36 protein-coding genes (2 of these 36 cut by a window edge) are annotated in these 57,671 nt (G+C 49.8%); 20 read left to right on the top strand and 16 right to left on the bottom strand.

Annotated features, from left to right (window positions below; genetic code table 11):
* The 3 genes from CUS_RS07045 to CUS_RS07035 form a co-directional block, all read left to right on the top strand.
* Nucleotides 1-1,823, top strand: partial view of a zinc-ribbon domain-containing protein gene (locus tag CUS_RS07045; RefSeq protein ID WP_002848873.1) — the 3' portion only. 238 nt of this gene lie to the left of the window's left edge; the window shows 1,823 of its 2,061 coding nt (coding positions 239-2,061); its start codon lies beyond the left edge, outside the window; its stop codon occupies nt 1,821-1,823.
* A 276-nt stretch (nt 1,824-2,099) separates the two neighbouring features.
* Entirely contained in the window at nt 2,100-4,475 is a 2,376-nt protein-coding gene (locus tag CUS_RS07040; RefSeq protein WP_002848750.1) for a glycoside hydrolase family 127 protein, read from the top strand.
* 456 nt (nt 4,476-4,931) lie between these two features.
* Nucleotides 4,932-6,716 carry an Rqc2 family fibronectin-binding protein gene (locus CUS_RS07035; protein WP_002848722.1) on the top strand — a complete coding sequence of 595 codons (1,785 nt, stop codon included), beginning with the start codon at nt 4,932-4,934 and terminating at the stop codon, nt 6,714-6,716.
* 167 nt (nt 6,717-6,883) lie between these two features.
* Here CUS_RS07035 and CUS_RS07030 read toward each other — a convergent pair whose 3' ends face one another.
* From CUS_RS07030 to rpmB, 3 genes are all read right to left on the bottom strand, one after another.
* The gene (locus tag CUS_RS07030) at nt 6,884-7,723 is read right to left on the bottom strand and encodes a D-alanyl-D-alanine carboxypeptidase family protein (RefSeq protein WP_002848836.1); all 840 of its coding nucleotides are present in this window, start codon (nt 7,721-7,723) and stop codon (nt 6,884-6,886) included.
* Between the two features lie 235 nt (nt 7,724-7,958).
* Nucleotides 7,959-10,232 (bottom strand): LTA synthase family protein, encoded by a 2,274-nt coding sequence (locus CUS_RS07025; protein WP_002848808.1) that lies wholly within the window; start codon nt 10,230-10,232, stop codon nt 7,959-7,961.
* Between the two features lie 298 nt (nt 10,233-10,530).
* Nucleotides 10,531-10,716, bottom strand: a complete 186-nt coding sequence (gene rpmB, locus CUS_RS07020) for a 50S ribosomal protein L28 (protein WP_002848774.1) — start codon at nt 10,714-10,716, stop codon at nt 10,531-10,533.
* A gap of 316 nt (nt 10,717-11,032) precedes the next feature.
* Between rpmB and CUS_RS07015 the strand changes: the two genes are divergently transcribed.
* From CUS_RS07015 to CUS_RS06975, 9 genes are all read left to right on the top strand, one after another.
* On the top strand, nt 11,033-11,716 hold the full coding sequence (locus tag CUS_RS07015) for a site-2 protease family protein (protein WP_002848785.1): 684 nt from the start codon (nt 11,033-11,035) through the stop codon (nt 11,714-11,716).
* A complete protein-coding gene (locus tag CUS_RS19130) occupies nt 11,716-13,434 on the top strand; it encodes a segregation and condensation protein A (protein WP_002848825.1) in 1,719 nt (572 codons plus the stop codon). Before CUS_RS07015 ends, CUS_RS19130 begins: the two co-directional genes overlap by 1 nt.
* 11 nt (nt 13,435-13,445) lie before the next feature.
* Complete coding sequence (gene scpB / locus CUS_RS07005) at nt 13,446-14,018, top strand: SMC-Scp complex subunit ScpB (protein WP_002848787.1); 573 nt, start codon at nt 13,446-13,448, stop codon at nt 14,016-14,018.
* A 24-nt stretch (nt 14,019-14,042) separates the two neighbouring features.
* Nucleotides 14,043-14,987 carry a hypothetical protein gene (locus CUS_RS07000; protein WP_002848803.1) on the top strand — a complete coding sequence of 315 codons (945 nt, stop codon included), beginning with the start codon at nt 14,043-14,045 and terminating at the stop codon, nt 14,985-14,987.
* Nucleotides 14,988-15,113: 126 nt separating this feature from the next.
* Complete coding sequence (locus CUS_RS06995) at nt 15,114-15,533, top strand: GerW family sporulation protein (protein ID WP_002848796.1); 420 nt, start codon at nt 15,114-15,116, stop codon at nt 15,531-15,533.
* 474 nt (nt 15,534-16,007) lie between these two features.
* Nucleotides 16,008-17,087, top strand: a complete 1,080-nt coding sequence (locus CUS_RS06990; RefSeq protein WP_002848710.1) for a D-alanyl-D-alanine carboxypeptidase family protein — start codon at nt 16,008-16,010, stop codon at nt 17,085-17,087.
* Nucleotides 17,088-17,839: 752 nt separating this feature from the next.
* Nucleotides 17,840-18,574, top strand: a complete 735-nt coding sequence (locus CUS_RS06985; protein ID WP_002848746.1) for a pseudouridine synthase — start codon at nt 17,840-17,842, stop codon at nt 18,572-18,574.
* Nucleotides 18,575-18,588: 14 nt separating this feature from the next.
* Nucleotides 18,589-19,584: an SGNH/GDSL hydrolase family protein gene (locus tag CUS_RS06980; RefSeq protein ID WP_002848837.1), complete on the top strand. Its 996-nt coding sequence runs from the start codon at nt 18,589-18,591 to the stop codon at nt 19,582-19,584.
* Nucleotides 19,585-19,700: 116 nt separating this feature from the next.
* On the top strand, nt 19,701-20,420 hold the full coding sequence (locus CUS_RS06975; protein WP_002848756.1) for a hypothetical protein: 720 nt from the start codon (nt 19,701-19,703) through the stop codon (nt 20,418-20,420).
* On the opposite strand, the gene CUS_RS06970 is transcribed toward CUS_RS06975, so the two are convergent.
* From CUS_RS06970 to CUS_RS06940, 7 genes are all read right to left on the bottom strand, one after another.
* Nucleotides 20,397-20,918 carry a DNA-deoxyinosine glycosylase gene (locus CUS_RS06970; protein WP_002848846.1) on the bottom strand — a complete coding sequence of 174 codons (522 nt, stop codon included), beginning with the start codon at nt 20,916-20,918 and terminating at the stop codon, nt 20,397-20,399. The genes CUS_RS06975 and CUS_RS06970 overlap by 24 nt on opposite strands.
* Nucleotides 20,919-21,216: 298 nt before the next feature.
* Nucleotides 21,217-24,045, bottom strand: a complete 2,829-nt coding sequence (uvrA, locus tag CUS_RS06965; protein ID WP_002848707.1) for an excinuclease ABC subunit UvrA — start codon at nt 24,043-24,045, stop codon at nt 21,217-21,219.
* A 19-nt stretch (nt 24,046-24,064) separates the two neighbouring features.
* Nucleotides 24,065-25,963, bottom strand: a complete 1,899-nt coding sequence (locus tag CUS_RS06960; protein WP_002848726.1) for a hypothetical protein — start codon at nt 25,961-25,963, stop codon at nt 24,065-24,067.
* On the bottom strand, nt 25,963-27,933 hold the full coding sequence (gene uvrB, locus CUS_RS06955) for an excinuclease ABC subunit UvrB (RefSeq protein WP_002848882.1): 1,971 nt from the start codon (nt 27,931-27,933) through the stop codon (nt 25,963-25,965). The genes CUS_RS06960 and uvrB overlap by 1 nt, the downstream gene beginning before the upstream one ends.
* Nucleotides 27,934-28,769: 836 nt before the next feature.
* Complete coding sequence (gene rsmG, locus CUS_RS06950) at nt 28,770-29,471, bottom strand: 16S rRNA (guanine(527)-N(7))-methyltransferase RsmG (RefSeq protein WP_002848738.1); 702 nt, start codon at nt 29,469-29,471, stop codon at nt 28,770-28,772.
* A gap of 450 nt (nt 29,472-29,921) precedes the next feature.
* Entirely contained in the window at nt 29,922-30,305 is a 384-nt protein-coding gene (locus tag CUS_RS06945) for a DUF6465 family protein (RefSeq protein ID WP_002848874.1), read from the bottom strand.
* Between the two features lie 44 nt (nt 30,306-30,349).
* The gene (locus CUS_RS06940; RefSeq protein WP_002848823.1) at nt 30,350-30,628 is read right to left on the bottom strand and encodes an HU family DNA-binding protein; all 279 of its coding nucleotides are present in this window, start codon (nt 30,626-30,628) and stop codon (nt 30,350-30,352) included.
* Nucleotides 30,629-31,669: 1,041 nt separating this feature from the next.
* On the opposite strand from CUS_RS06940, the gene CUS_RS06935 reads away from it, so the two are divergent.
* The 6 genes from CUS_RS06935 (at nt 31,670) to CUS_RS06905 (ending at nt 40,110) form a co-directional block, all read left to right on the top strand.
* Entirely contained in the window at nt 31,670-32,899 is a 1,230-nt protein-coding gene (locus CUS_RS06935) for a hypothetical protein (protein WP_002848831.1), read from the top strand.
* A 276-nt stretch (nt 32,900-33,175) separates the two neighbouring features.
* Nucleotides 33,176-33,637 carry a helix-turn-helix transcriptional regulator gene (locus CUS_RS06930; protein WP_002848878.1) on the top strand — a complete coding sequence of 154 codons (462 nt, stop codon included), beginning with the start codon at nt 33,176-33,178 and terminating at the stop codon, nt 33,635-33,637.
* Nucleotides 33,637-33,921 carry a hypothetical protein gene (locus tag CUS_RS06925; protein ID WP_002848844.1) on the top strand — a complete coding sequence of 95 codons (285 nt, stop codon included), beginning with the start codon at nt 33,637-33,639 and terminating at the stop codon, nt 33,919-33,921. Before CUS_RS06930 ends, CUS_RS06925 begins: the two co-directional genes overlap by 1 nt.
* A gap of 409 nt (nt 33,922-34,330) precedes the next feature.
* Nucleotides 34,331-34,630 carry a hypothetical protein gene (locus CUS_RS06915; RefSeq protein ID WP_002848770.1) on the top strand — a complete coding sequence of 100 codons (300 nt, stop codon included), beginning with the start codon at nt 34,331-34,333 and terminating at the stop codon, nt 34,628-34,630.
* A 90-nt stretch (nt 34,631-34,720) separates the two neighbouring features.
* Nucleotides 34,721-35,032, top strand: a complete 312-nt coding sequence (locus tag CUS_RS06910; protein WP_002848735.1) for a hypothetical protein — start codon at nt 34,721-34,723, stop codon at nt 35,030-35,032.
* A gap of 89 nt (nt 35,033-35,121) precedes the next feature.
* On the top strand, nt 35,122-40,110 hold the full coding sequence (locus CUS_RS06905; RefSeq protein ID WP_002848760.1) for a hypothetical protein: 4,989 nt from the start codon (nt 35,122-35,124) through the stop codon (nt 40,108-40,110).
* 293 nt (nt 40,111-40,403) lie between these two features.
* On the opposite strand, the gene CUS_RS06900 is transcribed toward CUS_RS06905, so the two are convergent.
* Nucleotides 40,404-41,192: an HAD family hydrolase gene (locus CUS_RS06900; protein ID WP_002848754.1), complete on the bottom strand. Its 789-nt coding sequence runs from the start codon at nt 41,190-41,192 to the stop codon at nt 40,404-40,406.
* A gap of 371 nt (nt 41,193-41,563) precedes the next feature.
* On the opposite strand from CUS_RS06900, the gene rpe reads away from it, so the two are divergent.
* Nucleotides 41,564-42,214, top strand: a complete 651-nt coding sequence (rpe, locus tag CUS_RS06895; protein ID WP_037276824.1) for a ribulose-phosphate 3-epimerase — start codon at nt 41,564-41,566, stop codon at nt 42,212-42,214.
* Nucleotides 42,215-42,309: 95 nt separating this feature from the next.
* Here the strand turns inward: rpe and CUS_RS06890 are convergent, their stop codons facing one another.
* The 5 genes from CUS_RS06890 to CUS_RS06865 all read right to left on the bottom strand — a co-directional run bounded on the left by CUS_RS06890 (nt 42,310) and on the right by CUS_RS06865 (nt 55,822).
* Nucleotides 42,310-44,673: a glycogen/starch/alpha-glucan phosphorylase gene (locus tag CUS_RS06890; RefSeq protein WP_002848877.1), complete on the bottom strand. Its 2,364-nt coding sequence runs from the start codon at nt 44,671-44,673 to the stop codon at nt 42,310-42,312.
* 663 nt (nt 44,674-45,336) lie between these two features.
* Complete coding sequence (gene malQ / locus CUS_RS06880; RefSeq protein WP_002848728.1) at nt 45,337-46,824, bottom strand: 4-alpha-glucanotransferase; 1,488 nt, start codon at nt 46,822-46,824, stop codon at nt 45,337-45,339.
* Nucleotides 46,825-47,318: 494 nt separating this feature from the next.
* Nucleotides 47,319-49,661 carry an HD domain-containing phosphohydrolase gene (locus CUS_RS06875; RefSeq protein WP_002848880.1) on the bottom strand — a complete coding sequence of 781 codons (2,343 nt, stop codon included), beginning with the start codon at nt 49,659-49,661 and terminating at the stop codon, nt 47,319-47,321.
* A 19-nt stretch (nt 49,662-49,680) separates the two neighbouring features.
* Nucleotides 49,681-53,670 (bottom strand): two-component regulator propeller domain-containing protein, encoded by a 3,990-nt coding sequence (locus tag CUS_RS06870; protein ID WP_002848821.1) that lies wholly within the window; start codon nt 53,668-53,670, stop codon nt 49,681-49,683.
* Between the two features lies 1 nt (nt 53,671).
* Nucleotides 53,672-55,822: an HD-GYP domain-containing protein gene (locus CUS_RS06865; protein ID WP_002848876.1), complete on the bottom strand. Its 2,151-nt coding sequence runs from the start codon at nt 55,820-55,822 to the stop codon at nt 53,672-53,674.
* A gap of 937 nt (nt 55,823-56,759) precedes the next feature.
* On the opposite strand from CUS_RS06865, the gene CUS_RS06855 reads away from it, so the two are divergent.
* Nucleotides 56,760-57,671, top strand: the 5' portion of a protein-coding gene (locus CUS_RS06855; RefSeq protein WP_080559529.1) for an SGNH/GDSL hydrolase family protein. Its footprint extends 282 nt past the window's final position; only the first 912 of its 1,194 coding nucleotides appear in the window; the start codon lies at nt 56,760-56,762; the stop codon falls past the right edge of the window.

Below are 57,671 nucleotides of genomic sequence, written 5' to 3'. Positions count from 1 at the left end.
TCAAGAAAAATCCCAAGATGGCGCTGATACCGCTGGCAGCACTTGTGGCGATAATCGTTGCTATAATCATTATAGTAAATGTCACCAAGTACCAGAAGGTAGATGCTAAGGAACTGTTCGAGTTCAAGTTCGAGGGTCTGAACAGCTACGGTACTGTTACAGGCGACCTGAACGCTTATTCTAACGACGTTTATAAGGAGAGCGACAAAGCGCTTGCAATTAAGAGCAATCTTAAGGGTTCGAGCAAAGAGATGAAAGAACTGCTTGACGACCTGGACGTTACTGATGAAAAGGAAGTTTCACCTTTCCTGTCAGTTGACCCCAAAGTGCTCGAAAAGACATGGACAAAAGCTAAGGACACCAGCGATATCATCTCGATGAGAAAGGCTCTGCTGAAGACCAACCCTAATGATAAGTACCTTATCAAGGCTAAGTTCGACAAGGACAAGAACCTCAAAAACGGCGACAAGGTAAAGGTAACCATCGAATATGATGAAGATTACCTCAAAGATAACAAGATCAAGCTGACCAACACCGAGTTCACACTGGAAGTCAAGAACCTTGAAGAGGGCATCGACTTTGATCCGTTCGATGAGAAGTACTTCACTGTCGAATTCAGCGGTCTTGACGGCGAGGGCAGTGTGTCGATAGACAGCACAGCTGATACCCCCGATGATCTCTACTACAACTACGACTACACCTCAAGTCTTTCAAACGGCGACAAGATCACCGTTACCTGTGAGATATATGACCTTAAGCCCGCAGGCGATGCTTTCTATTTTGAGAGCGATGGCAAGTGCTATGTCATCAAGAGCAAGGATGTCCTGAAAAAGGATATCGAAGTTACAGGTCTTACCGAACTGAAAGAGATCGATGTATTCGAGAACATCAAATTCGTATATGACAGGGGTACTCCTTTCCTTAAGGTAAAGGATATCGACAACGACAACATGGATAAGCTGGTCGTTGACAATGTAAACTTCTATCTGGAAAACAACGACAGCCTTAAGGCGGGCGACAAGTTCAAAGTCAAGGCTTACAGCTACAGCCTTAAGTCTGAGGGCTACAAGATCAAGGGCGAGATGGACGAAGACGGCTACGTTGTAAAGGAATTCACCGTTGAGGACACCATGCCCGCATACGTAACTGCCGACACCGCAAAGGCAGCTTACGAGAGCGCTGACTTAAAGGATCTCATCAGCGATGAAGAAACCGAGATCAAGACAAGACTTCAGGGCAACAGCGCAAGCTGGCTGAGCTACGCTACCAACGTAAACTACAAGGGCAAGGTAGAAAAGGTAGACAGCATGGTGCTGAAGGATGTTTATGTCGCATTCACTTCCAAGAACAACTACAACAACGTGAGCGACTACGTTAACAGAGTTTACGGTCTGTACGAGATAAAGGTAAAGACCGATGACGAAGAGGAAAGCACAGGCTCACTGTTCGCAGTTATCTACCTCGAAAACGTGCTGACTGCTGACGGCAAGTTCTACCAGAGCAGCAGCTGGGACGATGTAAGGTACGCTCTCTACGGCACTATGAACGACTTCAACAAGGAAGTTGTAGGCAAGGAAGGCTACACCGTTACCAAGAGCGGCAGCTCAGGTTCATCAGCTCCCGAAGAGCCTAAGCCTGAGGAAACCACTACCACGACTACCACCGCTAAGGAAGAAGAGTCTAAGGCTGAGGAATCCACCACTACCGCTAAGGAAGAGGACAAGAAGGACGAAGAGAAGAAGGACGAGGACTCTAAGGAGGAAACTACCACCGCCGCTAAGGAGGAGGAAAAGCCTGCTGAGGAGACCGAGAAGGCTTCTTAAACCTGATATCACTATCCCCCCGATATTTCGGGGGGATTTTTTTGTAAGTTGTATTGTGCAAATTGTCCGCACAGGGGTGAAAATACTTGTAAGAATAGTACGTACAATTTTGACGATGCCCCCTTGCAATCGGGGCGTGAGTGTGGTATACTAAACGCTGTAGCAGGACATCGTGCGATAAACAGACAGCAATGATATGTTCCGATACTGACAGTTATACGCGGCGCACCTGCTTTCATAAGACAAAATATTTACAATAACGGAGCTGATATAACGATGGTACACACTAAGATACGACCGCTTCCGATGGGACAGGTGACAGTGACAGATGAATACTGCGCCAACGCTTTCAACAAGGAGATAGCCTATCTGCTGAGTTTTGACACTGACAGACTGCTGGCAGGCTTCCGTGAAACTGCGGGGCTTGATATGCGCGGCGCGGTGCGATATTCAGGCTGGGAGGACGACCTCATCGGCGGGCATTGTGTGGGTCACTACATGACGGCTGTTGCGCAGGCTTACGCTTCACTGCAAGAGGGCGACTCCCGCAGAGATGCGCTGTACAAGCTGGCTGTCACCACGACAGACGGTCTTAAAGAATGTCAGCAAGCACTGGGAACAGGGTTCATATTCGGCGCAAAGATAATAGACAAAAACAACGTTGAAGCGCAGTTCGACAATGTGGAAAAGAACCTTTCCAACATAATGACGCAGGCGTGGGTGCCTTATTACACGCTCCACAAGATACTGGCGGGCGCGATAGACATCTATAGGCTGACAGGCTATGAGAATGCGAAAACAGTTGCTTCACGCTTGGGCGACTGGGTGTACCGCAGGGTCAGCAGATGGTCGGAAGAAACACAGCGCACTGTTCTGGGCATAGAATACGGCGGCATGAACGACTGCCTGTATGAACTCTATGCCGTGACAGGCAAGGAAGAACACGCGATAGCGGCGCACTGTTTCGATGAAGTACCGCTCTTCGAGAATGTATATGCAGGCACCGAGAATGCCCTCAACAACAAGCACGCCAACACCACCATACCGAAGTTTCTCGGTGCGCTGAAACGCTATGCGATACTTGACGGCAGAACGGTGAACGGTGAAACTGTCGATGCGGGTAGGTATCTGGGATATGCAGAACGCTTCTGGGATATGGTGGTGCAAAAGCACAGCTACATAACAGGCGGCAACAGCGAGTGGGAACATTTCGGCTGTGACTATGTGCTCGATGCCGAGCGCACAAACGCCAACTGCGAAACATGCAACACCTACAACATGTTGAAACTCTCCCGCCTGCTGTTTGAGATAACAGGTGAAAAGAAGTACGCCGACTATTACGAGAACACTTTCATAAACGCCATACTTTCCTCACAGAACCCCGAAACGGGCATGAGTACCTATTTCCAGCCGATGGCTTCGGGCTATTTCAAGGTGTACAGCACCCCTTACACAAAGTTCTGGTGCTGTACAGGTTCGGGCATGGAGAATTTCACAAAGCTGGGCGACAGCATATATTTCACTGAGGGAAATGCGCTTATCGTCAACCAGTATATAAGTTCATCGGCAGAATGGTCGGAAAAGGGCGTGAAAGTCGAGCAAATGACCGATATACCGAACAGCGACACTGCAAAGTTCATGATACACGGCAAGGGCGGCATATCGCTGAAATTAAGACTCCCCGACTGGCTGGCAGGCGATGCCGTTATAACCGTTGACGGCAAGGCATACGATGCAGATATAAACGGCGGCTATGCAGAAGTAAGCGGCATCGCTGACGGCTCGGTGGTGGAGATAAAACTCCCGATGGAGGTAAGGGCGCACAGCCTGCCCGACAATAAGAACACCTACGGTTTCAGATACGGTCCCATCGTGCTGAGTGCAAGGCTGGGCACCGCCGAGATGACCGACACTATGACAGGCATAGAAGTCACGATACCGCAGTACAGCAGGATAGAAACTACCTACGTGCCGAGCGGCAGTGAGAAGATACATATTGCAGACGGCACTGTCAGCGAATTTATAGAGAACATCACCGAGAACCTTGTGCGCGTCGGAAACAGGCTGGAATTCGCCTTAAAGCACACAGATGCCGAACTGACTTTCCTCCCCCACTACTCACAGTACAAACAGCGCTACGGTATCTACTGGCAGTTTTTGGAGAAAGGTGCTCAACAGGACGCGGACGGCAGTCAGCCCAAAGACCTGCTGGACACCGTTCAGACGGGTTACGGGCAGTATGAGAACGATGAACTGCATCAGATGGCAGAATACGGAAACGGCTCAACAGGCGTGACAGACAGCGGCACTTCGCGCTGTGCCAACGCGGGCGGCAGTTTCTCTTACAGGATGCTGGTGGACGACAGCGCCGAAACTTCCCTGCTGGCGGCTTTTGCGAAATCTGACAGCGGCAGGGGCATCGTCATAAAGGCGGGCGGCTGTGAGATATACAGCAAGGTGCTTGACTATGACGGCGATGACGAAGAATATCAGGTCGAGATACCGATACCTGCCGATATAGTGAACAGGTATGCCGAAAATGTCAGCGCCAACGGCATCAGCGGCAAGGCGCTCACATTTGAATTCAGCGGCATAGAGGGCGGCGCATCGGCAAGGCTGTGTACTTTCCTGTACACTGTGCGCAAGGGCTGAAAACGTGCATGAACACGATATACGAGAGCGGGAGTTTTTCCCGCTCTTTTTGCTGTGATATAAATTATATCGTGGTTATCCCGCTGACACACCAAAATAAACGATGTTATATCTGGAATTGAATACAGTTGGCGGTTATCTTTCCCCCGCCTGCGGCGGGGGAAAGATAACATCAACTCAGTTTTTCCTCATTGATAAAGGTATTTTGCAGTGATGTGCTAAAGGGATAGTCATAAATATCCCAATTTGGTTTTGTATCATCAGCAATACACATCAAAATTGGGAGTCATAAATTATATTGCTGATGGTGCGAAATGGCTGTGACCGCGTTTCTATCCACTCCTTCTGTGCGGACAGGGACACATGAACGTGCTGTGCCTTCACCCAACACATTTTGCTTTACTTTTTGGGAAAGTCGTGGTATAATAAAGTTATCTTTTTTAAGCAGGTGATGATATGGCGCTGGACGGCGTATTTTTAAGCGAGATAAGAAAAGAACTGCTCCCACTGATAGGCGGGCGCGTTGACAAGATACATCAGCCATCTAAAGGCGAACTGCTGATAGCGGTGCGCACTTTTGACGGCATAAAGAAACTTCTGATAAACACGGTTGCGGGCACTGCAAGACTGCACCTCACAACGGCGGAGATAGAAAATCCGAAACAGCCGCCGATGTTCTGCATGCTTATGCGCAAGCATCTGTCATCGGCAAAGCTGGTGGATATTCGTCAGCCCGCATTTGAGCGTGTTATCATGCTGGATTTCGATGCTTCAAACGAGTTGGGCGACATAGTGCGGCTGACCGTCACGGTGGAACTTATGGGCAGGCGTGCCAACCTTATGCTGACCGATGCAGACGGAAAGATAATCGACAGCATCAAGCGCATATCGTCTGAAACTTCCGAAACGCCTGTACTGCCCGGTGTGAAATACACTCTGCCCGAAAGTGATGACAGACTTTCACTGACCGAGTGCGGGCGTGAAGAATTTGAGGAGAAACTCTCAGAATTCCCGAAACTGGAACTGTCAAAGGGCATAATGAAGACCTTGCAGGGCATTTCCCCTGTATTTGCGCGGGAATGCGCGTTCTTTGTGTCGCATTCCGCTGAGGTCATCGTGGGCGATATGACTGACGACCACCGCGACAGGCTGTGGTTTTTCATCAAGAAGATACGCGCACAGTTTGACAGCGGCGAGAACAGATACACGGTACTCAAGACCACAGGCGGCGAACTGAAAGATTTCTGCTTCTGCAACATAGACCAGTACGGCGGGCTGATGGTGACAAAGCATTTTGACAGCCCATCGCAGTTACTCGATTTCTTCTATGCCGAACGCGATACGCTTTCACGCACCAAACAGAAAGCGCAGGACCTTTTCAGGCTTCTCGCGAACACCATCGACCGCACCGAATCGAGGGTGAAAAATCAACAGCTTGAACTGAAAGACTGTGCAAAGCGCGAACAGCTGAAACAGTACGGCGACCTTATCACAGCAAATCTCTACGCGCTGGAAAAGGGCATGACCGAAGCTAAGCTCATAAACTTCTACGATGAAGCACAGAACGAAGTCACTGTCAAGCTGGACAAGCGGCTGACACCTGTGCAGAACGCGCAGAAGTATTTCAAGGAATACCGCAAGCTGGACACCGCCGAGAAAGTTCTGAAAGAACTTATAGCAAAAGGTGAGGAAGAAGCGAAGTACCTCGACACGGTGCTTGATGCCCTCACACGCGCCCGCACTGAGGGTGATATCGCGGCGCTCAGGCAAGAACTGACCGAACAGGGCTACATCAGCCGAAGCAGGCAGAAAGGCAAGCCGCCGAAGGCTCTGCCGCCGATGAAGTTCACATCAAGTGACGGCTACGAGATAAGGGTAGGCAGGAACAATGCGCAGAACGACCGTCTGACCTGCAAGGAGTCGAAAAAGACCGATGTATGGCTGCACGCTAAGGAGATAACAGGCTGTCATGTGGTGATAAGCTGTCCTGACAGGGGCGAAGCGGCAAAGTTCACCCCCGATGAACTCCCGCCCGACCGCACCATCGAAGAAGCGGCGGTCATAGCGGCGTACTACTCAAAGGCAAAGACATCTTCCCGCGCCGATGTTGACTACACTTTCATCAAATTCGTGAAGAAGCCTGCGGGTTCAAAACCCGGCATGGTGATATTCACCCACAACTACACCATAACCGTAAAGCCCGATGAAGAACTGGTCATGTCGTTAATTCATAATTCATGATTATGGCTATCCCGCCTGCGGCAGGAAAAGAAAACCTCTCAATAAATGTTTCTTGTTATAAGAGAATAACCATATTCATGATCATTGACAGACATCACAGCTTTGTCTACAGATAAAAAATGCGTCCGCTAAATATCACGGACGCATTTTTGTTTTATTTGGCGGCTTCAATAGTGGTAGTAGGAATCGATGCCGAGATATTCTTCCAGACAAAGACCGCTGTCTGTTATCTTACGTGCAAGGTCTTTCCCCACATACCTGACATGCCAGGGTTCATAAATGAAGCCCGTGATGTTCTCCTTGCCCTGCGGATAGCGGATAATAAAGCCGTATTCCGCGCAGTGCGCGGCGATCCATGCAGCTTCTCTTGTGCCGTAGAAAGAGCGGCTGGCATTATTGAGATCCATCGCAAGACCTGTCTGGTGTTCGGAATGACCGGGTCTTGCGGAATAGGTATCAGCTTCAGTCTTGCCGTCGCGGGCTACGTAGTTATTATAGAGGTAGTACTGATCCCAGTAGCTTCTGAATCCCGAACATATCCACAGCGAGATACCGTCCTGCCAAGCCCCCGCCTGCATCTTATAAAAGGCGTTCAGCGTTTCATCGGTAAGACCGCTGCCGTAATTTTCGGGCAGAGAATATGTCTTATTGGCGATAAGTATGCCGTTGACGTATGTAACACCGTTTTTAACTTCGATAGTGGGACCCTGCGGTTCGGGTTCGGGCTCAACATACGATGACTTTCCGTCAAGCGGCTGTATGCCCTTGACATGTGCGGCAAGTGTGACCACATCGGTGATATTTACCTTGCTATCGCCATTCACATCGGCATTTGTGAGGGCATCGCCGCTCAGCGAGCGCACGCCTTTCACATGTGCCGCAGTTACAACGACATCGGAGATATTGATGGAATTATCTGCATTTACATCACCGATATCAGCAAATGCGGTGAGCGTCGCGGCAGATGCGGCGGCAGCAGCGGCAGTCAGCAGTGCTGTCAGTTTCATTTTGTATTCCTCCTTTTTAAGGTTTCTTATAAATCGATTATAGCATATCATGCGGGTGATGTCAATGCGCTGTCGCGCTAACTTTTCGCGGGCAATTCGTCGCCCGCACACAAAAAGAGCGTGAACGGAAGTCGTCCACGCTCATAGCTTTGTGTTCTCTCTCGGCTTTGTTGGGCGGCAAAATTTCCGCTAAAACATCACTCACTCGTTCATGCCAATAATAATGGATCATACATCATGCAACTATCTGCGTTCTTCTCCTGCCCGGCATCGGCGGCATGAAAAGTTCTGCCTTGCTGTCAGCATCGCGCTGTGCATCTACACTGTTTTCAAAGCCCTGTTCGGTCTTATTTATCATATCGTAGAAAATTATCGCGTTGGATATGTCGATTATCTCATCGGCATATCCCGCATAAGACTGTATATAGTCATCATCTACAATGCCGTCATTCACCCGCGCTTCACAGCTGTTCGCACAGTATATCTCATCTTCATCAAACTTGAACAGCCCGTGTGTATTTTCATTGAAGATGGGGTTCGGCGTATCTTTATAGACCTGATTGCATGAAACGGATATCATTACGTTCTTATAGTCGGTCAGGTCGAAATAAGTACCTTTCTGACAGTCGTAGTAAACGGTATCGGTGATGAAGTTGCCGTTTGGGAAGATAACCGCATTCTCGGCATCTTCGGTAAAGGAGAAGATATCGTGACCCAGCGCATACTTGTTTTCAAAGCCCAGCATGTTGCCCAGTGTCGGCTGAACATCGTACATGCCCATCACCTGAGTGATCTCCTTAGGTTCGTACTCGCCGCCCTTAGACCAGATTATGAAAGGTGTCTTGCGGTTTATGTTATAGTAGAAGTCGTCAACGGGGATATAACCCGCATCTTCCTCAGTCAGCACCGTATCAGTGAAGGGGTCGTAGTTGAGGTATCTCTCGTACTCGGCGGGCTTTATCTTTGCATCGTGGTCACCGTAAAGCACGAACACGGTGTTATCCAGCAGACCCTCGCTGTCAAGGTCGGTGAGGAACTGACCCAGCGCTTCATCGGCATAGTGTACCGATTTGAAGTAACTGCCCAGCTTTGTCCCCTGTAAGAAAGGCGCGGACACATCTTCATACAGACCCGTATCGCTGTTGAAACGCTTGTAGCGGAACGTTACATCAAGGTCGCTGACACGCTCGATATCGGTGAAAGGCGTGTGGTTGGTCAGCATCAGGAAAGCGCCGTACCAGTTTTTGTTTTCCTCGTTTATCGCTTTGACTTTCGGCACAGCCTGTCTGAAAAAGCTCTTATCCGAAAGACCCAGACCGATAGTTTCATCAATGATGAAATCTTCGGAATAGTTGTAGAATTTATCATAGCCCAGCGAACTGTGCAGATTCAGCCTGTTCCAGTAAGAGCCGTTGTTGCCGTGCATGCTGTAGATGTAATAGCCCTTCTCTTTCAGCATCTTCTGGATGGTGGTGTAGTCCCTGTCCCAGTAGTTTATGGCGACTGTGCCGCTTGATGCGGGCATCAGCGAGGTGGCAAAAGTGAACTCCGAGTCAGAACTTGTGCCGACACTCTCCTGCGCGTAGAAATTCGAGAAATACAGACCCTCTCTTGCCAGCTTGTTGAGGTTCGGTGTCAGTTCTTCGCCGTTTATGTAGGTGTCCATGCAGAACTGCTGCATGCTCTCGCAGTGTATGACGATGACATTCTTGCCCTCGAAGATGCCTGTGTAATCATTCTTCTTCTCAGGTGCGACCTCTTCGGTCAGCTCGTCTTTTTCGTCATAGAACTCGGTGAAAGCCTCTTTCTTCTCTTCATAGCCGAACATCATGTTTATCTTTGAATAGGCGCTTGATATCGCATCAGATGTCTGATAAGTATACATGCCGAAAGTGCCCAGCACATACTCTCTGTTCCATTGCTTGCGCAGTCTTGAATAATCTGTACCCGACAGCGTTGCCGCGAAGATGCCCAGCAGCACCAGTCCGCAGGCGGCAGTAAACCCGAAATTTCGGCTGCGCTTCTGTTTTTGCTTATTCTGGTTCTCGTAGGTGCGGGTCTTCTTTTTGCAGAAGTGATAGGTGACAGCCAGCGCAGGTATGCTCCACAAAAACAGGAGGTCTTTAGGCTCCATGATATTCTTGATGACAGCATCCATAACGCCGGGCAGCTGTGAACCTGTCGAAAGCAGTGAGAAAGACAGGAACGACTTATAGTTTGAATAATAGATAGAATTGCCTGCAACCAGAATAGTATTTATGACATTAACAGTCATAAGATAGCGGAAACGCCCTTTGAGCGTTTTAAAACAGAAAGCAAAAGCCGCCATCAGCAGAGTGGCAGCGATATCAGCCATAAGGGGTTTTACCTGATTATAGGCGAACTTGACAGTAAAGACTCTGAGCAGGAACCCGTTTATCACAGATATCCCGACAAAAGCGAGTATCATTGGGTTTTCGCTGTAGAACTTTTTGAGTTTACTGCCGATCTTCTTAAAAAATTTGAGCATTCTGATCTCCTCGATTTATGTTATACTATATATATGTTTCAGATGGTGCAATATACATTGTAAGCCAATTTGTGATAGTTGTCAAGAATTAGCGTATACTTTCAGTGAAATGCACAATATCAGTATATCTGTTATAATAATAACATTGTAGCACATTTTGCAGGAAAGTCAACGGCTTCAGGGAATGTTTCAGTTTTTTATCACAGGAAAATTAAGAAAAAAGTATTCTTTCATCTCGGCAAGACAAAAATAAAGCACCCACGATGACCGTGAGTGCCTTTAGGTTCTGTGAAATTGCTTATGCGCGCTCAACCTTACCCGAACGCAGGCATCTGGAGCAAACATATACGTGTGTAGGAGAACCGTTAACCATAGCCTTTACCCTCTTTACATTGGGCTTCCAGCTTCTGTTTGTTCTTCTGTGGGAGTGAGATACCTTGATACCGAAAGTAACACCCTTTCCGCAAACCTCGCATTTTGCCATATCGGTGCGCACCTCCTTTACGTGAAAATTTAAGCTGACCGATCTAAGCCGACAGCTTAAATCCAATCACATGATACTAGAGTATTATAACATATCTCTCACAAAAATGCAAGCCCTTTTCACAAAAAATTTAAAAAAACGCATATTCTATCAAAAATGACCAAAAGCTACCGTTTGCACTTGAAATATTCTTGCAGATGTAGTATAATATTAAGTGTATGTACGCAGATGACACAGCCCGATGCGGCGTGTTATAATAAACTGCATAAAAATTGTCAATACTGATAATGACCTGCTCACGAAATGAGGAAAGATAATGGATATCGAAACTTTACTGACATTCGGCTCACGACTGATAATACTGTTCATGTGCATACCTGTGCATGAGTTCGCCCACGCATGGGCTGCTACCAAACTGGGCGATGATACCCCGCGCTATCAGAACAGGCTCACACTCAACCCGCTGGCACACCTCGACCCCGTCGGTTCACTGGGCATCTTTCTGTGCGGCTTCGGCTGGGGCAAGCCCGTTCAGGTAGACCCGCGGCGCTTTGACCGCAAGCATACTATGCGCGGCGGCATGGCGCTGACTGCGGCGGCAGGTCCGATATCTAACCTGATAATGGCGCTGATAGCTACGATCGTTCACAAATTCCTGTCGGGCGCTGCACTGTCCTCGATGAATGAAGCTATCGGCTGGCTTTTGCTGATATGCCACGCATTCATAACCATAAACATCGGTCTGGCAGTGTTCAACCTGATACCTGTTGGTCCGCTGGACGGTCAGAAGATACTTTCGTACTTCCTGCCCGAACGCATAAATGCCAAGATAGACCAATACCAGATGCCGCTGACGATAGTCTTACTGACACTGCTGACTTTCAGCGACCTGCTGGACGGTCCTGTGGGCTGGATGGAGGGCGGCATTTTCTGGCTGATGCAGAAGCTGACTTTCTGGGCAGACCCGATAGTTAACAGCATATTCAAGGTAAGTCTGTAATGTCAGCCGCACTTTTCAAGCTGGATATGTTCGAGGGTCCGCTGGACCTTCTGCTTCACCTGATAACCAAGCACAAGCTGAATATCTATGATATCGAGATAGCAGTTCTGCTTGAACAATATCTGGAATATATGGACGGTCTTGAAGAAGAAGATTACGAGGACGCCGCAGATTTCCTCGAAATGGCGGCAAGGCTGATCTACATAAAGACCGCTTCTCTTCTGCCCCGCGACAATGAGGGCGAAGAACTGAAAAAGGAATTGCAGGGCAGTCTGATAGAATATTCGCTATGCAAAATGGCGGCGGCACAGCTTAGTGAACTTTATGCGGGCGGCGAGATATTCGTGCGCCAGCCGATGAAACTGCCTGTAAACAAGACTTTTACAGGCACGATGGACAAGCAGAAACTCTGTGACGCTTATCTGGGCATGAGTGCCAAAGCACGAAAAGCCAAGCCGCTGAGGGCTGAGATGTTCAGCCCGATAGTTTCACACAGGATAGTTTCGGTAACTTCCAAAATAATCCATGTACTGAAAATGCTGATAACACAGGGCGAATGCTTCCTGACCAGCATGTATGAAGGCTGTGCCGACAAAAGTGAGCGTGTGGCGGTCTTTCTGGCGGTGCTGGAACTTACCAAATCGGGGCGCATATTCTTAAATGACGACAACACGCGGGTATATATGAATTCTGCGGCGAAAAAGCGGAAGATAGTTTCGCACTTTGACGAGGCAGAACTTGAAGCCGAAGAAGCCGCACGCGCGGCAAATTACGCTCTGGAAGAGGTCGCTGTGAAGTCGGGCGGAGAGGGCGAAAAAAGTGCTCTCACGGCAGAAGAAAAGCCCTCACAGGCTGAGGGAGAGGACTCCCCCGCCGATGGGGAAATTGCCCGTGAGAACGGCGTATTTTCGGCACATGTGTACCCTCAGGCTATGATACCGTACCATCAGCCGACAACAGAGCGGACGGTCTACAAAAGCGAAACAAGACAGCGCGGGACGCTTCCTGTGCTGAGGATAGAATTGTCGCCAACCTTGCAAAAGGTGGTAGACGAGGGGCGGCAGGATATGCCCGAAGAGATGCGGGCAGAGATGGCGGCTGAAAAGCCCGAAATTTCAGCGTTTTGCGGCGTGAATGTCAGTCTTGTGAAGCCTGTTGATGCTGACGAGGGCGCGGCTGTTGCGGGCGATGTTCCCGAAAAGAGTGCGGGCGCTGATTTGGCTGAAAAGCCCGAGATTTCGGAGTTTGGCGGCGTGACTGTCAGTCTTGTGAAGCCTGTTGATGCTGACGAGGGCGCGGCTGTTGCGGGCGATGTTCCCGAAAAGAGCGCGGGCGCTGATTTGGCTGAAAAGCCCGAATTTTCGGAGTTTGGCGGTGTGAATGTCAGTCTTGTGAAGCCTGTTGATGCTGACAAGGGCGCGGCTGTTGCGGGCGATGTTCCCGAAAAGAGTGAGGGCGCTGATTTGGCTGAAAAGCCTGAAATTTCGGAGTTTGGCGGCGTGAATGTCAGCCTTGTGAAGCCTGTTGATGCTGGCGAGGGCGCGGCTGTTGCTATGACGGCTGAGGGTACTGCTGAGAGCGAAGAAGTCAACGGCATGGACGAAACGGCTGTTATCAGCAGTGATGTCACACCGTACCCAATAAGAGAAAACTTTTTTGCAATACGCTATTACTGGGGTGCAAAGAACTGGTCGGCTTACAGGGCGCGGCTCGGATAAGGATAAGATAAATGGAAATAAACGAACTTGCAAATACATTGGAAGCTGTGCTGTTCGCCTGCGGAGAGTCGGTGGAAACAAAGCGTCTGTGTCAGGCGCTGGACACCGATATCACATCGCTTCACGATGCGGCGGCACTGCTCGATGAAAAATATGAAAACAGCGGCATTGAACTTCTGCGGCTGGACAGCGCCTATCAGCTGGCGACAAAGCGGGCTTATGCGCCGCAGATCAAAGCGGTGCTGGAGATAAAGCGCAGTTCGGCACTGTCGCCTGCGGCACTGGAAGCGCTGACGGTCGTGGCTTACAATCAGCCTGTTACAAAGGCTTTTGTCGAAAGCGTGCGCGGCGTGGATTCGTCAGGCGTGGTCAACTCGCTGGTGGAGAAAGGTCTGCTGTGCGAAGCGGGCAGACTGGAACTTCCCGGAAGACCGATAGCTTATGTGACTACCGACAATTTTTTGCGAGCTTTCGGGCTTTCAAGCATAAAAGAACTGCCTCCGCTCCCCGAACAGAGCGGGCAGGTCACTATTGACGAGATAATAGAAGCGGCTGAGGAAAACGCCGCTGACGATGGGGAATAAACCTGAAAAAACTGTAAACAGGCGGTGATAACAACGATAGTTCTGAAAATTCTGCTGATAATAATACTGGTCATTGTTATACTGCTGCATTTTTCGGTGACGGTATTCGTGCGGGGCGGCACAGGGGGAAATTTTGAGATAAAACTCAGATATCTCGGCATTACGCTGTACCCGCGTCCCAAAAAGAAAAAGAAGAAGAAAAAGAAAAAACGCAGGAAGAAGAAAAAGGCTGTGAAGCCGAAGCAGGAAATTTCCGAAACTAACACTGAGGAAATGACCGAAACTGTTGCAGAAGTCGCGGAAGAAAAGCCCGATGAAACGGCAGATACACAGTCGGCGGCGGAAGAGATACACAGTGCGACGGTAGAAGAGGTCTTCGGGGAGGAAACTTCTTCCATAGAGGACGAAAAGCCCGAAGATAAGCCTGCGGGCAAAAAGGGCAGGAAATCCCGCAAAAAGAAAGAAAAGAAGAAAAAAGAGAAAAAGCCCCGCGAGAAAAAAGAAAAGCCCGAAAAGGGCGAAAGCAAGCTGGATGGGCTGAAACGCAAGTGGGAATTCATCAAACCTTATATCCCGCCTGCGTGGAAATACTCGAAGAAACTGCTGAAAGCGGTGCGCATTGAAGATGTTAAGATAAACATCGACACGGGCAAGGAAGATGCGGCGGAGAGCGCACAGTTCTACGGAAAATTGCAGGCGGCGCTGTTCTCGGTGCTGAATTTCCTTGCGATGATATTCACGCTGAGGGTGAAAGAAGCGAACATCAACTGTCACTTTAACGTGAAGCGTCTGGACGCTGAGGGTGAAGCGGTGGTCAAAGTAAGACCTAGCACGATGATAGCGATAGCATTCTGTCTGCTGTTCTGCTGTGCGAAGATATTCATACCCTACAAATTCAGGCAATGGCGCGAAAAAAGGCGTAAAAAGAAGTCTGCCGAAAAGATACAGAACGCAACGGTTGAAAACTAAATCCCAATTTGGTTGTGTATTGTTCCCCCGCCGAAGGCGGGGGAACAATACGAAAGAACAGCCATTTTGTATCATCAGCAATACACATCAAAATTGGGGAAAAACTAAACAGAAAGGTTGTTAAATATGAACGAAAGCACTAAGATAGAAGCACTGGTAAACACAGCCATGAACAAAGTCAAAGAACTGGCGGACGGCGAAGCTATAGTCGGCAAGCCGATAGTTACAGGGGACGGCACAACGATAATCCCTGTATCTAAAGTCAGTGTAGGCTTTGCATCGGGCGGTTCAGACCTGCCTACCAAAAGCACGAAAGACACTTTTGGCGGCGGTTCGGGCGGCGGAGTCACCATAACACCTGTGGCATTCATTGCCATTTATAAAGGCGAAGTGAAGCTGTTACAGATAACTGCAAATTCGCCGTCGGGCAATGCTATCGTCGATATGGTGCCCACTGTACTTGATAAGATAACCTCATTCATTGACGGCAAGAAGGGCAATAAAGCAAGCGAAGAGACCGACGATTACGCAGAGTTTGATAATTAAGCGATAATGACCGCAAACAATAAAATCAAAACAAAATGAAAGCCCAAAAGTCGGATAAACACATCGATCTTCCGACCCAAAAAGCGGGCAATTTGCCATTGATCGGAGTGGCGCACAAGATCCCAACAAACGCAGTTCTTTCGGGAGCGTGACGAAATGTCCGCGTTAATTAGCGCGACAGCTTTGCCGTCGTTAAACAGCGCCGGCGTTTTCGGAGGACGGTCATGCCGACACTGTCGCATGACGCGCTAAATTGATAGAATGTCAATATTTCAAGGCACAAGACCCGGCGGGCGGGCAAGCAGTCCCTACAAGAGAACAGCCAGCCCGCAAATGTGGTGCGCAAAGCAAATAAGATGCACACAAAACACGTCAGCATGTGGCGGCACGCAATTTTCCCGAAAATTTCCACAAATAACAGCGCAGATGCGGGCAATACTATTCCCGAAAAGAAAATTTTTTGGGAGTGGTAAAATGCGGCTCGATAAAATAAAACTCTGTGCAGGCGCGGCAGTGCTGGCGCTGATGCTGATATTTTCCATAAGCAGGATAAATGTCAGCGCGGAAGAATTGCCCGATGTTTCGGCAAAAGCGGCTATAGTCTACAACGGTGCGACAGATGAAGTACTGTTTGAAAAAAACGCCGATGAACAGCTTCCGATGGCTAGTACCACTAAAATCATGTCGGCGCTGATAGTACTTGAACAAAATGACCTCGATGAGCGGTTCATCGTTGACAGTCAGGCGATAATGACTGAGGGCAGTTCGATGGGACTTCAAAAAGGCGATGAGGTTTCGCTGAGAGATCTCGCCTGCGGAATGCTCCTGCCCAGCGGCAACGATGCGGCAAACGCGGCGGCTGTCAGGGTGGCGGGCAGTGTAGATGCTTTTGTGGAACTTATGAACCGCAGAGCCGCTGAAATGGGGCTGTTCGACACACATTTTGTCACACCGTCAGGTCTTGATGACTACACCGATGACCACTATTCCACCGCGCGGGATATGGCAAAACTCGCCGCAGAAGCTATGAAAGATCAGAATTTTCGTGACATTTGCAGTCTGCAAAAAGCTAAGGTGTTTTTCGGTGACCCGCCTTATGACAGGTGGCTGATAAACTCCAACAAACTGCTGAAAATAAGCGGCATAACGGGCATAAAAACGGGCTTCACCGACAAGGCGCGGAGATGTCTGGTATCATCGTGCATGCGCGAAGGCTGTGAACTCATCTGCGTGACCCTCAACGACCCCGACGACTGGCGCGACCACATGGCGCTGTTCGATCACTGTTTCGGCAAGGTGGAACAAATGCGCATAAGACCCCGAAACAGCGCAGTGAAGATCCCTGTTGCAGACGGCAGTGAGATAGTCTGCGAGATCCCCGACATGGTGATGACAATGATGCCCGAAACCGCACAAAAGGTCGAAAGCAGGCTGTTTCTGCCACATTTCATTTACCGTCCCATAAAAAAGGACGAAAAGCTGGGCGAGGTCGTCTATTATCTCGGCGGGCGCATTATCGCTCGGCGGGGCTTTTGGGCAATTCATAATTCATAATTCATAATTATTGGCATGGGCGAAAGTTATGCGCGTTAACGTTGTAGGGCGGGGGCTTGCTCCCGCCGCCGGTACACACAAAGCTGTGCAGATACAAGCACAATTTCCCGAAAGAGTGTAGGGGATATCCCCCATTAAGAATAACATGGGGCATTTTCCCCCAAAAAAACCAAAACAAAATAATGCGGGCGAACAAAGCCAGAATGCCTGCCAAAGAGCGACCCGCGCCGCATTATCGCGAGAGTGAGCAAAATGACCCGTAGGGGCATTTTGGGAACGAAGCGATAACCCTCTCGGCGCGGCGGAGCGCGGGGGTATGGGGGCGAGTCAGCCCCCATTTAAGAAAATCATGTGGCAGATCACACAAAAATAAACCAAAACAAAATAATGCGGGCGAACAAAGCCAGAATACCTGCCAAAGAGCGACCCGCGCCGCGTTATCGCGAGAGGTGAACAACGCCGACACAGTCGCGTGTGAACGAAGCGATAACCCTCTCGGCGCGGCGGAGCGTGGGAGCATGGGGGCGAGTCAGCCCCCATTTAAGAAAATCATGTGGCAAATCCCACAATAATAAACCAAAACAAAATAATGCGGGCGAAACAAAGCTGAATGCCTGCCAAAGAGCGCGCCGCGCAGGCGTATGAACGATTGAAGCGACCCGTAGGGGAGCGAAATGAGTGAATAGCCTGCGTTGGCAGGCGGCGCGCGTGGGGGTATGGGGGCTTCGCCCCCATTTAAGATAGGAGTAATCATGGAGAAGATAAGAATTCAGAAGATAATAGCGGAAAGCGGGTTCTGCTCGCGCAGAAAGGCTGAGGAGTTCATCGCGGCAGGTAAGGTCACGGTGAACGGAAGAAAGGTCACACTGGGTGACAAGGCTCTTCCCGGAAAAGACCTTATCGTGGTCGATGGCATCAAAATCGACCAACCGAAAAAGAGGAATTTGTATTACATAATGCTTCACAAGCCGAGAGGCTATGTGACCACGATGAACGATGAACTTAACAGAAAATGCGTCACCGACCTGCTGGACGGTGTGCCCGAAAGAGTCTACCCTGTGGGCAGACTGGACAAGGATTCGGAGGGTCTGCTGCTGCTGACCAACGACGGCGGTTTCGCAAACGACATAATGCACCCGTCAAGGCATGTGGCTAAGACCTACAGAGTCACGGTAAGACCCGATATAAATGATGAACAGCTGGTCAAGCTGGCATCTGGCGTTGAGATAGACGGTCGTATGACTGCGGAATGTTCGGTTGTGGTGCTGGATAAACAGCCTAACCGCGTGGTACTGCAAATGACTATCCACGAGGGCAGGAACAGACAGATAAGAAAGATGTGCGAAGCTGTAGGGCTGGAAGTCGCAAGGCTGAAGAGAACTGCGGTGGGTCCCCTCAGGCTGGGCATGCTGAAAGCGGGCGAATGGCGCGAACTCAAACCCGATGAACTGAGAGCGATAAGAACGGCGATAACAAAAGGCAAATAACGGAGGTACTGCATATGTTCAAGCGGCTGACTGCGGTGATGGCGGTATGTGCTGTCACGCTGAGTATGACAGGTTGTTCATTGAAAAAGCGTGATAAGATAGAAGAGATGAAAAAAGTTCCTGTACCGCCCAAAATGGTATTTCTGGGCGATTCGATAGCGGCAGGCTACGGTCTTGAGGGCTATGACAAGGAAGACCTGTATAAGTGTCAGTCTTATCCCGTGATGCTGGGCAGCGAATACACTGAACTGCTTAAGGACGAATGCGGTCACACGATGATAAATGATGCGGTATCGGGCGACACATCGCAAGACCTGCTTGACCTGCTTGACGGCGGCGTGCTGGACGAAGACCTGAAAAACAGCGATGCGGTGGTCGTATCCATCGGTGGAAATGACATACTGCACATAATTTTCGGTGCGGCTGAAAAACTCGGCTGGGACCCCGAAAAGGGTGATTTTGACTTCGGCAGAATAGACCTTAAAGAGGCGTTCGATTCGCTTACTTCTATGTCAGACCAGATAGATGAAGCGCTGGAGGGCTACAAAACAAATCTTGCGGAGATAGCCCAAAAGATACACGAAAAGACAGACGGCGAGATATACATACAGACACTTTACAATCCTGTGGAATATTTCAAGGACTGGGATATGCTGGTAGACTATGCCGACGGCAAGATAGACACTTTCAACGAGATAGTCAAAAACGGTGCCGATGCTGACGGCGTTCATCACTACACAGTGATAGATGTCGGAAATCAGTTTGAGGGGCGCAATTCTCAGCTGACAAACATGTCAGATTACGACATACACCCGAATGCTGACGGTCACAAGGTCATAGCCGAAACTGTAGACAAGGAACTGCGCAAGGGCGAATACTTCTACATTGCTACAGTCGAGGGCGAGGCGCATTACACTGATGATGCGATACGTTTGTTTATTACAATAGGTATTGCGGCGGTATTGTTGACAGTCGGCGCGGTGACAGTGGCAGTCAAGCGCAAAAAATGATGCGGTATCATCGGCTGATATCGCTTATCGCGAACAAATAGAAATGCGTGGTCGGGGGCGAACCGTCCGCGCATTTATTTTGGTTTTGGGTATCTCCCAAAAAAAGAGGTGACAGAATGGACAGCGTGAGATTTGACGAAGCACTGAAAAAAATGACCGCAGAACGCCCCCGTCAGGGCATCGGCACACTGGGCGAAAAGATCGTACATGCTGTGCTGAAAGAATACTACGGCGGCGGTGACGAAAGCAAAGAGATAAAAGTCGGCGGGTTCGTTGCCGATTGTGTATGTGAAGCCGGTGTGGTCGAGATACAGACAAGACAGCTTTACCGCCTTGACCGCAAACTCGCCGCGCTGCTGCCCGTCTGTCGGGTGACGGTGGTGTTCCCTGTTGAAAAGGAAAAAACTATCATCACTGTCGATGAAGAAAGCGGCGAACTTATCTCCCGCAGACGTTCACCCAAACATGTTACCGTTTACCACGCCATCGCCCAGCTTTACGGCATCAGACAGCACCTCGCTGACGATAACCTTACCGTAAGACTGCCTGTGCTTTCGGTGGAAGAGTTCCGCAGTGCAACGAAAAAAAGAGGGCGCACTGCCAAACTCGACCGTGTGCCCACTGCTATGTCAGACGAGATAGTACTCACCCGCCCCGAAGATTATGCCGCACTTCTGCCCGCTTCACTGCCCGATAGATTCACCTCAGCAGAACTTGCAAAACTCTGCCATATCGACCGCGACAGCGCAAGGCAGGTCATCGGCGTGCTGAAACAGCTTCAACTTGTCAGCGAAAGCGGCAGGCGCGGGCGTTCAAAGCTGTTCTCGCCCGTCTGAAAGCGCCCCGACCATAAGCCGCCCCCACTCGGCGGTCAGTCGTTCAAGTCCCCATGCGGCATTCGCAGGGCTGGTCGATGGCAGTGCCGTTATGGGAAGACCCGTCTTTTCAGCCTGATATTTCCCGTACAGCCGCGCCGCTGTACCGCCGTTGGCAAAGACCGCTATATTCGGGCAGACCGCTGTTATCACCGAAAGTTCGGCAGGTATCACGTTCTTTATGCTGGCATCGCTCGAACCGATTATGTCACACTCAGCGATAACGTCCCAGACAGCTATGCCCGCCCCCAGCAGGAATTTCCGCTTTTCTTCGGTGCTTTCGGGCTTCGGCTGACCTGTCAGCGCCGCCAGCACCGCCCAGAACCTGTTGCGCGGGTGTCCGTAGTAAAAGCCCGCTTCCCGCGACTTTACCGATGGCAGACTGCCCAGTATCAGCACCCTGCTGTGCTTATCGAAAACAGGCTCAAACCCGTGTACGATGTGTGTGTACTCACCCATTTCATCACCCCGATATATTATACCGCTATCCGCGCAGTTTTGCAAGAGGCGCGTCGAAAAAGCGTGGGCGAATTTTTTTCGTCCACGCTTTTTTAGCTAAAAACTCAAAGCCGTAATGCCTGTCAATAATTATGAATATGACTATCCCTTTAGCACACCAACTAAAAATGCGGTAAACAAAAGGATAATTGATCGCAGTATATCTTTCCCCCGCCTGCGGCGGGGGAAAGATATACGCCAAGAACCTTAAGTTCTGTATAGCAGCTGTTTTTGTGGTGTGTCAGCGGGATAACCACAATTATGAATTATGAATTAACTTAGCCAGATATTGCCCTGTGTAGCTTTCCTTGCATGCCGCTACATCTTCGGGGGTGCCTGTGCAGACTATCGTGCCGCCCTTGTCGCCGCCTTCGGGTCCCAAGTCGATGATGTGGTCGGCTGTCTTTATCACATCGAGGTTGTGTTCGATGACAAGTACCGTGTTGCCCGCATCTGCCAGCCTTTGCAGAACTTCTATCAGCTTGTGGACATCTGCCGTGTGCAGACCTGTGGTCGGCTCGTCAAGTATATAGATGGTCTTGCCTGTGGCGCGTTTTGAAAGTTCGGTCGCCAGCTTGACGCGCTGTGCCTCACCGCCCGAAAGGGTCGTGGCAGGCTGACCTATCTTCACATAGCCAAGACCTACCTCGTAGAGAGTCTGTAACTTGCGCTGTATCTTCGGCATGTTCTCAAAGAACTTCACGCCCTCTTCTACAGTCATCTCCAGCACATCGTAGATGCTCTTGCCCTTGTACTTGACTTCCAGCGTTTCGCGGTTGTAGCGCTTGCCGCCGCAGACCTCGCAGGGTACGTAAACATCTGGCAGGAAGTGCATCTCTATCTTGATGATGCCGTCGCCCTCGCAGGCTTCACATCTGCCGCCCTTGACATTGAACGAAAATCTTCCCGCGCCATAGCCTTTCATCTTTGCGTCCTGTGTCTGTGCGAAAAGTTCGCGTATATCCGAGAACACCCCTGTGTAGGTGGCGGGGTTTGAGCGCGGCGTTCTGCCGATGGGCGACTGGTCGATATTGATGACCTTGTCGAGATAGCTTACACCCTCCATCTTCGTGAAAGCGCCCGCCCTGACTTTTGCGCGGTTCAGCTTGCCCGCAAGGTGCTTGTAGATGACTTCGTTCACCAGCGATGACTTGCCGCTTCCCGAAACGCCTGTCACACAGGTGAAAGTCCCCAGCGGTATTTTCACGGTCACATCTTTCAGGTTGTTCTGTGATGCGCCCTTTACTGTCAGGAATTTTCCGTTTCCCTTGCGCCGCTCTGTGGGTACGGGTATCTTGCGCTTGCCGCTGAGATACTGCCCTGTTATCGAACGTTCGCACGCCTTTATATCCTCCACTGTGCCTGCCGCCACGACTTCACCGCCGTGTATGCCCGCACCTGGTCCTATATCCACCAGATAATCCGCCGCATACATGGTATCTTCGTCATGCTCTACCACTATCAGCGTATTGCCTAAATCGCGCAGGCGGCGCAGAGTGGCTATCAGCTTTTCGTTGTCGCGCTGGTGCAGACCGATGGACGGCTCGTCCAGAATATACAGCACGCCCACCAGCGATGAACCTATCTGTGTCGCAAGGCGTATGCGCTGGCTCTCGCCGCCCGAAAGCGTGCCTGCCGAACGTGAAAGCGTCAGGTATTCAAGTCCCACGCTGGCAAGGAAGCCCAGCCTGTCCTTTATCTCCTTGATTATGCGCTCACCTATCAGCCTGTCACGCTGAGAAAGTTCCAGCCCGTCGAAAAATTCCAGTGCGCTGACAACGCTCTTGTCGCAGAGTTCGGCTATATTCAGCCCGCCCACCGTCACACTGAGGCTCTCGGCTTTAAGTCTTCTGCCCTTGCAGGCGGGGCAGGCTTCCTCAGCCATATAGCCCTCTATCTCGTTCTTCGTCCAGTCGCTTGAAGTTTCCTTGTAGCGCCTTTCGAGGTTATTTATGACACCCTCGAAAGCAGTTTCGTACTCCGCCTGATAGAACTTGCTGTCGCGCTTGAGGTGCAGTTTCTCTTCGCCCGTACCGTATAGGAAATAATCAAGCTGTTCCTTAGTCAGCCGGCTGACAGGCTTATCCAGCGGCACACCGTACTGCTCGGATATGGCGTTGAAATACATCATCGCCACCGAACCGTTCTCAGCCGTCCAGCCGCTTGCCTTTATCGCGCCCTCAGCTATGGAAAGTTCTTTGTTCGGCACTACGAGGTCGGGGTCTATCCTGCGGAAAACGCCCAGACCCGTACATTTCTCACACGCACCGTAGGGGTTGTTGAATGAGAACATGCGCGGTGCAAGTTCACCGATGGAAACGCCGTGTTCGGGGCAGGCGTAGTTTTGCGAGAAACTCATTTCCTCCCCGCCGATGATATCAGCCGTCACCAGTCCGCCTGTCAGTGAAGCGCATGTTTCGATGCTGTCAGTCAGCCTTGACTTTACGCCGGGTTTTATGGCTATCCTGTCCACCACTATCTCGATGGTGTGCTTTTTGTTCTTTTCAAGTTCGATGTTCTCCGAAAGGTCGTAGTTTATCCCATCGACCCTCACCCTTGCAAAGCCCGACTTTCTCGCCTGCTCGAACTCCTTGACATGAGTGCCCTTGCGCCCGCGTATTATGGGGGCTAACAGCTGTAGTTTCGTGCCCTCTTCCAGCGCCATCAGCTGATCGACTATCTGATCGACCGTCTGCTGTTTTATCTCGCGGCCGCATACAGGGCAGTGGGGCACGCCTATCCTCGCATAAAGCAGTCGCAGATAGTCGTATACCTCAGTGACAGTTCCCACTGTCGAGCGGGGGTTCTTAGATGTGGTCTTCTGGTCGATGGAGATGGCTGGCGACAGCCCCTCGATGCTGTCCACATCGGGCTTGTCCATCTGCCCCAGAAACATTCTCGCGTAAGATGACAGTGACTCAACATACCGCCGCTGACCGTCAGCATAAATAGTATCGAACGCCAGCGAACTTTTGCCCGACCCCGAAAGCCCCGTCATCACCACCAGCTTGTCACGCGGTATGGTCAGGTCGATGTTTTTAAGGTTATGCTCTTTCGCACCTTTTATGATTATTTCGTTTATTGGCATATATCGTCCTCTTTTCGTACTATCTTTCAAGTTCTATAACAAGATAATCTCCACCCTGTATATTGTTTATCCCCACTGCTTTGTATCCCTTTACGCCGTCTATCTCTTTTATGATATCGTTTATAATGAGCTGTTCACCAAGATTGGCTGATACGCCTGCCTGCAAAGCCAATAACTGTTCTTCAAGTTCATCGTGGACTTTACTTTCGAAATACACTTCTCTCAGTTTTTTTTCGTCGCCTGTGTCATCAAAATTTCCTACAGGCGCAATGATGTAATCAACATTTTCTGCATTTATAGCATCTATATCCTCGTTCGCCCTGATAGATGTGGTCATAAAAAACTTATTGCAGTCCCTCAGGTATGCGGTATAGCATGTGTTGAGCCATGCGCAGGTCAAATTATCCGTATCAGTGTTTTTATACTTTCCGTATGCTATCACCAGCACATTTTTGTCTTTTGTGAGCATATGCAGATCTGCCGTCCTGTCAATCGGGCTTCGGAACAGGAAAACATTATCCACAGTGACATTCCTGTACACAGCAACGCCCAGCGCAAGCACCAGCGCTATTGCGATGTTAGCGCGTTTGACCTTAGGTATTACAGACAGAACTCTGTAAACTATGCAGATGGCTGCAAGACAGCAAAGAGGCATCAACATGAAAACATACCTTGCTGAATAATTACCCATTTTTATCGGATCAGCGATATATGCAAGGAAAATATCCATCATCACAACACTGATTATGATAAAAAGCGGTACATAGCATGCTCTGCCCAGCCATTTAACGAATTTTTTCAGGCTTTGCAGAACATTCTTCACAAACTTCCTGAACCACTCCTCTTTCCTGAAAAGGAAACACAGTGGCAGAAGAAGTATCATCAGTGCCACAAGTCCTCCCAGTATTATGTCATCGGTAGAGGACTGGTATACAGAAACATGCCATCCCATAGATTTTTCCAATGTGTGGTTGAGGAACTTGCGAAATCTCAGCCAATAGAGTTTTGTCTTGAACTCTTCCGTCTGGCGTGCTGATACAGACTGTGCTATCACATATGGGTAAAAAGCTATTGATAACCCAAGACTGAGCGCTGTAAATCCTCCATAAATAATCATTGCCTTGATCTGTTTACGGCACAGCAGATAGATGCACATACATGCAGTGAACACGCCGCAAAAAGCCGCTACTGTATAGTTTGTAAAAAACAGTAAAAATGCTGACACAGCAAGGGGGGGCAGGTCTTTTTTCAGCTGTACACTGCCTGTCTTCTGATAATTTTTGAACAGCCTTGTGTTGAAGTAAACATATGACACAGTCAACATGGTTATGAAACAGTACTGTCGCAGGAATATTATTGTCATAAGCGAACCGATGCTTGCGCCATAAAATGCACAGGGCACAAGAGCCGCAAATTCGCTGCCAAACAGAAGTTTCCCCGTTTTGAACAGGAATATCTGTATGAGTATCATGGATATCACATTGATAAAGTATATCTGATAGTATGAAAAAGTATCGGGGAAAAACGAGCAGAATGTATGCACAACAAAATAGAACAAAGGCGGGTGGTGGTCAAGTGACTGGTTATGGTAGACAGAACCATAAGCAAAGCGCTCACCTTTCTGAACAGTCACATAATTTTTGAGTTGTTCACCATCTACCCATTCTCGGAAATTATCAATGTTTTCAACAAGTGTCTTCACATCATTTTCAAGCGGGATACCGTCATTTAGATGAAAAAAAGGCTTATAATAGCTGTTTGAAAGCCCATAACTCCACACTTCATCAGAATGCGTGCCCTGTTTTTTATACTCAAAGACATACGTGGAGAATACAAGCTGAACAATTATTGTCAGCGCCAGCAGTACATATGCGGCAATGCTTCGTTTTTTCTCCTGTTGTTTCATTTCATCACTCATTACTTCTTTTCCCCTTTCAACTCAGCTATCTTATCCCTGAGGAATGCCGCGTGCTCGAATTCTAAGAGTTTTGCGGCTTCTTTCATTTCTTTGGTCAGCTTTTCTATAAGTCGCTGCTGTTCTGCCTTTGACAGCTTTGTTGCCTGTCTTGCCGAATACTCGGCTTCTTCCTTTGTGGATATCTCAATGACATCACGTATATCCTTGACGATAGTTTTGGGTGTTATACCGTGTTCTTCGTTGTACTGCATCTGTATCGCGCGGCGGCGTTCTGTTTCGCGTATGGCGTTCTCCATCGAGCGTGTGACGCTGTCGGCATACATTATAACAGTGCCCTCAGCGTTTCGGGCGGCTCTGCCTATTGTTTGTATCAGCGCGCTCTCAGAACGCAGGAAACCCTCTTTGTCGGCATCAAGTATGGCTACCAGCGATACTTCGGGCAGGTCAAGACCTTCTCTCAGCAGGTTTATGCCCACAAGCACATCGAACTCACCCAGCCGCAGGTCACGGATTATCTCCATGCGCTCGATGCTGTCTATGTCGTGGTGCATGTACCTTACCTTGACATCAAAGCCTTTGAGATAAGCGGTCAGGTCCTCAGCCATTTTCTTTGTGAGGGTGGTCACCAGCACGCGCTGGTTTTTCTCGACACGCTGATTTATCTCGCTGAGAAGGTCCTCTATCTGCCCGTCGGAGGGTCTTACCGATATCAGCGGGTCAAGCAGACCTGTGGGTCTTATGACCTGTTCGACTATCTGTGCGCTTTTCTCCTTTTCGATGGGTCCCGGTGTAGCAGAAACGAAGATCGCCTGATTTATGTGGCTGTAAAATTCATCAAACTGAAGAGGTCTGTTATCCAGTGCGGAGGGCAGACGGAAGCCATAGTTGACCAGTGTTTCCTTACGCGCCCTGTCGCCCGCGTACATGCCCCTTACCTGCGGCAGAGAAACGTGTGACTCGTCCACCATCAGCAGAAAATCATCGGGCATAAAGTCCAGCAGAGTGAACGGCACAGCGCCCTTAGGTCTGCGGGCAAGCACGCGGGAATAGTTCTCGATGCCGCTGCAAAAGCCTATCTCTTCCAGCATTTCCATATCATAGTTGGTGCGCTGTTGTATGCGCTGGGCTTCTATCAGCATGCCCTTGTCCTCGAAGTACTTCACCCTTTCGGCAAGTTCTTCCTTTATCTCTCCGATGGCATCAAGCATCTTTTCGCGCCCGACTATATAGTGCGACGCAGGGAAAACTGCGGCGTGGGTCAGTTCACTCAGCCTTTCGCCAGTCAGCACATTGACTTCTGTTATGCGGTCTATCTCGTCACCGAAGAACTCTACCCTAAGCGCCGTATCTGTGGAATTTGCGGGGAATATCTCAACGATATCGCCCCTCACGCGGAACTTGTTTCTGACGAAATTTATATCGTTGCGCTCATACTGTATGCCCACCAGCTGAGCTATCAGTTCATCGCGGGATTTTTCAGCCCCCTTGCGAATGCTGACCACCATGCTTTTATACTCAGACGGGTCGCCCAGCGAATATATGCAGGAAACGCTGGCAACGATGATGACATCGCGCCTTTCGGTTATGGCTGAGGTGGCAGAGTGGCGCAGTTTATCTATCTCGTCATTTATTGAACTGTCCTTTTCGATATAGACATCAGTGCTGGGCACGTATGCTTCGGGCTGGTAGTAGTCATAGTAGCTGACGAAGTATTCCACCGCATTATTCGGGAAGAACTCCTTGAATTCGGAGCAAAGCTGTGCCGCCAGTATCTTGTTGTGAGCCAGCACCAGCGTGGGACGGTTAAGGCGTTCAATGACATTCGCCATAGTGAAAGTCTTGCCCGAACCTGTTACGCCCATGAGGGTCTGTTCGCGCATACCGCTTTGTATGCCTTTTACCAGCGCATCGACAGCCTGAGGCTGATCCCCCGACAGCTTATAATCAGAAACCAGCTGAAAATGATCCATTCCGCGACCTCCTTATCTGACAATAAGACGGCAAAGCAGGCGTTTCCTGCCATGCTGTCAAGACATTCCTGTATCTATCCGCAAAATATACTTATTGACATTTGTAACATGCAAAAATTGACATCTGTGGTTTCAATCGAACAACTGTTTACCATTATACTACTAACAATTTTTAATGTCAAGAGTTTCTGTAAAACTTTGACTTTGCGGCTTTGTCTGTACAAACACCTGTACTTTTACAACGTCCTGCACAGCTGACATGCTGCCGCGAGAAAATGAACCATGCTTGTGCAGGGCGGGGGCGTATGCGACTGTGTCGGCATGACTCCCGCACTGTTACACCGCCGAATTGTTGTGGCATTGCCGCGAGGTTTCGCCGTTTTATCGAGGGTGAGCGATGCCCGACTGCCGACACAGGTTCGCGGTTCTATCGCTTGTGAGCGATGGTCGAACGGCGGGGGCAAGCCACCCGCCCTGCAACTTTTGAATTGCGTTTCACGCGGGCAATTCGCCGCCCGCACACAGAAAGAGCGTGAACGGTAGTTTCGTTCACGCTCGATCATTTGAGAATTGCCCGCTTTTGGGTTTTGACCTCTTACCGTCTTTTGCTTTGTTCGCCCAAATAGATAGCACGTATCGTTGCTTTGCCTTTCCCCGATTGAGGGCTCTGCCCTCAAACTCCCGCAAGCCCTCTGGCGGCGGGCTTGACCGACCGCTCTGACTCGCACACAGCTTTGTGTTCTCTCTCGGCTTTGTATGCGGCTTGATTTGCTGTTTCTTCCGCTAAAACGGCATTCCTGCGTTCGTGCCAATAATTATGAATTAAGAATTATGAATTATAAAAGCGGTTTTTTCTTCATCTGACCAGCATTTCTGGGGAATTTCTCAGGCGTGGCTGTCAGCTTGCGTATCAGTATCAAAGTCCTGCCGTCACCGCTCGGTAATGTATATTCAATGACTTTCTCGGTCTTGCCGCCCAGCAGTTTTATGGCAGGCTTTGCGATATCCAGTTCTTCCGCGCCGCTGCTGCCTTTAAGTGCCGCAAAAAGTCCCCCGACTTTTACAAAAGGCAGACAGTATTCGCAAAGGTCGCGCAGATTTGCCACCGCGCGCGCAGTCGCTATATCGAACTGTTCGCGGTAGTCAGGCTTTTTGCCGAATTCCTCAGCGCGTCCGTGTACGCATTTCGCATCAAGCGACAGCGCATCTGAAATACCCTGCAAAAAATTCACCCGCTTGTTAAGACTGTCAAGCAGTGTCAGACTAATGTCATCTCTGAAAACTTTCAGCGGACATGACGGGAAACCCGCCCCTGTGCCTACATCTATCAGGCTCGCCCCCTGCGGAAGTTCAAACAGCGTAAAGGGATATATGCTGTCAAAAAAATGTTTCTCGGCTATGCCCTCAGGGTCGGTAATAGCAGTCAGGTTGACATGCTCGTTGCGCTCACAGAGCATCTCGGCATATTTATCGAGCCGCCCTGTCTGTTCAGCGGTAAGGGCGATACCGTTCTCATCAAAAATCTTAAAATCTATCATGCTAAAAAATGTACCCGCTCGCGGGGAACTTCTCCTTAAATAAACCATCGGGGAAGTATCCGCCCAAAAGCAGAACTCCGCCCCATACCATTAATTACGAATTATAGATCAAATGCGCATGTGCAGCTTTGCCGGACGGCAATGTTCCCGCCCAAAATCAAAACTTTGCCCCATGCCAATAATTATGAGATCCCGATCTCGTTGTGTATCAACGATTATGCAAAATGGGTGTTATCGTATTTCTTTCCCCGCCTTAGGCATGGAAAGAAACACACAACCAAATTGGGATATTATAGATCAAATGCGCATGTGCAGTTTTGTAAAACGGCAATGTTCCCGCCCAAAACCAAAACTTTGCCCCATGCCAATAATTATGAATTATGAATTATAAATTATGAATTATAAAGACCGCCCCGCGCTTATAAACGGAAGCGGTCTTTAGTTTGCAAATTAAAGGTCGATCTTCTGATCGCCGTCGCCCTTGTCGTTGACGGTGTAGTAAGCTACGCCCTCTTCAGGCTTGATATACAGCTTAACAGACTTAGGTGCCCTGTGACCCTTAGCCTTGTAGTCTTCCTTAGCAGCCTCTACCAGAGCGGCAACATCTATCTGCTTGTCAGCAAACTCAAGATAGATGACATCCTTCTCGGCAGCCTTTTCAACTACAGCTTTGGTCTTGGCAGCAGCTTTAGCAGCGGTCTTCTTTGCAGCAGTCTTGGTCTTAGCAGCAGCTTCCTTTACCTCAGCTGCAACCTCCTTAACATCAGCAGCTACATCAGCAGCCTTCTTCTCTACTGCTGCTTTCTTCTCAGCAGCTTTCTTTGTGTTAGCCATTTCCATGCTCTCCTTTTCCTATTAAATTTGCGAATATCTGCTGTTTACTTCTTGTCAACAGCGTCCTTAAGAGCCTTAGCAGCCTTGAAAGCAGGTACCTTTTTAGCAGGTACATCTATCGGCTCTTTAGTTGCGGGATTGATGGACTTCTTGGCAGCGCGATCTCTTACCTCAAAGGTGCCGAAACCGGGTATAGCGACTTTGTCGCCCTTCTCCAGAGCCTCAGTGATAGTGCTTATAACAGCATCGAGAGCTGCTTCAGCGTTCTTCTTGGTGCTGCCGTTCTTTTCAGCGATAGCAGCCAGCAGTTCAGCCTTCTTCATGTTAACTACCTCCATATAATGTATCGTTGTCAGCCGTACCCCTTTGGTACGGTAAGCAGACTTTATCAGGTGTGTCCCGAAGCGGTCTTGATTTATGTTGATATTATACCCCATTAACAGCCCTTTGTCAATCAGAACATGCCTATTTTAGGGCGTTTAACGCAATCTTTGTAGCCTTGACTAAATTTGCGAGCATTCTTTCAAGTATATTTTGTGTTTATTCACACAATGTTTAATAAGTTTCTGTAACGCCCTATTTTGGGGATAATCTGCGTTTACCAAAGCTGACTTGTAAAAAGCAGTAAGCAGATATACGGCTGTTAAATATGACCGACATTTTAAGGCATTATCTGTAAAATGATGTCGGATATAAGTGATATATGTCAGAAATGTAACGGACTTCGGAAGATCTTCCGCCGTAAAGCCCCCCGCAGACCGCTCTGTCATTTTCCGTTTTCTGCACAGCAGTCAGCCGTACCCTATAGCAATCTGCCTTAAAATTCAGACAAAATCCAGTCACAAAACCCATAAATCCCAGCTTTTGTGAATTTAAAAAGTTGGATCGCTATAAGCAAAAGCAGACATTCCGCACGATGTAAAAGCCGGAATCTTTTTGAACTAAATGGGTCAAATTTCATAAAAACTATTGATTTTATTTCAATAATGTGTTATAATAGCTACAAATGTAAGAGCGGAACTTTTTGGAATTCACAATTCATAATTGTTGACATGTGCGAAAGTTCTGCATTTATGCGAAAGAATGCGTTTCGGAGCGTAGGGCGGGGGCTTGCTCCCGCCGAATGACCGAATGCGGCGTTTAAGATGGGGCAATTCCTCGCCTACCGAGATGTTCGGCACACGCGGGGCATTCAAAAAACAACCCAAAACCAAACAACGCGGGCAAAACAAAGCCCTGATACCTGCCAAATAGCCTGCGTTGGCAGGCGGCGCACAACATCAGCAAAGCTGATGTTTGGGGTATGTGGGTAACGTTGACTGCGTCGAACGTGGTCAGCCCCCATTTAAGATAGGAGTAAAAAAATGGCTACATCTACACAGCTTGTATGCCCGAATTGCGCGGGTACTTTGCAGTTTGACCCAACTATCGGGAAAATGAAATGTATATTCTGCGATTCGGTGTTTTCACAGGAAGAGGCTGAGCAGTTCTTCGCTCAGCAGAATGAAGAGGAAGAAATAAAGGAGTCTGGCGCTGACTGGGGCGAGGACGCTGACGGTATGCGTGCTTACAGCTGTTCCACCTGCGGGGCAGAGATATTGTGCGATCAGAATACCGCCGCCACAAGATGCCCCTACTGCGACAATACTACTGTCATCGAAGCACAGCTTTCGGGTGCGATAAAGCCCGATGTTGTGATCCCGTTCGCGTTCACTAAGGAACAGGCGATGGAAAAGTACAAGGGCTATTACGAGAAGAGAAAGCTGATACCTAAAGATTTCCTCAGCGGAAGCAGAGTTGAGGAGATACAGGGCGTTTATGTACCTTTCTGGCTGTATGACGGTTCGGTGAGCATCGATGCCGAGTTTGAGGCGGCTGATATTACCGATAACGGCACTGAGATAACAAGGAAGATATACAAGGCTGATCGGCGCGGAAATATCGCTTTCGAGAATGTACCTGCCGATGCTTCAAAGAGAATGCCCGATGATATAATGGATTCGGTAGAGCCTTTTGACTTCGGTCAGCTGAAACCGTTCTCGATGACCTACATGCCGGGTTTTCTGGCTGAGAGGTTCGATGTTGAGGGCGATGACGATCTTGAAAGAGCCGAAAAGCGCGTCACCAACACAGCAAAGCAAAAGACCAGAGCGACCGTCAGACACGATGAAGTCACCGAAACGCGGGGCGATTACAAGGTCAACTACACTAAAAAGAAGTATGCGCTTTTACCCATATGGTATCTGACGACTTCTTGGAACGGCAAACAGTGGAATTTCGCGATGAACGGTCAGACAGGCAATTTCACGGGCGACCTGCCTGTTGACGGCACAAAGCTGGGCATTATGACAGGCGGTTCAGCGCTGGCGGCAGCAGTCCTGCTGTATCTGATAACAAAGAGCATACCGTTTATTCTGGGTGCCGCACTGGTGGTGGGTCTGATAGTTTTCCTTGTTGCAAAGGGAAGCATGAAGCCTGTACACAAGGCGACACAGGCTAATGAGTACATGGCGAAAAAAGTCAGCCTTGTTTACTCGACCGATGATTATGTGCGAACTGAGCGCAAGAAAAAAGAACAGCGGCAACAGTCATAGAATAAGTGATCCCCTGCCTTGCGGCGGGGGATCTTTTGCGTTGTTTTTTCCGTTACACACCCTATAACGGCAGTCTGATACTCCGTGCGGGTGTTTTTTTGTGTCCGAAAGTGAAAAAATGATGAAACTTTTACACAGCTATTGACATTTTCACGCAAAAGGTGTAAAATTACACCAAAGAAGAAAGAGTACACTTTTGGAGAAGAATGCACCCTTTTCGTGCCGCTAAGGGTATCGGGACGGGCGCATGGGATAACTTAAATTGTGAGGGATAAAATGAAGCGCGATGAATTCATAGCCATGGTGAGCAGGAGCGTCAAGCTGGTGCGGGCTGAGTACGGTCTTAATCAGGACAAGATGGCGCACTGTCTGGGCATATCGAAGAAAACACTGGTGGAGATAGAGAAGGAGCGCACGCTCATCGGCTGGACGGGCGCGGCGGCGCTGGCGGTGATATTTTCTGACAGCACCGTTTTGCAGAATTCTTTCGGCGGCGAGATGAGCGACCTTGTAAAGGCGCTGGCTTTCGATGAGACCAGCATCAACTTTCGTCAGACTCACGGCGGGAAAGTATGGTGGCGGCAGATAGAATCCACCGAATTATGGAAGATACAGCAGAACTATATCTCACAGCACTACCGTCTGCTGACTGCGGGCGACCGCTGTGTGTATTCATCATTCAGCCTTGAAAAGGTGAGAAAAGCGGCGGCGGAATATTCGGCGCTGATACAGAACTGATGGTGCGCAATGCCGCGATAAGGCTTGTGTCAAACACGGTGATGTTTTACATCACGCTGTACCTGTTCACGAAAACCATCAGCAAGGCAGAAAGCGGCGGCATACCGTTTTTTAGGTCGGGGGCTGACTATGTCTTAACAGCGGCGATATTGCCTGCGGCGTTCATTTTTGCCTGCCGCGCCTTATCAAAAAAACTGCCTGTACACAATAAATATGCAGATGCGGCGCTATGGGCGGAAGTTTTCATATTACTGCCGCTGATAACGTATCTGCTGACCGTATAACATGGAGATGATACGATGAAATGGGCTTTGACAGGCAAAACATCACAGCATTTCTTTCGGCTGATATATGGCTGATGTTTAAAGGCGCATCTAAAGGCGCAGCTGAGTTTTTTATAGTAAAAGACATAAAAAATTTCACATAGACTGCTCGCAGATACTGCGATAATGGTATCTGTGAGCGGGATATGTATGAAATTTTATGTCGTTTACTATATATCGCCAGCCGTAGAAGATACTATAGTTTTCGTACTGTTACAGCTGGCTGTTATAGCTGTTTATTTTATCAGACCGCTGACAGTGAAAAAGTTCAGGGCGGTCTACCGGGGCGTTTCGGAATTTTTTGTTCTGACAACATTTTTATTCCGGGGCATTATAATTGTTGGTCCTATATGGACATGGAGATGATAGAATGAAGAATTTATCAGCGTTTTTTACCACAGCCTTACGAATACTCTACACGCTGATGGTGGCGATGGCGGCGGTGTTCGCTGAATACTCCCTTATCAAGGGACTGCGAAATGACATCATATTCGTTTTCGGGTCGAAAGTACTGCAAGTTGCGGCTTGCGTGCTGATAGTTCCCATATACCTGCTGGCGTGCTATGCTTTGGCGAAAAAATACCCGATAAAAAGCACTCCGCTGAATATACTGTGCTGGGTGTTCGCGCTGGTGATAGCACCGCTGTTTGTGCTTTTCAAACTAATCTAGCGGGCAAAACCCACAAAACCGCGACAAAATATTTGTGTAGGATAACACCGCAAAACTCTGCGGCGGCAAACGTATATAAAAGGAGATGCCATGAAAGCACAGAAACTCACGGCGGCGGCAAATATCGCGGCGTATGCGCTGATATTTCTGTCGGGCTGGCTGATAGTAATATTATTTGACCTGACGGGTGCTGACTGCGAGTTTTGGAATATGACAGCACACCTCGCATTTGCGGCAGTCGGTGCCGCACATATCATCATAAGCATGGCATGCGCCGCTGTTTTCTTTGGTAAAGACAGGGCAAAGCGGCGCGGTCTGTTCGCTTTTGATGTGATAATGACGCTGTTCCCATACGCATATCTCGCCGCAGTGAATTTTTACCCTGCTGTTGATTTTTTGTGAACAGTATGTTATAATAACGATATATCCAAAAGGTAAGACAACATACCACAGAAAAAATCCCCCACGCGGGTCACTATAAGGAGATAATCATGTTTAGTTTGCTGGTAGTACTATGGTGCTTGTCGCCTATATTTCTTCTGCCGATATCAATATCGCGAAGCAGAGAACTGAAAAAAACAAAACACTTTATCAGACGGCTTTTATATGATAACCGCATAAGCAGTCACGAAATGGCGACCTTAGATGCAGACCCAAGACGCAGAATGCCGCCGCAGAACGGTGTGTATCCTGCGGCAGGCGTTCCTCAAAGACAGGGCGGCATGCCGCCTGTACCTCCGCAGGGTGTACCACCTTACGGCAACATGCCCAACGTCAACATGCCTTACGGCAGTATGCCGAGCGGTCAGCGTACTGCGGCTAACACGCCTTATCAGCCTGTGCAGACGGTCGTCAAGACAGAAACAAGACCTGCGGCAGAAATTCACAAGCAGTTTGCTGAGAACGAAGCTGTCAATAATTTGAATAAGCTCCTCAGCGAAGAGGCGAAGACCGTTCAGCAGAGCGCTGAGGCTGTCAGCAAGGCAGAAGAGAAGCCTGCTGTCATAGAGAAAACACCTCAGCACCATCACGACGGCGTTGACCTTATCAAGCGTGATGATGCAAAAGCAGAGCAGACTGCTGAAAAAGCCGAAAAACCTGCTGAAATATCTGAAACCAACAACTTAGAAAATACTCAGCCCGAAAAGGGACAGAGCGTTCAGCCGAGCGGCAGAACCGTTCAGCCGTATGGCACACCCGCACAGCCTGCAAGACCTGCGGCGGCGCAGACAATGCAGAGCTATAAAAACAGACCTCTGCCAAGCTGGGCACAGCAGAAGCCCGAAAAGATACGCCAGCCGCGCCCCAAGCGTCAGTACAGTTCGGCGGCGATATTCACGGGTATAGGCATAACCTTTATCGTACTGGCGGGCATGATATTCTCAACAGCGTTCTGGGTATCCATGAGCGACTGGGCGAGAGTCGGCGTGCTGGGCGCACAGGCGGCACTGTTCTTCGGCATTTACGCCGTTGCAGACAAGAAACTCAACATACACGGCACTTCTGCCGCGATGTACATACTCGGCTCGGTCTACACGACCATAACCTACATAACCACAGGCTACTTCGGCTTGTTCGGTGCATGGTTCGGCATCGAGGGCAGGGGGCAGATGCTTTTCTTAGCGCTGGGCGCACTGCTTGTGGCATTCTTCTCGGCGCGGGCCATGAAGATATTCAAGAAACCTTTCTGCGAATATGCGGCAGTCTTCTCGATGGCGATATCGGGTACTTTCCTGCTGGGACAGATAGCCAACTATTTCCAGCGCAACTACGCCGCCTTCGCACTGCTGATAACTGCGGCAGGCACAGCTTTCACAGCAGTATACCTTTGGAAGAGATCAAGGGGCTATGAACCCACAAAGGTCATCTACTGCCTGCACATACTTATAAGAGCGGCTTACCTTGTCATGGCGGCACCGATGCTCCTGATGGATATGAGCGAAGGCGCAGGCTACGGCTGGACGGCATTCGGCTGGGGCATCTGCATCATACTCATGGGCGAATGCCTGTGGCACGCGATACGCCTTAAGAGTGAGAAATGGCTGATGGCACACACAGCATTCATTCTCGCAGGCACTTTCAGCCTTTACCTGAACATCACCGACTACAGTGTGTTCGCGCTCATCGCGGCTATATTCGCGATGGTCGGCGGCTGGGTATATGTATGGCTCGAAAAGACCGACAGGATAACATTCAATGCCGAACGCACCTACTATATAATAAGGATACTTTTCGCGGCGGCGGCATTGTTCTCGCTGTTCACGTTTGAATACTCTGCTGTTCAGTATATCACCGCAGGTCTTATCATCACAGACTTTGCGGTACTGGCGGCTGTACGCCGCAAACAGCACGTTCTTATACCTAACTGGGCGGCTGTTACAGCACTTATGTTCAACTTCCTCTACCTTGCAAAAGATAACGAAGCATTTAATAAGGCAGGTATCGGCTTTGCGGAAACGACCCTGATAATACTTGTTTTCGGCATAGTCGGCACAGCATTTTGCAGGATACTCGACAAGCTGAAAAAGTCCCGTGTCGATACAGGACTTACCATCATACTGATGCGTATAATAATGGGTCTGCCCGCATTGGTGACTCTGTTAAACCAAGAAAATTGGGACGCTTTACACTGGACGATAATGGGTCTTATGCTGGCAGAACTGACCGCATATGTCATCATCAGGCGTTCGGCTGAAACTGTCGTACCCCAGTACATTTTACTTGCATGGAGCGTATACAGGCTCATGCCGTACAGACTGTACGGTGCTGAACGCTTCCAGTGGTTCAGCCTCACTATCTGGGGAATATGCGCAGTTGGTACTGCGGCATACCTGATACTCAGAAAGTATGGGAAGAACCTCTTCAAGGCAGGCAATATAATAGCTATACTGCGTACATGCACAGCAGTTATCTGCATGTATCAGCTGATGACACAATGGCTGGAATGGATATGGGCAGACTGGCTCATGGCAGGCGGTATAACTGCCGAACTGCTGATACTCGCGATATATATGCGCAGTGAGAAACTGCTGTTCGCACATGCTCTGTTCCTGAATGCCATACTCTTTGAGTGCGCGTTCATTATCGATGATATCGGCACTTTCGCGTTCTGGGTGACTGCACTGCTGGCGGCATTCACTATGCTCTACACTGCCATCGGCAAAAAGAACAAACTGCGCTTCGAGGCTTCACATGTCATCGCATTCATGCGGGTGATATACGGCATGGCGGCTATTGCTGTGGTACTGGCAGACTTTATCAGATGGAACTACGACTGCTTCGGCATTTGTGCAGTATTCGCGCTGGAGATGCTCTATATCGGCATAGTGAAGAAGAGCGAGAAGATACTCTTTGCCCATGCGCTGGCACTGACACTGATGCTGTCAAAGCTGGGCGAATACACAAGAAGTTACGAATACTTCGCGCTGATGCTCTGCGGCGTGGCGGCAGTGGGCACACTTGCTTACTACCTGCTGTACAGGGCTGACAGGCTGTCATTCAAGACCCCGAAACTGCTTAAGGCAGTACGTACAGTATATGCTGTGCTGAGCATGTTGGTATTTGCGGCATACGTACTGAACTTCAATTGGATAGCGCTGACCATAGCTTGTCTGCTGTGCATCGAGGGTCTTTTCTACGGCATAGCACTGAAAAACGAGCGCATAACGGGACTGCACGCTCTGTTCCTGACATGCGCGCTCTGGCAGGCAACACTTCCGCTTGACAATATCAATTATTTCGCACTTATCTGCTGTGGTATTGCGGCTGTGGGAACATTCGTATACTATCATCTCCGCAGGACCGACAAACTGCTCTTCAAGGCAGACTATGTGCTGGCAGGTGTAAGGTCGTTCTACGGCATCATCTGCATCGTGTCAGTGCTTGACGAGCTGAACCGCCTCACATGGATACAGGCTGTCATCGCGGCGGTCATCACCATAGAACTGACCTACTACGGCATCCGCACCAAAAACAGGCACATGCTGCGCGGTCAGGGCTTCGCGCTGATGGCAACATTCCTGATAGTTACCGAACTGCTGGACAATAATATAAAACTGCCTCCGCATTCGTCAACGTTCATCTTAGCTATGTTCACTGCGGCAGGACTGGTGCTTTACCGCATGTTCAAGCCGCTGTACACAAAGACCTCCGACCTGCTGTTCATGGCGGTGCTGTGTCTGAACGGTTTCTCACTGATGCAGGATGCGGCGCTCCCCTACGGCGTTATAACGATGCTTATGGTGGCAGTGTTCGTTACAGTCGATGCCTTTGACGATGAACACTTCCTCAGAAAGCCCATGCGTATAATTCTGCCTCTGCCTGAGATAGTAACAGCTTCACTGCTGGCTGACTACCTCGACTGGCAATACAAGATGCACTGTCTGCCAATGGCTATGGCGGTATGCGCAGGCGTTCTCTGCGCGGCGGCGTACATACTCAGCTTTGGCAGGCGCGAGGACAAGAAGTTCAGAACGATGAAGTACAGCACCGAAGCGGGTGCTGTGATAGCACTGATGAATGCGGCAAACAGCTACAGGTCTGTGATGGCGGGTGTATCTGTTATGATAGTCAGCGCGGCATTGTTCGCGGTGATACACCTTTCCAAGAAGAACCTGCATGCGGCGCTGCCGATAGCGACATTGTTCATGGGCGCATCGATGACAGCAAATTCGATATGGTACGACCCGATGCGTGCAGGAAATGCGATGGTAGTCTTCTCGATGGTCATGACAGCACTGCTGGCGGTGACATCGCGGCTGATGTTCGCTGAAAAGCTGATAAAGAAGGACGAGGACGGAAAGTTCCACATAGACATAGCGCATTTCGGCATACTTTTGAGCATATTCAGCTGTCTTAGTGCCATAAGCATGATGTTCCCGCAAAGGGCAAGACTGTTCATAGCCCTGCTTGAACTGACGGTGTTCCTTGCAAACTTTAGCAGGCGCAGACACAGCACAAGGGCAAACCGCACAGCCGTCACACTTGCGGCGGCATCGGCAGGTCTGGCGCTCATGGTAAGACCTTTCATGGTATTTGAGAACAGCATGCTGACCATGAAGATAATACTGCTGATAATCGTGGCATTCGGTATGGCAGTGAAGAAGATATGGGCAGACGAAGAAAAGATATCCCGCGAATTCAGTCAGGCGGTATTCATGGCGGCATTCATCACGCTGATAGTTGACGGTCTGATGAACCAGTCGCTTACCAACTCGCTGATAGTGCTGAGTGTTTCGCTGGTACTGCTGATATACTCCTTCATCAGGAAGACCAGAAGATGGTTCCTTGTATCGGCGGCGGCTCTGCTGGGTCTGACGCTGTACATCACAGGTGATTTCCTTGCGGCTGTGGCATGGTGGGTATACCTCCTGCTGGCAGGTATCGTACTGATAATCGTAGCCGCTCTGACAGAATACTTCCGTCAGAAAGCCGCCAACAACCCCACCGAAGAACGTTTCTTCGTAGACTGGAAATGGTAGGTCCTAAGGTCCTAAGCGCGGACGGCGCGGCTCGCCGCCCCATAGATGGCAATGAAGATAAATTTCGTGTGGCGGCGGGGCAAAGTCTGTGACAGGCTGAATAAGATAGCGGAGGTCATGTGTGTTGCATGACCTCCGCTTTTTATGGATACGCTTATGCAGGAGAAATAAGGGTTCGGCATTTGTGACTGTGTCGGCATTTGCGGCTGTGTCGGCATGGGTGAACTATTTCATTTCAGGCGGAGCGAAAAAAATGGCGGAGAACGCAAATTCTCCGCCTTTATTATGATATATCACGAATTGAAGCACAGCTTGATTATCTCTTTCATCACGCTGTTGTCGTTGTTTGAACCTGTTGAGAAGTTCGCGGCTTTTTTTACCAGCGAATGCGAATTTTCCATTGAAAAGCTGTAGTAGGAATTTTCCAGCATCTCAATATCGTTGAGATAGTCACCGAAAGACATCGTTTCGCCGTAGTCAACGCCCAGCCTGTTCTGCATCTTGTGCAGTGCCGAACCTTTTGTTATGCCGTGATTCATTATATCGACCCAGCATTCGCCCGAAAGCTGAACGTTGAAATAATCGCCGTATCTGGCTTTCAGCTTGGGATAAGCGCCGTTTTCGATGCCGCCCGCCTGCATTATGGCGACCTTGAATATCTCATCATCGAAAGAAGAAAGGTCATCGAGTTTCTGCTGGTTGATGTAGTACTTCGCTATCTCAGCTACATGTGACGGTTCAGCAGAGTTGTGCCATGTGCCGCGTTTGCCGCAGAGCAGTACCGTCAGCCCCAGTTCTTCACAGTAGCGCACGATGTTGCGCACAGCGTCATCTGGCAGTACCGACATTGACACCACTTCGCCCTTATCATAAACATAAGCGCCGTTGTCGCATATGAAGATAAGGTCATCAACATATCTGCCGAACTGCTTGCGCAGTGTGCAGAAGCTCCTGCCGCTGGAAACGGCGAACCGAATGTTGCGGCTGGTCAGGTCTTGCAGTACCGTGTCGAAGTTTTCGGGCATGCGTTTCTGGTCATCGAGCATTGTTCCGTCAAGATCGGTGGCGATAAGTTTTATCATGCTATACCTCATTTCTGGCTATAAACAGGGTGTTTCCGCACTTTTTACACCATTATTATAAATGATTTTACTAAAGAAATCAACCATTTTTTCTCCTGTTCGTCAAATTTCGGAAGTTTCTATAGAATTATTCAAAGCCTTTTACCCGCCTTGATTATTTTGCATAATACAACTGCGATCCCGTTATTTATATTTTTGGCAAGTATTTTCTCAGACATGATCGCAGGCACTCAGATGAAAATTTGTTATGCCTATTGCTATGAATTGTAAACTAAATACGATTGTCCGAAAAAGCCTTGACAACAGGAATGATTTGTTATATAATAAAATTAATTTATGGCGGTATTTTCTGCAAAAAGGGTGTGTATGATATGAAAAGTCTGGTTTCGGCATCTCTGCTGGGGTGTGATCTGGCAGATATCAGGAGTGAGATAAAAAACATCGAAAAAGCGGGGGCTGACTGGCTTCACTGTGATGTTATGGACGGCTGTTTTGTCAATAATATCAGCTTCGGCACACCTGTGCTGAAATGCGTGAGGAAAGCGTCCGACCTGCCGATGGATACCCACCTTATGATAAATGACCCCATTCGCTATATTGACGATTATGCAGGTCTTGGCTCGGATTATATCACTTTCCACCTTGAAGCCGCGCCCGACCCGCAGGCTGTTATCGACCGCATACACAGTCACGGCAAATTTGCCGGAATATCCATAAAACCTGCGACCCCCGTTTCGGAGGTCGAGCCGTACCTTGCCACTGCCGACATGGTACTTGTCATGACAGTTGTTCCGGGTTTCGGCGGGCAGAAGTTCATACCTGCCACCCTTGAAAAGATAAGCGAGATACGCTATATGCTGGACAGCATGGGCAGAGATAAGGTATTTATCGAAGTCGATGGCGGCATAAACGCTGAAACTGTAAAGTTCTGCCGTGAAGCGGGTGCAGATGTGATGGTTTCGGGTTCATACCTCTTCGGTGCTGAGGACAAGTCAGCGGCAGTTAAGTCGCTGAAAGTCTGACAGCCTTTTTTCAAAACGCTTGCTATGATAATCTATATAAAAAATTGCGTGGACGCTCTTTCATGTCCACGCAATTTTTGTTTACTATACATATTTCATATCTTCCAGATGTTCTCCGCGTAGTCCTTGATCGTTCTGTCAGAACTGAACTTGCCTGCGTTGCAGATGTTCAGCCAGCACTTTTTCGCAAAGGCAAGTCGGTCTTTGTAGTCTGCATTCATGCGGAGTTTGGCTTCGATATAGCTGTTCAGGTCGCCCAGAACATAGTAGTGGTCGGGCACATGCCAGCTTGCGCCGTCGGTGAGCGCCTTGTAAAGTTCCCTGAACGAACCCTCCTGATCTGAGGGCACGCCGCCGTCTGAGAATGTGCCGTCTATCAGCTTATCGAGCACACGCTTTATCTTCCCGTCCTTGAAGAGGATATCGCGGGGATCGTATGCGGGCATTATCTCAGCCAGTTCTTCGACCCTTGCGCCGAAGATATACTCGTTCTCTTCGCCTGCTTCTTCGGCTATCTCCACATTTGCGCCGTCATAAGTGCCGAGAGTGACTGCGCCGTTGAGCATCAGCTTCATGTTGCCTGTGCCGCTGGCTTCTGTGCCTGCGGTGGATATCTGTTCGGAAACATCAGCCGCGCAGACCAGCTTTTCAGCGTAGGAAACGTTATAGTTCTGCACGAAGACAACTTTCAGCTTGTCAGCAGTTTCGGGGTCGGCGTTGACATAGTCGCCTATCTCGTTTATCAGCTTGATTATCGCCTTAGCGCGTCTGTAGCCCGGTGCAGACTTCGCGCCGAAGATGAAGACGGTGGGTGTGAAGTCCTTTATCGAACCGTCCTTTATGCCGAAGTAGATATAGAGTATGCCCAGCGCGTTGAGGAACTGTCTTTTGTACTCATGCAGGCGCTTTATCTGTATATCGAATATCCAGTCGGGGTCTATCTCCTTGCCGTCATGTGCTTTGATGAAGTCGGCAAGCTGGTGTTTTTTAGCTTCCTTGACAGCCATGAACTCGTTTAATACGCTTTCGTCATCAGCGAATTTTTCCAGCTTTTTCAGTTCATCAAGGTCTTTTACCCAGTCGGCGTTCCCGAGAAGTTTGGTTATCATCGCTGAAAGTTCGGGGTTGCAGAGGGCGAGCCATCTGCGCTGGGTGATGCCGTTTGTCTTATTCTGGAAGCGTTCGGGGTAGAGTTCATACCACTCTTTGAGGGCATCGTTTTTGAGTATCTCGGTGTGTATAGCCGCCACGCCGTTGATGTAGGAACTTACGAATATCGCCATAAACGCCATTTTCACCATGCCGTCACCAACGGGAGCCATTTTGCGTATCTGCGCCTTATCAAGACCCTTTGCGTACATATCGGCATAGAAGCGTTCATTTATCTGCAAAATAACGGCGTAGACATCGGGCAGTACTTTCTCGACCATTTTGCTGTCCCATTTTTCGAGGGCTTCAGCCATTATGGTATGGTTTGTATAGTTGAAGACTTTATGGGCGGTATCGAACGCCTTATCGAAAGTGAAACCTTCCTTTATCAGCTGGCGGATAAGTTCGGGGATAGCGATGACGGGGTGGGTATCGTTCAGCTGAATGGTAACATAGTCGGCTAAATTATCAAGAGTGCCGAAGCGTTTCTTATGCTTTCTCAGCGCATCGGCAACGGAAGCGGCAGAGAAGAAGTACTCCTGTTTCAGGCGGAGTATCTTGCCTGCCTCGCAGTTATCGTTGGGGTAGAGGACTTTTGAGATATTCTCGGCATCGTTCTGTGCTTTGACAGCGCCGTCGTAGTCACCGCTGTCAAAGGCGGCGAAATCGAAGTCATCTGCGCTTTCAGCCTGCCACAGTCTTAGTGTGCCGATATTTTTAGTACCATAGCCGATTATCGGCATATCGTATGGCACCGCGAGAACTTTTTGATCGCCGTAGGTTATTTCGACTGAATCTTCCTCGCGCCTTACCGACCAGGGGTCGCCGTACTTAGTCCAGTTATCGGCTTCTTCGTGCTGGAAGCCGTCCACGATGGACTGTTTGAAAAGACCGTACTTATAGCGTATCCCGTAGCCGTCCAGCGGTATATCGTGGGCGGCGGCTGAGTCAAGGAAGCAGGCGGCGAGTCTGCCAAGACCGCCGTTGCCGAGAGCGGCATCTTCGATATCCTCCAGTTCAGCGAGGCTTCTCCCCTCAGCTTTCAGGGCTTCATCGACCACATCAGTCAGCCCAAGACACAGCAGGTCATTATAGACAGCTCTGCCCATAAGGAACTCCATCGAGAGGTACATAGCGCGTCTGCCCGCGAGGTGCTGTTCGGTGCTTTTTTTCCACTGTGCTGAGATATCCTCCATGACTACCTTCGCGATACTGTCATGCAGCTGGTGGCTTTCGGCGCTTGCGATATTTTTCCCGAAGCTATGCTCCAGCATTTGCGCGAGCCTGCTTTTGAATGTTTTTGTGTCCATTTGGATACTACCTCTTTTCCTTTTATTATTCACTTTTCGGTGTTTATTATTCGGTCTTGATATGGGTGCGGGAGTGTGTGCGGGTCGAACTTGGGGTAGGGCGGGGGCTTGCTCCCGCCGCTTGATTATCGCCATGCCGTGTTAAAACGCCGAATTATCAGGTCATCGCCGCGATGGTTTGCCGTTTTATCACTTTGGAGCGATGACCGACCGCCGAAGACGCTCCGCTGTTCGACTAGATGTCGCGGGCAATTCGTCGCCCGCACATGGTTTCTGCGGCTCGAAAGATTTTCGCACGCTCATTTCTTTGCGAATTGCCCGCTTTTGGGTCTGCACTCCCTACGTGTAGGGCGGGGGCTTGCTCCCGCCGTGTTTACCGCCGAACTTTCGGGTCATCGTTATGTCGTGTTTAACCAATTTTGGTTCTGCTTTGGTCGATGGCTTTGCCCTCTTATCGTATTTCACTTTGTTCGCCCAACTATTTTTGTTTGTCGCCTTGCTTTCTGCTTCCCCGATTGAGGGCTCTGCCCTCAAACTCCCGCAAGCCTGCTGGCGCGAGGCTTGACCGCGCGCTTTTTCTCGCGCATAGCTTTGTGTTCTTGCTCAGCTTTGTTGGGCGGCAAAGTTATCGCTGAAACAGCCCGCTTTCGCCCCTGTCAATAATTATGAATTAACTCTGTTGTATAGTTCGGTCAGTTCACTCAGCTTGTCACTTAATTTGTCGGTCAAAGTGTCCATGCTGTCAAGCCGCCACTTCCAGTTGTTGCCTACGGTGGAAGGTGTGTTCATTCTCGCGGTTGAGTCAAGTTCAAGTAAATCCTGCATCTGCGCAATAGCTGTGTCACATATGCTTGACCAACATAAACGCACCATCGCCCATGATATATCGGAATCTTTCTTCACACCCAGATATTTCTTGCAGAAGTCAATGGTCTTCTTGTCACTGCTCTTCACCCAGCCAGGCAATGTTTCATTGTCGTGTGTGCCTGTATAGCATACGCTGTTTGAGGTGCGGTAATTGTGCGGCAGATAGCCGTTTGTGCTGTCACCGTCAAAGGCAAATTCAAGTATCTTCATACCCGGATAGCCCGCCGCATCAAGCATCTTTACGACTTTTTTGGTGAGGAAGCCCAAGTCCTCAGCGATTATATCCAGTTCGCCCAGCTGACGCTCGACCGCCTTGAACAGCTTAATATCAGGTCCTTTGCTCCAGTGACCCTTACGCGCGTTCGGTGCGCCGTAGGGTATGCAGTAGTAGCTTTCAAACCCGCGAAAATGGTCTATCCTGACGGTATCGTATATCTCAAAGGCAGAGCGTATGCGCTCTATCCACCAGCGGTATTTGTCTTTTGCCATATAGTCCCAGCGGTAGAGGGGATTTCCCCACAGCTGACCGTCCTCAGAGAACACATCGGGGGGACAGCCCGCGACTTCTATGGGCTTTTTATCCTTGTCAAGGTAGAAATATTCGGGTGTCGCCCATACCTCAACGCTGTCATAAGCGCAGTATATCGGTATATCGCCTATTATTTTGATGCCCTTGTCGTTGGCATATTTTTTCAGCTTTTTCCACTGCTTGAAATATTCGTACTGAACAAAGCACCAGAAATCTATATCATCGGCATACTCTTTAGCCGCCTGCTTTACGGCTTTGCCCTTGTGCATTTTCAGCTGGTCTTCCCACTCATACCACGCCTTGCCGCCGTGTGCGAATTTAAGCGCCATGAACAGACCGTAGTCATAGACCCAGTTCTTGTTTGCTATGACAAACTTTGCAAAGCCTTTTGCGGGGTTCTTTCGGAAGCGTTTGTGTGCGATCTTCAGCACAGGGAAGAGTTTTTCATAGATAAGCCCGTAATCCACCGAAGTTTTGTCCTCACCCCAGTCGATGTCCTTGTATTCATCGGCTTTGAGGTAGCCTTCTTTTTCAAGAGTTTCGAGGTCGATGAAATAGGGGTTGCCCGCATGTATCGAAAAACTCTGATAAGGTGAATCGCCGTAGCTTGTGGGCGACACGGGGAGTATCTGCCAGCATGACTGTTTCGACTTTGCGAGGAAATCGACAAACTCAAAGGCTTCCTTGCCGAGTTTACCGATACCGTAGTTATTTGGCAGAGAACTTATGTGCATAAGGATACCGCTTTTTCTCATATAATATTTCTCCTTTATAGAGTTGATATGAATTCCGAATATTATTATAACATATATTGTGCAAAAAATCAATGGGAACAGGCTATTCTTCACGGAGATCAGATTTCGGTGGATACATACGCAAAAAAAGCGCAGACAGCCGTCCCGCCCGCGCTTTTCAGGGTAGTATACCCGATAAATTTCCGACCATGCCGAATCATCATGCCTTGCGGATAATATCATCTGCTGATGTCCGTCTTCACCTTCGCTGACTTTCACAGTTAAAGAATGGTCTTTGTCAACGTAACGGTCGGCTTTTACGCGAACTTTGCTGTCTGCGCCGTGACCGCCGCTATGGTTTGCCGTTCTTTCCGCTGTAACGGCATATTTCGTTCATGCCAACAATTATGAATATGACTATCCATTTAGCACACCAACTAAAAATGCGATAAACAAAAGGATAATTGAGCGTTGTATAGCCGCTGTTTTTGTGGTGTGTCAGCGGGATAACCACATTATGAATTAATACGAATGTCCGTTATCGCCGTCTGGTCGCCTGTCAGTGCGGCATAGACTTTCCCCGCGCCTGCGGGAAGTATTGTCGTATTCTCTATGGATATGCCCAGATTTTCTGTGCGCAGTATCACTCTGCCGCCCTTGCGGACTATACCGACCGAGCATTCCACGCCCTCCTTGTTGCGGCGCTTCCATTCGTCCCAGCCTGCAAAATCCTCTGTTTTCTTCATCTTGAAGATGTTCTCGATGCCATCGCCCGAAACTACCTCGCCGTTTAACTTTATCAGCGCATATTCGCGGTAATTTTCACCGAAGACCTGCTTGTCATCTGAATAGAATATCACCACATAAGGGCAGTGCCATACCAGTTCCGCCGCAGGCAGTGACATCGTGTGCATATCGATTTGCAGACTGTCCTCTATCAGCACGCCCTCAGTCGATACCGAACGTGTGTGGTCGGTCTGTATGTTGGGCAGGTCTGACTCCAGACGGTCGGTGTAGACTATTCGCTCGACTATCTTGCCGATGTCGCCATCTTCCATGACCTTGCCGGTTTTTTCGGTCTTTATGGAAGTCAGTCTGCAATTCTCGCCCGTAAGACCGATGTAGGAACAGCGTGAGTTATCGGGCAGTGCCACAGTCACCCTGACTGTACCTTTGGGACTTCTCATCTCTATCAGCAGATGGTCTTCATATCTGCCCGCAGTTATCTCATAGCCGCCTGCGGATCTCTCGGTCTTTTCCACCGAAACGTTCCGCGCCGCCGTTGAGATATAGTGTCCATCGAACCATAGTTCGCCAAACTCGGTGTAGCGGTAGGCTTCTATAGTCTTGCTGTCGGTGTGTATGTGCCTGTCGTAGGCATCGAAAACTATCAGTGACGGTGCAGAGAAGCCCTCGCCCGATGTGTCGGTATTTTCAAGATCAAAGGTCACCTTTGTGACCTCTTCGGTCACCGCTATGCCTGCCGACACCTGTTCGCGGTATCTGCCGCATTCGATGACTGTGTCCTCATCAGTTATATCTGCGTGTTCTTCAGCGATGTGCCTGTCCATTATAGCTACCATTATATCGGCAAACTCAGGGTCGAACTGACTGCCCGACATCTTGACAAATTCCTCGCGCACCACCTGCACCGACATCGGAGAGTGTGAGCGCTTGCCCGATATCATTGTGTCGTAGGCATCTGCCACCGCGATGATACGCGCTGTTTCGGGGATAGCATCACCTTTCAGACCATCGGGGAAGCCGCTTCCGTCATACCATTCGCCGCAGTGCCGCGCCGCTGTGCTGAGATAGGGGTACTCGCTTATACTTTCAAGTATCTCGCCGCTGATTATGGGCTTGCGCTTTTTTATACGCATCTCGCTGTCGGTGAGGTCTTCGGTCTTGCGCAGAAGTTCATCGGGTATGCCCATCATGCCCACATCATGCAGAAGTCCCGCATAGTAGACTTCTTCGCACTCTTCCGCGCTTCTTCCTGCTGTTTCGGCTATTTCGCGGGCAAGCGCCGCCACCCTTACAGAGTGTCCCTCAGCGTAGCTGTCACGCTTCTCTATCGCCGCCACAAATGCGCTTACAGTCTGCTCGAACAGGCGTTTCATACTGCGCTGTTCCTTTTGCAGGCTGTTGACCTCTTTCTCGTGTGCCATTTCAGCCGCCGCGTTAATGTCAAGGTAGCTGAACACATACAGGAACACCGATACCAGCACCATAGCCATGTTCACCAGCGAAAGCCCGTAGGTGAATATCTGCAATATACCCACCAGCACAGGCACTAAGATATACAGCACCAGCGAGATGAAGATAAGCCTGCTGAACCTGCGCCTGTTCTGCAATATGACTGTGAAAAGCACCAGCGGGCATACCACAGGCACCACGTAGCACAGCAGGAAACCGCTTCCGCGATGGTAAACGCTGTTTTCATCGATGTAGTAGTACAGCCCCGTAAAGTGCGACACCACCGACATAGCCATACCGATGACCGCGACGACCGCAGCGCCTTTCAGCCTGCGGGAAGCTCTCTTTTTGCTGCCGCTGCCGTTCAGCAGTTCATCAAGGTACAGGTCGAACACCAGCACTATGGCAGATGTCAGGAAGAACACCATGAAATTCGACAGCCGCACCATGAAGCTGCCCCACTGCGAGGTATCGCCCTTGTAGATGTACGCCGCCCTGTCAGATGCCAGCAGCAGCGTGGCGATAAGTTCCATCACCATAAGTATCTGCTTGCGCTTCTGCGTAAGGTACTTGGTGAAGAACAGGAGCAGCACTATGGTCGCGCAGACAGCGCAGAGCGCCAGCATTATATCAAGCTGATGCTCAGCTATATATCCAAACATTCGGTGCCGCCCCCCTCTGCTACATTTTCTTATCTTTTTTCTTAATACCCGCCAGTATGCCGCCCAGCGCTTCATACATGGCGAGCATTTTGCCTGTATTTGCGTGTATCTCCGCCATATCCTGACGGTCGCCTGCCTCTTCGACTATGCCTGCCAGTGCCGAGAGTTCCTTTGCGCCCACTATACGCGCCGATACCCTCAGCGCGTGGACTTTTATGGTGAAAAGCCTTATGTTGCCGCTGTCATAAGCGCCTTTTATGACTTCTGCACTGCTTTCGGCGGTATCCGCGAACAGCCTCAGCGAGATGATGTAATTAGATACTCCGCCCGAATTTTTAATGCCGTCATCGACTGACAGCCCATCGGTCTGCCTGAGCCACAAAAGTTCTTCGGGCAGTTCGGTAAGTTCGTCATTTGCCGCCCGCTGAGGTATCTCCATACGCTCTTCGGGGATATGCTTCATGATGGTCTTTTCCAGCGACTCGCCGTCAACAGGCTTTGGCAGGTAGCCGTTGAAGCCCCTTGTGCGATAGTATTCCTCGCTCTCGGCAACGTTGGCTGACAGTGCGTAAACAGGCGTTGTCTTGTCGAATTCGCGTATCTTTCCCGCGACCTCCACGCCGTCCATACCCGGCATTATAAGGTCCAGGAACACCACATCGAAATGTGTATCCGCCATTTTCTCCAGAGCGTCCGCGCCGCTTTGCGAAGTGGTGACGAACACCCTTGTCGCCCTCAGCAGACCCTTTACGACCTCCAGATTTGCGGGGTTGTCGTCCACCACAAGTATATCCGCATCGGGGGCTATGAACAGCGGGATATAAGGTCCTGCCGCCGCGCCCTCATCATGCTCGGTGAACACGCCCAGCGGTCGGGCATCTACTATGCGCTGTTTCACGGTGAATATGAACTCACTGCCCTCGCGGTAGACGCTCTCGCACTCTATCTTACCGCCCATCAGCGCCGCGAACCTGCCTGAGATATCCAGTCCCAGACCTGTTCCCTCGATGCCGCTGTTGAGTTCTTCATCAAGTCTTTCGTAGGCATTGAACAGTTTGCCCATGTCCTCCTGCTTTATGCCGATGCCTGTATCCCTGACCGAAAATCTCAGCGATGCGGTATCGCCCTCACGCTCGGTCATGGTGACACTGAGCATTATGCCGCCCACTGTGGTATATTTTACCGCATTTGAAAGCAGATTTACGAGTATCTGCTTTATCTTGCCCATATCACCGAACATTCTGCGCGGCATGACTTCATCGACAGCCACATCGAAGGTCAGCGCCTTTTCAACGCTTCTGACCCTTATCAGTGCCACCGCCGAACGAAGCATATCCTGCACATCGTACTCTTGTTCGACAAGGTGCATCTTGCCCGACTCTATCTTTGACATATCCAGCAGGTCATTTATCAGCCCCAGCAGTGATTCGGAGGCGTTGCGTATATCGAACGCATAGTTCATCACCGACATGAAGTAGCTGTTGGGAACGCCTGTGGGGTCTTCGCGCAGTAACATCTCGTTCATGCCCATTATGGTGTTTATGGGTGTGCGTATCTCGTGGGACATATTCGCCAGAAAGCGCGATTTTGCGGAATTTGCACGCTCAGCTTCCTCTTTTGCCGAACGTATCTCGTTATACTGCCTTGCAATGACAGTCGTGCGCATTACCCTCCACACGATGAACCCTGCCAGCGCCGCCAGCAGAGCCGCCAGCAGTATCTTTACCACCAGCAGTTCATACAGCCTTGCCGCCTTTGATATCATAAAAGTGCTGTCCTGCATGACCTCACCTGTATAGCGGTCAACTATCTGCAAATGCAGTTTGTAGTCGCCGTAAGGGAGATTGGTGTATTCCAGCGATGACAGTTCGCTCCTGCTGACTGTCAGTCCGCCGTCGGGACCGTTTTCGAGGAACATCTTCACGGTGGGGTCAAGCATCGTGTAATCCATCACCGATGCCGATATCTGCACGCGCCCTTTTGATGCGGGTATGTGATAGATGCCCTCTTCATCGGGGAATATCTGCTCTTCGTCGCAGTACACCGCCCTCACATCAGTCATCACCCTGTCGCTGACCTCAAAATAGTTGTTGATATTCACCTTTATCACGCCGCTGCGACCCGGTATATAAAGGTCGCCGTTATCTTTTCGGGCGCTGTATGAATTTGTGGTTATGGCATAAGGCAGACCGTTTGCAACTGTATACAGCTTGTAGTCGGTTATGTCATTATCTGCCATCGCCTTGCCGTCGATGCAGTAAATGCCGTAGGAAGATGTGACCCATATCCCGCCGTTGTCATCGAAAATCATATCGTAATTGTTGTTGTATGGGAAAGTCGTGAGAGGGGTTATCTCGCCGTTCTTTATAAATTCCAGCGAGTTTGAGGTCACCAGCCAGTAAACGCCCCTTTCCTCGTCCTTGATGACGCGCATTATGACTTCGCTGGTCAGACCGTCATCGCGCCCCAGCTTTTTCACGCTGTCCCTGCCGATTATGTACATACCGCCGCCGTCGGTGCCTGCTATGATGGTGTCGTTTTCATACTCAGCCACCGTCAGGAACACGGTGTTGCCGATGCCGTCATCAGCCCCGACAGTGCGCACTACCCTGCCTTTCTCTATCACAGCCAGACCGCCGTTCGTGCCTGCCAGCACTCTGCCGTCCTCAGCCACCGTCACGCACCTTATCTGGTCATCGGGCATGCCGCTTGCGGTGGTGAATGCTTTGGGTGCGCCCTCGCCGTTATAGCAAAGCAGACCGAGTTCGTTGGTGTAGGTAGCTATCCACAGCTGACCCTCTTTATCCTCTGCAAAACAGCGCACGCGGGAATTGCCGATATAGTCGGTCAGTTCATTGTTCTTAGGGTGACCGTACTCATCTATTATGCGCAGTCCGCTGTCAGTGCCGATGTAGAGTTCATCACGGTAGAAAAATGCCGCGTTGGACACAGCTTCTTCAAGCCCTGCCATGCCGCTGTAGTCAACGAAATTGTTGGTGACCAGCTTCATAACGCCCTGAGTTGAAGATGCCACCCACAGGTTGCCCTGATAGTCGGTGAGGGTCATCTCGACACCGCTTGTGACGGGTATATCATCAAGCATATGAATTTTCAGGTCGTTGCCAAGATAGCCGACCTTGCTGGTCGAAGACACCCAAAGTCTGCCGCAGTCAAAACTCAGCCAGTGTATACTGCCGTTCATTTCGGGGATACTGACCCGTTTCATCTTGTCAGCCTTAGTGCCGAAACTGCCGTAGAACACCTTGCTGTCATCGGTACCCAGCCACAAGTAGCCCGAATTGTCGGGGTCAGCCGCGAGGGTGGTTATCTTCTCACAACCTATCTCGTCAGATGTATAGCTTTCGGTGACTTTCTTATCATCTATCACAAATATCCTGCCGCTGGAGCATTGCCCGAATATGCGCCCTTTCGGGTCGATATCCTGTCTGAGTATGCGCTCTTCCGAAAGGTCGATGCCTTCGGGTGTGTGCAGTTTCAGTCCGCTGTCAGCATAGCAGATGCCCGTAGTAGTGCCTATAAATATATTGCCCTCGCGGTCTTCGGCAAAATTGCGTATGGACGATGACGGCAGACCGTCCTTGTAAGTGATGTGGGTGGTCTTTCTGCCATCGACCACCACCACGCCGTTATCGTTGGTGCCTACCCACACTCTGCCCTTGCTGTCCTCATAGAAGCCCCTTGCGCTGGTCAGACCCAGTGCGGGGTCTTGTCTTTCAAATGTGGTGCCGTCATATCTCAGCACGCCGCTGTAGCCGCCCACCCACAATCTGCCGTCAGATGCACTCAGCATGAACATGGCATCAGATGTGGGCAGACCGTTCGATGCGTCATAGAGTTCGGTGGTATAGCCCACGCCCTCTATCTGACCTGCCGCCGCGTATGCGCCGCCGTATTTAAGTTCGTCATCGGCGTATGCGGCAAGCTGTGACAGCCCCATAACAGCCGCCGCCAGAAGTGCAGTCAGCCTGCTTTTGAAACCTTTCATCATACTATACTGCACCCCCCTGACCGTTCTCGCTGTACTTACTCAGCACAGTCTTGACTTCGGGCAGTGCTTCCATAAAGACTTCAACGCACTTGGGGTCAAACTGTGTGCCCGAACCCTCCTGTATTATGGAAAGTGCCTTTTCAAGCGGGAATGCAGGCTTATACACGCGCGGCGATGCCAGCGCATCGAACACATCTGCAACTGCCATGATGCGAGCCGAAAGCGGTATTACCTCACCGTGAAGCCCTTCGGGGTAACCCTTGCCGTCCCAGCGTTCATGGTGGTAAGCCGCCATATTGCGTGCTTCCTTAAGGTAGTTCTCGCCCTCGACCGTGTTGATGGCTTTCTCCATTATTATCCTGCCTGCGGTGGTATGGGTCTTGATTATCTCGTACTCGGCTTCGTTCAGCTTGCCCTTTTTGTTCAGCACATTATCGGGAATGCTTATCTTGCCGATATCATGCAGAGGCGCACTGCGCACCACGTCCGACATGAATTTCGGCGTGAGTTTTTCGGCGTAGTAGCCCTTGCGTTTAAGCCCCTCGACTATTATCTTCACATAAGCGGCAGTCTTCTGTATGTGCGCACCTGTATCCGAATCGCGGTTCTCCACAAGGTCTGCCATCGTGATTATAAGACCGTCCTGCATGCGGGCGGTGTTTTCTGAAAATCTTCTGATACTGCGCATCTGTTCGGTCTGGCTGACTGCCATATCGCATATGGCGTGGAAGAGTTTTTCCACCTCGTCACCCGTATGCACATCTATGGCGCGTAGTTTCCTTACAGACTCGTCCAGCTTTTTCTGGTCGGTGCCTGCGCCGATGAAATCACCCACCGCCGCCACGATATTGTTTATCGGGTAGACCAAGTTAATGCCTGTCACCCAGAGTGCGTAGGCGATTATCAGCACGAAGAAGCCCGAAAGTATCAGCGCGATCCTCAATACAAGATCACCCATTGAATCCGCCATATACTTGAGCGAAATATCAGCGCCCGCGTAGCCTGTGCATCTGCCCGACTCATTGCGTATGGGGTAATAGGCAGTCAGAAGCCAGCCTGAGATATCGTTTGATTCGATAGGTTCGATCTCCTCGCCCGCGAACAGTGCAGGCAGGTAGGGTTCAAAGGCTTCCTCGAAATCTATCTTGTCGCCCGCAGAATAGGCAGGCGTATCGCTCGTTTCGACATCGAAAGCCACATAACAGCCGTCAGCCCTTATCTGAATGATATAGAGGTACTGCACCCCCGAAGCATTCTCGCGTATCTTGCTGAGAAGATCGCTCGTTTCATCGTAGCCCTCAGCATCACTGCCGTACTTGATATAATCGTCCATCATATCGGCGTCCACCATCTCGGCGGCGAACTTTGCTGTCTTTATGGCGGATTCGGTCTTTTCCTGTCTTTGGTTCCTGTAAAACAGGCGCGAACCGACAAAAGCCATCAGCGCGGTCAGCGAGAGAGTGACCGTCAGGAACATCACTGTCATGCGGTTTTTCAGCGGGTATCTGATATCGCGGCTGAGGAGTTGAAGTTTTTTTATCTCTTCAAAGGAGAGCGGGTGCTGACGCCAGCCGCTGTTCTTTATCATCGTGCGGGTACTTTTTGGCATTAAGTACAGCACCAACAGCATCACGCCGACAGATACCGCCTTGTCTATGAGGTTGAGCAGTACATTTATAGCAAGGAACAGCGGGAATGCGGGCATACTGTGGTATTCCCCGACAGCTTCTATCAGTGAGCGCATGGCATCGTTCTTCACGCCGCCGAGAACGCCCCACTGTATGAATGCGCTGAAAATTCCGCTTCCGATGCCCAGCACCAGCATCAGCGAAGCGATATTTTTCGGTTTTTTGAGGTTCTTATCCCTTACAGCCCATGCGGTATACATAGCTATCATGGCATTGATAAGGCTGAAATAGGCGGCTTCGCTGTTGAACAGACTGCACACTGCGTTTGTGAGTATCGCGGTCATTATGCCCGGAAAGATACCGCCCACCGCAGTTATGGCAACAGTACCGATGGTATCAGCCACAACGGGCAGACCCGCCTTATATGAAAGGGACGCAAGCACAACATTGACAGCCGCGCCTATCATAACAGACACAGCCCTCATTTTGCTTGCGCGCCGAGATCTATCTGAAAACTTTTCCATCAATGTTCACTCCCCTGCCGCCGCATTCCTTTTTATGGTATGCGGGCGGTGACCCCATATATCTTATCTGATATACCTTATGTTATTATAACATATTTTCTAAAGTTTTGCAAGTATTTGTCTTTATTTAAAATTTATGCGTATTTAATTTTTAGGTAATATTCATAGTGAGCAATTCGCAGATATTTGATATGGTCGGCGCACGCGACCGTGTCGGCGTAAGTGACTGTGTCGGCGTAACTCTCGCCGTGTTACATTGCCGCGACTTTGTTTACCACCAAATTATCCGGGTATCGCCATGAGGGTTTGCCGTTTTATCGCTGGGGACTGCGCCACGACCGCCGAAGACGCTACGCTGTTCGGCTGGCACACGCGGGCAATTCGTCGCCCGCACATGGGGAGTGCTGTTCGCGGGAATTGAGTACGCGCTTTTTTTGCGAATTGCCCGCTTTTGGGTCTGCACTCCCTACGTGTAGGGCGGGGGGCGTTCGCGACTGTGTCGGCGCACGCGACTGTGTCGGCGTGACTCCCGCCGTGTTTACCGCCGAACTTTCGGGGCATCGTTATGTCGTGTTTAACCGATTTTGGTTCTGCTTTGGTCGATGGCTTTGCCCTCTTATCGTATTTCGCTTTGTTCGCCCAACTAATTTTGTTTGTCGCTTTGCTTTCTGCTTCCACGATGCGAGAGGCTCTGCCCCTCGCGCTCCCCGCAAGCCTGCTGGCGCGAGGCTTGACCGCGCGCTTTTTCTCGCGCATAGCTTTGTGTTCTTGCTTCACTTTGTTGGGCGGCAAAGTTACCGCCGAAACAGCATTCTCTCGCCCCTGTCAAAAATTATGAATTATGAATTGTGAATTATGAATTCCAATTAACACCATCTCTCTTGATTATTGACAACTAACATGATATAATAGTGGTATATGGAAATGGGGTGACCTTATGAAAAGGAAATTTTTGGCTGTGTTGCTTGCAGTCCTCTGTGTAGGGGGAACTGCCTGCGGTATGTCGGGTAAAAATGAGTCTGATGCCGACAGCACAGCATCTCAGACTGAGGAGGTCAAAGGAATGAAGGGTACAAGATTGACTGCGGAAAACGCAAAACTCATCGGCAGAACTTATCTTGCCGAAAGCGGCACATTATGGTGCGGACTCAGCGGGTCGGGCGCTGAATTTGAGTTCACAGGGAAAAATCTCGACATAATGGTCGAGGGCGACAAGGTAAGCTGGTCGGGGCAAAAGGATAATTACACCCGCATCGCCATCTATGTTGACGGAGAAAGGGTCGTGGACGATATGCTGAACGAGGGACTGAAAAAGTATACCCCAATATCGGGCGATACCGAAGTCACCAAAACGGTCAGGATAGTCAAGCTGTCCGAAACGGCTATGTCATGCTTCGGCATCATGCCTATACAGCTGGAAGAGGGCGCTTCTGTAAAGCCCACCGAGCAAAAGGCGCATAAGATAGAGTTCATCGGTGACTCCATAACCTGCGGCTACGGTGTCGATGACGAAGACCCCACTCACAAGTTCAAAACTTCCACCGAAGATGTGACCCGCGCTTATGCTTACAAAACAGCCGAGAACCTCAATGCGGAATACAGCATGTTCTCAATAAGCGGCTGGGGCATAATCAGCGGTTGGACGGGTGACGGCAAACAGAAGCCCGACCAGCAGATACCTCTCTATTATGAGAAGATGGGTTTCAGCTACGGCGCTTTCGGAGATAAACAGCCGCAGGATATCGACTGGGACTACTCGCTTTATCAGCCCGAACTGGTGGTCATAAATCTGGGTACGAACGATGACAGCTATTGCACCACCAACGCCGACCGTCAGCAGGATTATGTC

This window comes from Hominimerdicola alba 8, assembly GCF_000178155.2.
Taxonomy (GTDB): Bacteria; Bacillota; Clostridia; order Oscillospirales; family Ruminococcaceae; genus Hominimerdicola; species Hominimerdicola alba_C.
The sequence above is the reverse complement of the archived record's forward strand: the minus strand, read 5'-3'. Positions and strand labels throughout refer to the sequence as shown.

Bases quoted from the DNA above. Each gene is read 5' to 3' on its own strand.
- CUS_RS06910 (WP_002848735.1), top strand. From the start codon at position 34,721: ATGAAAGCACAGAAACTCACGGCGGCGGCAAATATCGCGGCGTATGCG.
- CUS_RS07015 (WP_002848785.1), top strand. From the start codon at position 11,033: ATGGATATCGAAACTTTACTGACATTCGGCTCACGACTGATAATACTG.
- rpe (WP_037276824.1), top strand. From the start codon at position 41,564: ATGAAAAGTCTGGTTTCGGCATCTCTGCTGGGGTGTGATCTGGCAGAT.
- CUS_RS06960 (WP_002848726.1), bottom strand. From the start codon at position 25,963: ATGAGTGATGAAATGAAACAACAGGAGAAAAAACGAAGCATTGCCGCA.
- CUS_RS06970 (WP_002848846.1), bottom strand. From the start codon at position 20,918: ATGGGTGAGTACACACACATCGTACACGGGTTTGAGCCTGTTTTCGAT.
- CUS_RS06935 (WP_002848831.1), top strand. From the start codon at position 31,670: ATGGCTACATCTACACAGCTTGTATGCCCGAATTGCGCGGGTACTTTG.
- CUS_RS06990 (WP_002848710.1), top strand. From the start codon at position 16,008: ATGCGGCTCGATAAAATAAAACTCTGTGCAGGCGCGGCAGTGCTGGCG.
- uvrA (WP_002848707.1), bottom strand. From the start codon at position 24,045: ATGCCAATAAACGAAATAATCATAAAAGGTGCGAAAGAGCATAACCTT.
- CUS_RS06905 (WP_002848760.1), top strand. From the start codon at position 35,122: ATGTTTAGTTTGCTGGTAGTACTATGGTGCTTGTCGCCTATATTTCTT.
- CUS_RS06980 (WP_002848837.1), top strand. From the start codon at position 18,589: ATGTTCAAGCGGCTGACTGCGGTGATGGCGGTATGTGCTGTCACGCTG.
- uvrB (WP_002848882.1), bottom strand. From the start codon at position 27,933: ATGGATCATTTTCAGCTGGTTTCTGATTATAAGCTGTCGGGGGATCAG.
- CUS_RS07025 (WP_002848808.1), bottom strand. From the start codon at position 10,232: ATGCTCAAATTTTTTAAGAAGATCGGCAGTAAACTCAAAAAGTTCTAC.
- CUS_RS06985 (WP_002848746.1), top strand. From the start codon at position 17,840: ATGGAGAAGATAAGAATTCAGAAGATAATAGCGGAAAGCGGGTTCTGC.
- CUS_RS07035 (WP_002848722.1), top strand. From the start codon at position 4,932: ATGGCGCTGGACGGCGTATTTTTAAGCGAGATAAGAAAAGAACTGCTC.
- CUS_RS06945 (WP_002848874.1), bottom strand. From the start codon at position 30,305: ATGGCTAACACAAAGAAAGCTGCTGAGAAGAAAGCAGCAGTAGAGAAG.
- CUS_RS06995 (WP_002848796.1), top strand. From the start codon at position 15,114: ATGAACGAAAGCACTAAGATAGAAGCACTGGTAAACACAGCCATGAAC.
- CUS_RS06890 (WP_002848877.1), bottom strand. From the start codon at position 44,673: ATGGACACAAAAACATTCAAAAGCAGGCTCGCGCAAATGCTGGAGCAT.
- CUS_RS06940 (WP_002848823.1), bottom strand. From the start codon at position 30,628: ATGAAGAAGGCTGAACTGCTGGCTGCTATCGCTGAAAAGAACGGCAGC.
- CUS_RS07040 (WP_002848750.1), top strand. From the start codon at position 2,100: ATGGTACACACTAAGATACGACCGCTTCCGATGGGACAGGTGACAGTG.
- CUS_RS06915 (WP_002848770.1), top strand. From the start codon at position 34,331: ATGAAGAATTTATCAGCGTTTTTTACCACAGCCTTACGAATACTCTAC.
- CUS_RS06865 (WP_002848876.1), bottom strand. From the start codon at position 55,822: ATGGAAAAGTTTTCAGATAGATCTCGGCGCGCAAGCAAAATGAGGGCT.
- CUS_RS06870 (WP_002848821.1), bottom strand. From the start codon at position 53,670: ATGATGAAAGGTTTCAAAAGCAGGCTGACTGCACTTCTGGCGGCGGCT.
- CUS_RS07030 (WP_002848836.1), bottom strand. From the start codon at position 7,723: ATGAAACTGACAGCACTGCTGACTGCCGCTGCTGCCGCCGCATCTGCC.
- CUS_RS06925 (WP_002848844.1), top strand. From the start codon at position 33,637: ATGGTGCGCAATGCCGCGATAAGGCTTGTGTCAAACACGGTGATGTTT.
- scpB (WP_002848787.1), top strand. From the start codon at position 13,446: ATGGAAATAAACGAACTTGCAAATACATTGGAAGCTGTGCTGTTCGCC.
- malQ (WP_002848728.1), bottom strand. From the start codon at position 46,824: ATGAGAAAAAGCGGTATCCTTATGCACATAAGTTCTCTGCCAAATAAC.
- CUS_RS06900 (WP_002848754.1), bottom strand. From the start codon at position 41,192: ATGATAAAACTTATCGCCACCGATCTTGACGGAACAATGCTCGATGAC.
- rpmB (WP_002848774.1), bottom strand. From the start codon at position 10,716: ATGGCAAAATGCGAGGTTTGCGGAAAGGGTGTTACTTTCGGTATCAAG.
- CUS_RS06975 (WP_002848756.1), top strand. From the start codon at position 19,701: ATGGACAGCGTGAGATTTGACGAAGCACTGAAAAAAATGACCGCAGAA.
- CUS_RS19130 (WP_002848825.1), top strand. From the start codon at position 11,716: ATGTCAGCCGCACTTTTCAAGCTGGATATGTTCGAGGGTCCGCTGGAC.
- CUS_RS06875 (WP_002848880.1), bottom strand. From the start codon at position 49,661: ATGTTTGGATATATAGCTGAGCATCAGCTTGATATAATGCTGGCGCTC.
- CUS_RS06930 (WP_002848878.1), top strand. From the start codon at position 33,176: ATGAAGCGCGATGAATTCATAGCCATGGTGAGCAGGAGCGTCAAGCTG.
- rsmG (WP_002848738.1), bottom strand. From the start codon at position 29,471: ATGATAGATTTTAAGATTTTTGATGAGAACGGTATCGCCCTTACCGCT.